The following is a 57,671-nucleotide window of genomic DNA, read 5'->3' as shown; positions in this document are numbered from 1 at the left end:
TGATGAAGCCTTGTTGTTGAAAAAGAATGCTGAAATGGGGAATGCCAACCTGGATTTGAGACGCATTTACGTACTGACGGGAAGTGTGACCGCATCTGCTTCGGAAGCCGTGATCAACTGTCTGATCCCTTATCTTACCCGTAGCAATATCATGGTTATAGGTGAAAAAACGATTGGCAAACGGGTTGGTAGCAACACTTTCGGAACCAGGGAAGAATATGATTGGCTGTTACATCCGATTACATTACGCATTTATAATGCCAATCACGAGGCTGACTATGCAAACGGTTTTGAACCGGATGTAAAGATTGAGGAACTGGTTATAGGAAATGATTTGCTGCCCTTTGGAGATACGAACGAGATGTTGCTAAGTGAGGCGCTTTCGCAGATAAGCGGATTGAAAAGCCTATCGGCGCGTGCGGAAAGTAAAGGCCGTATTTTGCTCACTCCGTCGTCTCTCGAAAGAAAACAAACGAAAGGTCTTATCTTCGAATCCGGCAAATAAGACCTCTTGTGTTGTTTATAATTGAAGATCATCTGCCAGCTTGTCTAACCAGGCTGGCATTTTGTTTAAATAGTTACTTCGCTCGGTAAGGAAGTTCGGGGCGAAGAGATGTATCTGCAAATCTTTGCATTTGTCTTGCAAACTTTTTTCCACTGGATAGTAACTGGCGAGTACGGCTTGCGATATGTCGCCGCCGTATGTTTCCCGCACCGCGTCTATTTTATAAATATCGTTTTGTGTGACATTGCCGGACTTGCATTCGATAAAGACCAGTTTCTGTTGGTTGTTCAATAATACGTCGACCTCGTTTTTCGGATGTGTGTCTTTTTCGTTTGTCTGGAAAATGACGCTACGCCATACTTCAGGCGAGTTCTCCTGCTGCATGCTCCAGTTACGGACCTGGTTGGCAACCAGCGTTTCCCACCAACGTCCTTCAAAATAGAGCTGGATCGCATTGCTTTGATGAAGGCGGAGTAAGACATATTCTCTTAAAGTGATCAGGATGGAACCGTTCCTTTGCTTGAACCGCAGATTGTTGGCAAAGATTTTGGAGGCTGGCAAACGGTTGAGTTGGCGCTTGCAGAATATACTAAAGAACTTTTGGATGCGGGCGTGTTCCTGCGGATACTGTTCGATGAATTGTTTGATACGCATGGAGGCTTTGACATCTCCGTCGCTTAGTCCCTTTGCATCGTGATAAGTAGTGAGGGTATTTCCGCTCAGGCTGAGAATTTCATCATTATTGAGTGTCGTTTGTAGCGGATGGTTCTCAAAGTGGCTGAGATGGACGACTTCGCCGTGTTGTGTCAGATAGAAAGCATCGGCTCCTGATTCTTTGGCAACGGTGAAAGCGGCGAATGCCATGACCTTCGTTCCTTCGGAAAGGTTATAGGTAAACTCCCCCTGATACTTTTGGTGAATCTGGCGGCAAACTTTGATCACGTTGTTCCCATTGTAAGGTTCAGTTTTGTAGCGGTTGCATCGGATGCTCGTAGGCAACAGCGGGTACATGGGGGTTTCGATATGATCGGTGGCATCCGTGTAGAGCAGGTGAATATGATCTGCCCCGAACTCTTTGATGCCGTGATAGACCGAAGTTATGTCTTTTCCAAGTAGTATTATCTGGTGTTTCATTTGTTTTATTTTTGATATACTTACAAAGATACTTTTCTCTTCCGGCAAAAGCTCATATTTTATCCTTATTTTTGTTCCGGTATCAACTAATTACATTATGAAAATGATAAATTGTTTTATTCCGTTCCTCTCTTTACCTCAAGCTGGGCAAACCGTAAGAGCGTTGAGATTGTGTGACCGGATAAAAAATATCTACTTGTTGGCAACGGAAAAGATTCCCGGTGAGGTCGAGGGGTGTAGTATTTTGATGATCGATTCGTTTGCCAGTACCGCCACTTATCGGACGATCGCTTTACATGCAGATACGGCCTATACATTATTATATACTAAATATACGGTTTTCGAACCGGGGCAGTTCGCCTTCGAACGTTTGTTGGCTATTGCCGGCGATACGAATGCCGGAATGCTCTATGCGGATCGTTACCAAGTAGAAGGTGGAAACAGAAAACTGGCTCCTGTCATAGACTATCAGAAAGGAAGTCTACGGGATGATTTTGATTTCGGTTCCCTTTTGTTTTTCCGTTCATCAGTATTGAAACAGGCGGTTCGGGCAATGGATGCCGATTACCGTTTTGCCGGATTGTATGACCTTCGCCTTCGTGTATCGGAACTATCCGAACTGGTTCATGTCAATGAATATTTGTATTCGGAAGTGGAGACGGATACTCGCAAGAGCGGAGAGAAGTTGTTCGACTATGTCGATCCGAAGAACCGGGCGGTACAGATCGAGATGGAATCTGTTTGTACGGCCTATCTGAAACGGATTGGCGGTTACCTTGCTCCGGGCTTTGAACCGATATCCTTCGATATTGATGGTTTTGAGCAGGAGGCTTCCGTTATTATTCCGGTCCGTAATCGTGTCCGTACGATAGAAGATGCCATCCGCTCTGTCTTAATGCAAGAAACGACATTCCGTTTTAACCTCATTATCGTGGATAACCATTCGACGGACGGAACTTCTGAAGCGATAGAGAAATATACTACCGACAAAAGGGTGATACACCTGATCCCGGAGCGTTTCGATCTGGGGATTGGCGGCTGCTGGAATGTGGGGGTGCATCATCCTGCCTGTGGTAAATTTGCTGTCCAGCTCGATAGTGACGATGTATATAGCGGTCCTGATACGTTGCAGAAGATCGTGAATGCTTTTTACGAACAGAACTGTGCGATGGTTGTCGGAACTTATCGGATGACCGATTTCAAGATGAACGAAATTCCGCCCGGCATCATCGACCATCGGGAGTGGACGCCTGATAACGGTCGGAACAATGCCTTGCGCATTAACGGCTTGGGTGCCCCCCGTGCTTTCTATACGCCTGTGCTCCGGCAAATAAATCTTCCGAATACCAGCTATGGGGAAGACTATGCGTTGGGGCTGCGTATCTCCCGCACCTGGCAGATCGGGCGCATCTATGATGTCCTGTACCTCTGCCGCCGTTGGGAAGACAATTCGGATGCAGCGCTTGACGTTGTGAAAATGAACGGACATAATACTTACAAAGACCGTATCCGTACTTGGGAATTGCAGGCGCGGATCGCTTTAAACAGAAAAGATCATGAATGATTTGGAACGAGAAATAGAATCCTTGTTGATAGACCAAAAGCAGGATTGGAAACTGGCAAGGGAAAATTATGCTTCTTTGGCAAATGTACAGACGCGCTATTTCCAGGATGATTATAGGACAACTGTTCTTCAGTTTAATCCGGAACGGATTCGCTCTTCGGCAGCTAAGATCGACAAGGAATCTTTGCTGGCCCGTCCTTGTTTTTTCTGTCATCGACCGGATGAACAAAAGGGAGTGACATATAACGATGCATTTGAAATATTAGTTAATCCATATCCTATTTTCGAAGACCATTTGACGGTTCCTTTACGTTGGCATGAGAGACAACAGATAAAACCTTATTATGAGGATATGTTGGACATCGTTTCGGATTTATCCGATTATGCTTTGTTTTATAATGGTCCTAAATGTGGTGCTTCCGCTCCGGATCATATGCATTTCCAGGCTGGGAAGAAAGAGGAATTTCCGGTTGTGAGAAATTGGCTGAACTTCTCGAAAGGAATCGTTTGGGAAAGTGAACGGACTGGTTTCTATGCTTCTGTCGATCACCTTCCGGTCTGTTTTATTCTGGTGTCGAGAGATAAGGGGGAGGCTGCGGCCGTTTTCGAGTTGTTATACGATAGGATGCCGGTTAAACCGGATGATTACGAGCCGATGATGAATTTGTTGGTTTGGAGGGAGGATGATATTTGGATTACTTGTATCTTCCCCCGGCGGGAATTGCGTCCTTCTTGCTATTATGCTGAAGGAGACGCTAATATCCTGATCAGTCCGGCAACAGTCGAGATGGCTGGTTTGTTTGTTGTCCCTTTGGAAAAGGACTTTAAGAAAGTGACATTTGCAGACTTGGAAAAGGTCTGGAAGGAGGTAAGTATCACTGAGGAAGAGAAGAATGAAATCATCCGGAAAATAAGAGAAGAAGTATGATCTCACGTAAGCCTTTATCTGATCAACCATCTGTACGGTCTCCCTGGTTTTGGGTCCCTTCTCTGTATTTTGCGCAGGGGATACCTTATGTTGCGGTGATGATCGTGTCTGTCCTGATGTATAAGCGTCTGGGAGTTTCGAATACCGATATCGCCCTTTATACGAGTTGGCTGAATCTGCCTTGGGTGATCAAACCTTTTTGGAGTCCTTTTGTGGATTTGCTGAAAACCAAACGCTGGTGGGTGGTCACTATGCAGTTGTTGATCGGGGCTGGACTTGCCGGAGTTGCGTTTACGATCCCGACTACATTCTTTTTTCAAGCTTCATTGGCGGTTTTCTGGTTATTGGCTTTTAGTTCCGCCACGCATGATATTGCGGCGGACGGCTTTTATATGCTGGCCCTCGATTCGCATGAACAGGCCTTCTTTGTCGGTATCCGGAGTACCTTTTACCGGATTGCGATTATTGCCGGGCAGGGTGTCTTGGTGATGTTTGCCGGGTTTTTGGAAAATAATACGGGGAATATTCCGCTTGCCTGGTCTATCACATTCTTTATTTTAGGGGGACTGTTTTTAGGCTTGTTCTTGTATCACCGGTATATACTTTCTCTCCCGGAAGGGGATAAACCTTCAGTGACGGTGACTCCCTCCACAATCGTAAAAGAGTTTTTTGCAACTTTCGTTTCCTTTTTCAAAAAGAAACAAGCTTTTGTCGCGATCCTGTTCATGTTGTTGTACCGTTTTCCGGAAGCCCAGTTGGCAAAATTGGTAACCCCTTTCCTGGTTGATCCCCGCGAAGTGGGAGGTTTGGGGCTTTCTACGGCTGAAATCGGCCTTGTGTATGGGACAATCGGTACTATTGGGTTGACATTGGGCGGAATATTGGGAGGTATCGCCGCTTCGGCGGGAGGATTGAAGAAATGGATTTGGCCTATGGCATTGGCGATTTCCTTGCCTGACGCTGTCTTTATCTATCTGAGTAGTGCGTTGCCTGATAATTTATGGATCGTCAACATTTGTGTATTTGTCGAACAGTTCGGGTATGGCTTCGGTTTTACAGCCTATATGTTGTATTTGATTTATTATTCCGATGGAGAACACAAAACGGCACATTATGCGATCTGTACGGCTTTTATGGCTTTAGGCCTGATGTTACCCGGAATGGCTGCCGGTTGGTTGCAGGAACAGATGGGCTACGAGAATTTTTTCTGGTGGGTGATGGGATGTTGCCTGATAACACTGCTTGTCACAGCCTGCCTGAAGATCGACCCTGAATTTGGAAAGAAGAAGTAAATCATAAATTATAAATCATGATGTTTTTAATAGCGGATGGCGGCTCTACGAAAACGGATTGGAGTATTGTGTCCGGCAATCAGGAAATAGACCGGATCAAGACACGGGGGATTAATCCTTTTTTTCAGACGGAAGAAGATATTTCGGCTGAAATAAGGGATAACCTGGTTCCCAAGATAAAGAAGTATGACTCTATCGAGGCCGTTTACTTTTATGGTGCCGGATGTGCGTTTCCGGAAAAGAATGAGATTTTACGCCGGTCCATTACGCATTATCTGCCGGTCCCGGTGGAGGTAGGTAGCGACTTGCTGGCGGCAGCCCGTGCCCTTTGTGGCAACAGTCCAGGCATAGCCTGTATTTTAGGGACTGGTTCCAATTCCTGCCTGTATGACGGAAAGGATATTATCAAGAACATCTCTCCGTTAGGCTTTATCTTGGGAGATGAGGGGAGTGGTGCCGTACTTGGAAAATTGCTGGTCGGGGATGTGTTGAAAAACCAGTTGCCAGTAGCCTTGCAAAAGGCTTTCTTTGCGGAGTTCGGGTTGACACCGGCTGTCATTATGGAAAAGGTCTATAAGCAGCCTTTCCCGAATCGTTTTCTGGCAAGTTTATCTCCTTTTTTGCTTCGGCATATAGAAGAACCGTCCATACATGATCTGGTGAGTAATAGTTTTCGAGCATTCTTTGCCCGCAATGTCATGCAGTATGGTTGCCTGGACCATCCTGTCCATCTGATAGGTTCCATTGCTTGGTATTATCAGGATCTATTGAAAGAGATAGCTTGTGAGTTCGGGTTTCGGTTAGGTACGATTGCTCAAAGTCCGGTTCAAGGTCTGATCAGATATCACAGTGTTTTATAAATAATAAATTATCTAATTCAGTTTTTATCATGAAAAAATCTTTATTCTTATTGTGTTTGCTTCTGGGAATGTTGGGAAATTGTGCATTGGTGTTAGCACAACCGGCTCAGAAGTTGATCAATGTGGTGGTTTCGCCTGACCGTATTGATTGGAAGTGCAAGGCGAAGGAGGAAGTGAAGTTTACGGTACAGGTTTTCAAGAATGAGAATTTATTGAAAGATGTAGTTGTCGACTATGAACTGGGGCCGGAATATTTTCCGACGGTTGTAAAGAAAGACATTCGTTTGGCAGATGGAAAAACGACACTGAAAGCGAAGATGAATGAACCCGGGTTCCTGCGTTGTAAAGTGACGGCCAAAGTGGACGGCCGGAAGTATGAAGGGATGGCCACGGTGGGCGTGGATGAAACGAAGATTCAGCCGACAACAGCTGATCCGAAAGATTTTGATGCTTTCTGGACCGGTGCGATCGCCGAAGCCCGTAAGCAACCGCTTGATCCCAAGATGACGTTGCTACCGGAAAGATGTACTTCTACACAGAATGTTTACCATGTCAGTTTTCAGAATGAACGTCCCGGTTCCCGTATGTATGGTATTCTGATTGTTCCGAAGAAACCCGGTAAATATCCGGCAATCCTTCAAGTTCCTGGAGCCGGCATACGTCCTTACAACGGATTCAATTTAGGAGAAAATATCATTACATTGGAGATTGGAATACATGGTATTCCTGTAACGATGCCACAAGAAGTATATAACAATCTGGCTGCCGGGGCATTGAACGGATATAATGCAATAAACAAAAATAATCGTGATACACATTACTATAAGCGAGTCTATCTCGGTTGTGTGCGGGCTGTGGACTTCCTCTATTCTTTGCCAGAGTTTGATGGGAATACGGTTGGTGTGACCGGTGGAAGCCAGGGAGGGGCCTTGTCTATTGTCACGGCCGGCCTGGACCCGCGTATTAAGTTCCTTGCCGCTTTCTATCCGGCTTTGTGTGATTATGCCGGTTATCTGCACAAACGTGCAGGAGGCTGGCCGCATTATTACCGGAATGCACAGCCGGTGGCAAACGAAGTGGAAACGCTTGCTTACTTCGATGTCGTGAATTTTGCCCGCCGTGTGAACGCTCCGGGCTGGTATAGCTGGGGATATAATGATGTGACCTGTCCGCCGACTTCCATGTATTCGGCCTACAATGTTATTCCGGGAGCGAAGGATTTGCATCTTTACCTCGAAACCGGTCATTGGACATATCCGGAACAGCAGTCGGAGCGTATTGAATGGCTGAAAGGTAAATGCGGGAAGTAAATGCGTTTTCCGGTTAATTATAAATAGGTATGTCGAAATTAAAGTATTTTTTAGCAGGGTTGTTAATTATGGCAGTGACATCGTGTATGCAAAAGGAGAGTGAATTGTTTTTGTTTGTCGGGTCGTATGCGGATGCTACGGACCCAGGCATACACCTGTATCGGTTCGATGTGGAGAAAGGGATGGCTGGGCCGGTGAAGAGCCTGTCGGGTATCCAGGACCCTTCTTATCTGGCAGTGAGCCAGGATGGCAAGTTTGTTTATTCGGTAAGTGAAACCGCTGTTCCGGATGCAAAAGTATGCGCCTATTCGTTTGACAAACATACCGGGACACTTTCTTTGCTGAACGAGCAGAAGACGGACGGGAGTGCTCCTTGCTATATCTGGGTGGACAGTAAGCGCCGGATGGCTGTCACAGCCAATTACAACGGCGGAAGTATCAGTGTCTTCCCGATCTCGGCCGATGGCACTCTGCAACCGGCTAAAGTATATGCGTATGAAGGAGGAACACCGGGTTCTGAACGCCAGGCGGTTCCACATTTGCATTGCGTGTATGCTTCGCCGGATGAAGCCTACCTTTATGCCAATGACTTGGGGACAGACCGGATTTATAAATATGATATCATCGCTTCCGATAAGGGCTTGGGCTTGCGGGAAGGAACGCCTGCATCTTTCAGTTTGCCGGCAGGAGAAGGTCCGCGTCATGCAGTTTTCCATCCGAACGGCAAATGGGCTTACCTGATCGGCGAGCTTTCCGGCCGCGTCGTTTTCATGCAGTACGACAAAGGCAATCTGACTCCGGTCCAGTCTGTAGAAGCCGACACGTTGCATGCCTCCGGCAGTGCCGATATACACATCACACCGGATGGCCGTTTCCTGTATGCTTCCAACCGTCTGAAAGGTGATGGTATCGCGATTTTCTCTATCGATCCGGCAAACGGGCAACTGACAAAGGTTGGCTATCAGCTGACCGGTGTTCATCCGCGTAATTTTGTCATCACTCCCAACGGCAAGTTTCTGCTTTGCGCCTGTCGGGACAGTAATGTTGTGCAGGTTTACGAAATAGACAAACAAAGCGGCTTGTTGAGAGATACGGAAAAAGATATCCGGGTAAGCAAGCCCGTTTGCCTGAAATTCACTAACAGGTGAATGTGATATTTTTAGTAGCTTTGCACTTGCAAATTGTAATAAGCTATGTCATTCATCAAGATAACAGAACAGGATTCTCTCTATAACGACCTGGAACGGAAGTCCGTCCGGGAGCTGCTCGAAGATATCAATACGGAAGATCAGAAAGTGGCGTTGGCTGTCCGAAGGACCATACCCAAAATAGAAGAATTGGTTTTGCAGATCGTTCCCCGTATGCAGCAAGGCGGACGAATCTTTTATCTGGGAGCCGGAACCAGCGGACGGTTAGGGGTTTTGGATGCTTCCGAAATCCCCCCGACGTTCGGGATGCCTCCCACACTGATTATCGGCTTGATAGCCGGTGGCGATACCGCCCTCCGGAATCCGGTGGAGAATGCCGAAGACGATGAGGAACGAGGCTGGCAGGAATTGTTGGAGTATCAGGTCAATACGAAGGATACCGTGATCGGCATTGCTGCTTCCGGGACGACTCCCTATGTGATCGGTGCCCTTCGCAAAGCGCGTGAACAGGGCATTCTGACCGCCTCCATTTCCAGTAATCCTGATTCACCGATGGCGATGGAGGCTGATGTCTCAATCGAAATGATTGTCGGACCGGAGTTCGTCACCGGCAGTTCCCGTATGAAATCCGGAACGGGACAGAAAATGATCCTGAATATGATTTCCACTTCCGTTATGATCCGATTGGGGAGGGTTAAAGGAAACCGGATGGTCAATATGCAGCTCACCAATCAGAAACTTATCGACCGTGGAACTCGCATGGTCGCTGAAGAATTGAGCCTTCCCTATAACCAATCCCGCCATCTGCTGTTGATGTACGGCTCCGTTCAAGCAGCTGTCGAAGCCTACCGTAAGGAGTAAGAAGAATTCTACCGGTGGAACATTCGTTCCCTCGGCATGGCACACTCGTTTCCTCGGCATGGCACAGCCGTTTCCCTTGCATGGCACAACCGTTTCCTCAGCATGGCACAGTTGTGCCACAGGAGTGTAATATTTGTGGCACTGGCAGCAGGAACCGAAAGGATGCTTGTCGCGTCTGTATTTTTCTGTAAGAAGATGGACAATATATGAGAAATATATGGAAAATATCGCTATATTTGTCCCATGCATTGTTCCTGCTTCGCCATCTGCGGAAAAGGATTAAAAGGGAATCGGGTGTAAATCCCGGACAGTCCCGCTGCTGTAAGCTTCAAAACGGATTGGGCAATTCTTTTATGCCACTGACGCGAGTCGGGAAGGCGCTCATACCGGAAGTAAGTCAGAAGACCTGCAACGCATATTTTTCGACGGCTTCGAGGAAAGGCCGGAAGAGAACAGTGAAGCCGTAGGCTTTTGTCTTTCTTAATTCCCGTTTCCCGTAGTCTGTTTACTTGTTTTTAATTATTTTGCCATAATAATTAGGAAAAGAGGCATGAATCTGTGTGCGGGATGAGCTCCGCCTCCGATTCATGCTTTCCTTTTACGGGGGGAAGCAACACTTAGGCGGTGATATTTGTTTATTATTGGAAAAGTGCGTTTATTTGTAATTCGTATTAACTAATTAAAGAAAAAGTATGAAGAAGATTGTTGGGCTTATATTGTTGGCTGTGATGGCGTTGATTGCCGTACCTGCGAAATCCCAGATTAAGTTCGGTATAAAAGGCGGTTTGAATATATCCTCTGTCCATTTCAACAAAGAGATTGTCGGAAAGGATAATGTGACCGGATTTAATATCGGTCCGATGGTGGAGGTGATGGCCCCGGTAATGGGAGTCGGTTTTGATGCGGCTATCCTGTATTCGCAAAAAGGGATAGGCGTGAAGAGCGAGAAAGATATTAAGAATGACTATATAGACGTTCCGGTTAACCTGAAATGGAAATTCGGTTTGCCTATTGTCAAAGGGTATCTGTCAGCCGGTCCGTATGTCGGTTTCCGGGTGGGCGGCGATAAGTTCTGGGATATTCCGGGATCGGTCGGAGACCAGTTGAAGGCAAAGAGTTTCAATGCCGGTTTGAACTTGGGTGCCGGTGTGGAACTGATCAAACATTTACAGGTCGGTTTCAATTATGCCCTCGGCTTGACGGATGATTATAGCGCATCAAAGTTTGAATTAAACGGTAAGAACCGAGGCTGGTCGATTACGGCTGCTATCCTGTTTTAAAAAGGGAATAAAGAAGATTTGCGATCAGATAAACAGAGGCCGGGCTTTAGCAGTCCGGCCTTTTTTGTTACTTTTGGCATCGCTATGAACATGGGTTCGTATAAAGAAGGATAAGAATGAAGTACGCAGACGTTATACTCCCGCTTCCGTTGGAGAACAGCTATACTTATAGCATACCGCCCGATCTGGAACAGACGGTAATACCCGGTTGCCGGGTGATCGTCCATTTTGGAAAGAAGCGCTATTATACGGCTATCGTCATGGATGTGCACGAGCGTGTGCCCGATAGCCAGTACGAGACGAAGGAGATTTACGCCTTGCTGGACGCTACGCCTGTGCTCCGTCGTCCGCAACTTCGTTTCTGGAAATGGATCGCCTCCTATTATTTGTGTAAATTAGGAGATGTCTATAAGGCGGCTTTGCCTTCCGGCCTGAAATTGGAGAGTGAAACGGCTGTAACCTATAATGAAGAGTTCGAAGCCGACGGCCCTCTGCGGCCGAATGAACAAGCTGTGCTGGATGCTTTTTCCGGCGTCTTGAAACTGACGGTTTCCGAACTGGAAAAGAAAACCGGACTACGGAATGTCGTGCCTGTGGTCGCCTCCCTGATGGCTAAGGGGGCAGTTGAGGTGAGTGAGGAGCTGAAACGGGGCTTTGTGCCGAAGATGCAGACCTTTATCCGTCTTGCCGAGGCGTATAAGGAGGAAGAAAAATTACAGGCTGTGTTTGCGGACTTCAAACGGGCGAAGAAGCAGGAACACTTGCTGATCTGTTTCTTGGAACTCAGCCATGCGCTTAATCCGGCACTGGTACGCGAATTGTCGAAGAAGGAATTGTTGGAGAGCAGCGGTTGTTCTCCGGCCATATTGGATGGTGTGCTGAAGCGAGGTGTGCTGGAAAGTTATGAGAAGGAGGTAGGAAGGTTGCAGGTTCCGGTTTGCCGTTTGCAACCCCTTACCCCTTTAAGTGCGGCGCAGGAGAAGGCTTACGGGGAGATACATGATGTCTTCCGGGAGAAAGAAGTCTGCCTGTTGCATGGCGTTACTTCCAGTGGAAAGACGGAAGTCTATATGCGGCTGATCGACGAGGTGTTGAAGATGGGACGCCAGGTTTTGTATATGCTGCCTGAAATCGCCATCACGACCCAGATCACAGAACGGCTTGCCAAGTTGTTTGGTGATAAGTTGTTGGTCTATCATTCCAAGTTCTCTGATAACGAACGGGTGGAAGTCTGGAACCGGCTGTTGCATACGGGCGAGCCGATGCTGGTATTAGGCGTCCGCTCTTCCTTGTTTTTGCCGTTCAAGGATTTAGGTTTGATTATTATAGACGAGGAACATGAGAACACTTACAAGCAGCAGGACCCGGCACCGCGTTATCATGCCCGTAATGCAGCGTTGGTACTGGCCGCTATGCATGGGGCGAAAACATTGTTGGGCTCTGCCACCCCTTCCATCGATTCCTATTTTAATGCCACTACCGGCAAATATGGTTTGGTGGAGCTGACTACCCGTTATGGCGACCGGCTGATGCCGGAAATACTGACGGTCGATATCAAGGAGTTGAGGCGTAAGAAGATCATGAAAGACACGCTCTTTTCGCCGGTCTTGGTAGAAAAGTTGAGCGAGGCGTTAGGGAAGGGAGAACAAGCGATCCTGTTCCAGAACCGCCGGGGATTCGCTCCGGTGATTGAGTGCAAGGATTGCGGTTGGGTTCCCCATTGTGTCAATTGCGATGTCAGCCTGACCTACCATAAGTTTCGTAACGAGTTGGTTTGCCACTATTGCGGATATAAAATCCAGTTGCCTCACCAGTGTCCGGAATGCCAGAGCCCGGAACTTCGTACGATGGGGTTCGGGACCGAGATGGTGGAGGAGGAGATAGCTACTCTTTTCCCTTCTGCCAAAGTCGAGCGTCTGGATTTCGATACTGCCCGTACCCGTACGGCTTATGAGCGGATCATCGCAGACTTTGAGAAAGGTAAGACACAGATATTGATCGGAACCCAGATGTTGTCGAAAGGGCTGGATTTCGGGAATGTTAGTGTGGTCGGTATCCTGAATGCCGACAGTCTGATGAACTTCCCGGATTTTCGAGCTCACGAACGTGCCTTCCAGTTGATGGTACAGGTGAGCGGCCGTGCCGGAAGGCGGGATAAGCGGGGGACAGTTGTCTTGCAGACCTCCGCTCCCGATCATCCTCTGATCCGGATGGTGGAACGTTTCGCTTATAAGGAGATGGTGCGTCTTCAATTGGGCGAGCGGAGTATGTTTCGTTATCCGCCTTACTACCGTTTGATCGTGATTGTCTTGCGCAGTCGGAATGATTCTGTTTTGCAGGAACTATCGGTTTTATATGCCGAAAACTTGCGTCGTCGTTTGGGTGAACGTGTGCTTGGCCCGGTTACTCCGCCGATAACGCGTGTACAAACCCTTCATATCCGGAAAATTGTTTTAAAGATAGAGATTGCCGCCGCGATCGCTCCGGTACGCGAGATACTGGAATCGGTACATACCGAAATGCAACGCTACTTGCCGTTCAAGCAATTGATCGTGCATTATGATGTGGAGAATTAGAGAATGAAAGAATTAAAGAATGAAAGAAAGTATGGATAAGAAGGAAAAATATAAAATATTGTTTGTGTGCCTCGGAAATATTTGCCGGTCACCATCGGCTGAGGCAGTGATGAAGAAGTTGGTTCATGATGCAGGACTGGATGACCGGATCAAAGTCGATTCTGCCGGTATCATTGGGTATCACGCAGGAGAAAAGGCTGACCCGCGTATGCGTTCGCATGCAGCCCGCAGGGGATATAAGTTGGATTCGATCTCCCGTCCGGTATGTACGGAAGATTTTTTCGACTTCGACCTGATCATCGGCATGGACCATCGTAACATAGACGATCTTAAACGAAAAGCCCCGGATTTGGAATCCGTGGAAAAGATACATCAGATGACGGAGTATTCCCGGAACAAGCTGTATGACCATGTCCCCGATCCCTACTATAGCGGAGCGGAAGGCTTCGAACTGGTCCTCGATCTGCTGGAGGATGCTTGTGCAGGATTGCTGGAATTTATGAATCTTTCCCTTTCTTCAAATCCGGATAACTGATCCGCGTGTGATACATGATCTTCAGTTTTTCCACAAAGACATTCTTGATCGTTTCCACATCCTTGAATGTCAGCGGGGCGTTTCGCATCAGTCCGTCGGCGATCTGTCCGTCTATGATCTTGTCGACTAAGGCGCGTATATTTTCTTCCGTGTGTTCTTTCAGGCTACGGGAGGCCGCTTCGACAGAGTCGGCCATCATCAGGACGGCTGTCTCTTTCGAGAACGGGTTCGGACCCGGATAGGTGAAAATCTCTTCGTCTATCTCGCGGTCGGGGTATTGGTTCTTGAAAGAGTTGTAGAAGTATTTGGCTTTTCCGCGTCCGTGATGGGTACGGATAAAGTCGATGATGGCGTTGGGTAACATCGCTTTTTCCGCGATCTTGACACCGTCGTTCACGTGGTTGATGATGATTTTCGCACTTTGATCGAACGATAGCTGGCCGTGCGGGTTGATACTGCTTTGGTTTTCGGTGAAGAATGCCGGATTCGCCATCTTGCCGATATCATGATACATGGCTCCTGTACGTACAAGCTGTGCGTTCGCTCCGATGGCTGCAGCCGCTTCCGACGCTAAGATCGACATCTGCAAGGAATGCTGGAAGGTGCCCGGAGATGTTTCAGATAGTTTTTTCAAGATCGGAGTGTTGATGTTGGAAAGCTCGACCAGCGTGATGCTGGACACATAGCCGAATGTCTTTTCTAACATATATACTAATATGTATGTAAACATCAGCAGGATAAAGTTGATGCCGAAATAGAGCATCATCATCCAGTTGATCTTCTTGAAGTCCGCTTCCTGATAGATGGACAGGCTGATGTAGCAGAGCGCGTAAGACATGAAGATGAAGAAAGCGCAACGGATCAGTTGAGAACGTTCGTACAAATCTCGCAAACTGAATGTCACGACCATGCCGGCAATCACCTGGAGCAACAGGAACTCGTGCGGGAAAGGTACCATCAGCGAGCAGATCAGCACGATGATCAGGTGTGTGAACAGTGCCGTGCGCGAGTCGAAGAACGTACGCACGACGATCGGCACGATAGCAAACGGGAGGATATAGACATTGAACAATCCGTACGTCACGCAAAGCTCTGTCAGGATGCAACTCACGAATACGCATAGTACAAGAAAAAGCGCATTCCTCCTGTTATGCAGGATTTTCAACCGGAAAGACCATAGGTACAGCCAGAAGCAGAAGAGAATCCCGAATACCAACACGAACTGGCCTCCCATGATAATACCTTGCCGCTGGGCACCCCCGGACTTGGTCTCGTGTACGATCTTAAGGGAACGGAGCACGTTGTAAGTATGGTTGTCAATGATCTCGCCCCGGTCGACGATACGTTCTCCCGCCTGTATCATGCCGTTGGCCAGCGGGATACTGTTCAGTATATCTTCCCTGACTTTTTCCGACATCGTCTTGTCGTATGTGACATTTTCCACCAAATAATTGTTGATATCGCAAGATTGCAATATCGACTTGTCCAGGTAAGAAGGGCAATTGTTGATGATAAACTCATACGCTGTCTTGACCGTAAAGAACTCGCTGCTGTAGTGAGGTTGCGCAACGCTGCCTGCGAGCAGGTTGATGCGGGGATATTCCTCTTTTTTGAGTTCGTCCATATCCTGGGTGGAAATGATACCGTCCCGGTATAGCTTTTGCAAACTGTTTTCGATATACTGCATATAAGCTGGAGTCGCCCGGTTCCTCAGCGTGCCCTGATAGTCGGCACGGAGTTTGTCTATCTCTTTGGATTCGACTGTGGCATCCTGCCGGTAATAAGGTTCGAACTTTCTCAGGGCGCTATCACGTTCGGCCTGTACTTCCGCATCGGTCTTGTAGATCGGAAAATCACTTGGAGCGGTGAGCAACCCGTACCGCCAGGGTTTCCCTTCGTAGAACTGGTAACGGAACTTTCCTTCCCTCGGAAAGAAGTAAGCGATCAACAAGGCCGCTACGATAAAATAGACACTCGGATGTATACTATAGTTCTTTACCTTCATAAATAATATGTTTTTTTATCAGCATTAAAAATCTCTCATTCCTTGATTGAAAGGCGAAATGTACATAAAAAAGTTTACTAAGAGAAAAAAAAGGGCTACTTTTGCGCAGTAAAACGCAGACAATTGACAATGGATAATTGACAATTGGCAATTAAAAGCTTCACAGTCTTCCAAATAATTGTCAATTGTTAACCTTGATTGTCAATTGTCAATTGTTAATTGTCAATTGTTAAGATTATGACTCAAAGGAAAGTTAGAGTCCGGTTTGCACCGAGTCCTACAGGGGCTTTGCATATCGGAGGTGTTCGTACAGCTTTATACAATTATCTGTTTGCCAAACAGAATGGTGGAGATCTGATTCTCCGTATCGAAGATACCGACTCGCAGCGCTTCGTTCCCGGGGCGGAGGCCTATATTATAGAAGCGCTTACCTGGTTGGGAATCAAGTTCGACGAAGGTGTCGGTTTTGGAGGCGAGTACGGCCCTTACCGTCAGAGTGAGCGCAGAGATATTTATAAAAAGTATGTCGATCAGTTGTTGGAGGCCGGTCATGCTTATATCGCGTTCGACACACCTGAGGAGTTGGAAGCCAAACGGAAGGAAATTCCCAATTTCCAATATGATGCATCCACCCGTATGCAGATGCGCAACTCGCTGACTCTTTCCGAGGAAGAAGTGAAGTCCTTGATCGAAGCCGGTAACCAGTATGTGGTCCGCGTTAAGATCGAACCGGATGAGGATATTCATGTGAACGACCTGATCCGTGGCGAAGTGATTATCAACTCTTCTATCCTGGACGATAAAGTCTTATATAAATCAGCCGACCAGCTGCCTACTTACCACTTGGCGAATATCGTAGATGACCATTTGATGGAAGTGACACATGTGATCCGTGGTGAAGAATGGTTGCCGAGTGCCCCGCTTCACGTACTGCTGTACCGTTATTTCGGATGGGAAGACACGATGCCCCGGTTCGCACACCTGGCTTTGCTCTTGAAACCGGAAGGAAACGGCAAGCTGAGCAAGCGTGACGGTGACCGTCTGGGCTTCCCAGTGTTCCCGTTGGAATGGCATGACCCGAAGAGTGGCGAGGTTTCTTCAGGCTATCGTGAGAGTGGTTACCTGCCTGAAGCAGTTGTCAATTTCCTGGCCCTGTTAGGATGGAATCCGGGCAATGACCAGGAGGTGATGAGCATGGATGAACTGATCCATAGTTTTGACTTGAGTCGTTGCAGCAAGAGCGGAGCCAAGTTCGATTATGAAAAGGGAAAATGGTTCAACCATCATTATATCCAGGCTATGGACAATAAGGAAGCTGCTGCCCTCTTTATGCCGATTCTCGAAAGCCATGGCGTGAAAGCCGACCCGGCATACGTGGAGAAGGTCGTAGCCATGATGAAAGACCGTGCCACTTTTATCAAGGACTTGTGGAATCTTTGCTCCTTCTTCTTCATCGCTCCGACAGAATATGATGAAAAGACGCGTAAAAAACGTTGGAAAGAAGACAGTGCCACTCAGCTTGCCGAACTGATCGAAGTGCTTCGCACACGTGAGCCGTTCGATATCGAAGGTACGGAAGAAGAGGTAAAAGCCTGGATCGAAAGCAAAGGCTACCATTTGGGAAATATAATGAATGCAACCCGCTTGGCCCTTGTCGGTGAAGGCAAAGGACCGCATATCTTCGACATAACGGAAGCCTTGGGTAAGGAAGAGTCGATCCGCCGTATCCAGAGAGCGATAGAGAAATTATGATTTCAGATTTATGATTTATGATTTATGTATCGATGATAAATCATAAATCATAAATCATAAATTGTTTTACCATGTACAGCTTACTCATACATTTCTATGCCTTTATTATCGCTCTGATTTCTCCTTTCCACCGGAAAGCACGCCTGATGCGTTTCGGCCAGTGGAAGACGAATAGCATTTTGCGTGAGAAGATAGACCGGAACGCGAAGTATATCTGGTTTCATGCTTCTTCGTTGGGAGAGTTTGAGCAGGGACGTCCTATGATCGAAAAAATCAAGGCGCAATATCCGGGATATAAGATCTTGCTTACTTTCTTTTCTCCCTCAGGCTATGAAGTGCGAAAAAACTATAACGGGGCGGATGTTATCTGCTATCTGCCTTTCGATACGCCTTATCGGGTAAAGAAGTTCCTGAATCTGGCGAATCCTGCTGTGGCTGTTTTCATCAAGTATGAGTTTTGGGGAAACTATTTGAAAGAGTTGAAGAAGCGGGGAGTCCCGGTCTATATCATTTCGGCGATCTTCCGTCCCGACCAGTTGTTTTTTCAATGGTTCGGAGCTCCTTACCGGAAGATGCTGTACTGCTTTACGCATTTGTTCGTGCAGGACAACCGTTCGAAAGAACTGCTTGAACAATATGGCATCCGTAACGTGACGGTCTATGGCGATACTCGTTTCGACCGGGTATTGGACGTGCGCAATCAGGCCCGTGAGTTGCCTGAAGTCGAACGGTTTGTCGGGAAAAGATCTCTGACCTTGATCGCCGGGAGTTCCTGGCCGCAAGACGAAGAGATACTGATCCCTTATTTCAATGAACATCCGGAGATGAGGCTGATCATCGCCCCGCACGAGATTCACCGGGAACACCTGATGTATATCGAGTCGTTATTGAAACGTCCGGCTGTCCGTCTGTCCGATGTGATGCAGGACAAGAGCCTGCTCGAAGGGAAAGACTGCCTGATCGTGGATAGTTTCGGGTTGCTGTCTTCTATCTATCGGTATGGGACGATCGCCTATATCGGAGGTGGTTTCGGAGCCGGCATCCATAATACGCTGGAGGCAGCGGTTTACGGTATTCCGGTGTTGTTCGGTCCCCGGTACCAGAAGTTCAAGGAGGCTCGTGACCTGATCAAGGTGGGCGGAGGATTTTCGGTCGCATCGAAAGACGAGTTCATGGCCAAGATGGATGAGTTGTTGACTTATGCAGAGGTCTTGAAGGCTGCCGGCGAGAGTGCCGGTCAGTTTGTGAAAGGCAATGCGGGTGCGACGGACGGTATATTGAAGGAATTGGCTTTGTGAACTTTGTAAGCTTTGTAAAACGAGGCTGCCTCAAAAGTTTCTTGTCATGGCGGATTTGATTTTGGCTTCACCCATTTTTGATATGCTTTGATTGTCAATCTATACAAGGGCGAAGGCACATCTGAGAACTGCCTTCACCCTCAACATTTTGCTTTCATCTTTCTGATTCGTGCCGAAAGTGGTATTATCAGTCTAAACCTTTTCGTATTCGACTTACTTCTGAAGGTGAAGGCACTTTAGTTGTTTGCCTTCATCGTTTAATAGTTTTACAGTTAGAATGTTATGCTTTTGGAAATAGGCAATTCGGGTGTTTTTGGGGGAAACATTTGTTCTGTTTTAGTATGTCTTTGTATTTGGAAAACCTGTGATCCCACAGAACCATATCGACCGTCTGTCTCCGAAGCCGTCTGCTGAAGAGGTACAGAATGAGGGATACTATTAATAGGTGAAAGTTGAGAGTTGAAAGTGAAAAGTTGAAATAGCAACAAAAAACTTTCAACTTTTCACTTTTAACTCGTTTTTACTCTTCTTCCGCAAACATCGGGTCCCAAGCTGGTAACCTTGTCGGTGTTTGTTTCAATACTTCCTTGACTTTGTCGGTAATGAATTTTTTGTTGACAACCAGGCGGAACATGTATTCGTTGAACCATTCGTCCGTCATGATCAGATGGCCGTTGTTGGCACCTGGTCCCCAACTGTTTTCCACCATCCATTTTTTAGGTTGGTCGTTGGCATCCAAGTCTACTGCCATCAATGTCATGGCGTGGGAAGAACCGCTGGCGAATGTCTGGATGCGCTGTTTCTTGTCCATACCGAAAGTCGTGCCCATCAGCGAACCGTAGTCATAATAGTTGACATCGAGCACTCCGCGGTTGCGGTCGAAGAATTTGCCTACATCACAGGAGAAATACATCATGGTGCTGTCCTTGATGGAGGCGATTGCCATCTCTTTGATATCTTCTATCGGAAGGTTGACATATGTCCAGTTCTTGCCGTCATAGGCATGGCGGTCAAAATCGATCTCATATAATTTGTAGTAGTCGCGGCTCGGATCGTTCATCAGCATGACATAGTTGTTCTTCAAATCTTCACCCACGAATTCCTGATAGAACGATTGCGGGGTGTATTCTTTTGTCTCGACCGGTTTGCCGCTTGCGTCTTTGCGTGTCCAGGTGAATTTCGTAGGAGGTTCTCCGAGGTTGAGGACCAGCATACGGTAGATTTCACCCAGCATCTCGGTTTTGCGTTTTGCCAGTGCTTCCGGTTTCGAGCCTTTTGCGTCGCGTAGTTCTAATCCGTATTCTTTCAGTTTCAGGCCGATCAGGTTGGACATACGGCTGGTATTGTCGCTGCTATAGGTCTCGACCATGACACCGGAAGGAACGATGCCGTATTTCATCAGGTTGTCGGATATGCCGGTAAACTGTCCGCCGTCTCCGATCGGATTCTTGAACAGCCATTCCACCATCTTGTCGTTAATCGGCTTTTCCTGCGTGTCGATGATTCCTTGGAGGAAAAGGTTGGCCTTCTCAAGCTGGTCCCAGAAGAAGTTATAGTTCTGCGAGAGTTCGAATTCCGGCAGGTTATACTTGGCGATGACCTGTGCACGTATTACGTTCAGTCCTGTAAACAACCAGCAACGGCCGGATGATTTTTGGTTCGTGATCCCTTTGCTGTTCACTTTGTTGGAAAAGTAGGTGTCGAAATTGTTTTTACTGTCGTTGTTGATTGCCAGTTTGTTGATGTCGTTACCCGCGATCGCGTTGTGAATGGCTTTGTCGGCTGGCGTTCCTTTGTAGGCTTGCTTGATTTCCTGCAACATCCCGGAAGAGATACCGCTTTCCTGTCTACCCTGTCCATAGGCCGATAACGATAGCCCGAATGCAAGGGCTGTTATCCACAGATTGTTTCTTCTCATGATATAATTTGTTTAGTTTTTAAGTGTTCTGTCACAAAAGTAGTTTAATTTCTTTGATATGGAGGTATCAGGTGGTTCATTTAGCTTCCTTACCTGGTTCATGTTGGATCGAGGATAAATGATATAATTGTATATATGTTTGAATAATATTTATATATGAATGAATAATATTTATTATTCCTTGTGTATTTATGAATTATTGAATACATTTGTTGTAAAGTAATCTTTTCATTCGGAATAAACAATAAAGAAGCCTATGAACAACGAGATCAAAAAAAGACTGCCCTTGCAATGTCCGGCTTGTGATGCGCCTCTGAAAGTAGGCCGGATGTTTTGTGGGCAATGCGATACGGAGGTGTGCGGTACGTTTGAACTGCCTGTACTGGCGAAACTGACGGATAAGGAACAGCGGTTTGTAATTGACTTCATCAAATCCAGTGGCAGCCTGAAGGATATGGCGAAGAGTATGGGAGTCAGTTATCCGACTGTCCGGAATATCTTGGACGAGCTGATTGATAAACTGATTAAAATCGAATAAGTTATGAACAAACAACATCTTTATGGATTGATTAATCCTTTTGAACGGATTGCCGGTTGGGAAGCATTACTTTGGGGATTGGCCGGAATGGTGGTATCGACAACCCTTTCTTATTATTCCGGCTGGCATTATCACGGGTTGCTACATTTTGGTCCGGCTCCGAATCCGGCCTGGTGGTGCTATGCAGTGGAACACTTTGCCGTTTGGATGATTCCGGCTGTTATGTTTTATTTGGGAGGATTGCTGCTTTCCCGTTCCCGCATACGGATGGTCGACGTGTTGGGTACGGTCGTTTTCGCACAATTACCGTTGATCGCCATGAACCTCTTCAATTTCTTGCCACCTATGCAGAAGCTTGCACAGATAGATGTGAATATGTCCCCGACAGAGATCATGCAACAGCCCGGATTCCTTGTCGGGATATGGCTGTCGCTTGTCTCTTTTGTCTTTTTGATCTGGGCACTGGTCTGGATGTTCCAGGCATTGAAAGTGTCCTGTAACCTGAAAGGCTACAGGTTGGGAATCCTCTACTGCGTGGGGATCTTCGGCGGAGACGTGTTTTGCCGCTATCTGATAAAATGGCTGTGCTATTGATGGAGCAGCAGATTGCGAAGTCCGGCAATATCCTCTGCGATATAGTCAGCACCGGCTTGCGACAACTCTTCCCGGTCACCGTAGCCGTAAAGCACACCGATCGAATCGAGTCTGTTCTCTTTGGCTCCGATGATATCATGTTTGCGGTCGCCGATCATGACGACTGAGGGATGATCCGTCAAGTTGTTGCTTTCCAATACATGGCGGATCACATCTCCTTTTGTATAAAAGGAACCGTCTAAGCCGCTACCGGCGACGAAGGTGAAGTAACGGGCGATATCGAAATAGTCCAGGATGCGTTTGGCGAAGACTGTCGGTTTGGATGTCGCCAGCATCAGGATGTGACCTTGTTGGATTGCCTCTTCTAAAAAGTCTTTCATGCCGTCATACAGCTTGTTCTCATAAATACCGGTATCGGCAAAACGTTCCCGGTACTTTTCTGTAGCCTCTTTGGCTTGTTCGTCCGTGAAATGATAGAAATCCCGGAACGAGTCCAAAAGGGGAGGACCGATAAAAGGACATAACTCACGGAGGTCGTTTACCTGTATGCCGAAATGGTTCAATGCGTATTCGACGCATCGGGTAATGCCGATCATCGGATCGGTAATCGTACCGTCTAAGTCCAGTAGGATGTATTTGTATTCTTTCATTTGCAATTAATTGTGTTGTTTACTCTGTTCCATGATATCCAGTGCTGCAGCCAACCAGGTATCGATATCGTCCGGATAGTGTTGTGACGTCCTTGTTTTGCTTCGTTTGTGGCCGAGGCGGACGACAACGGCATTTTTGTCAGGGATGATAAAGACGTACTGTCCGAGTATTCCCCGCATGTACGGGATGTCCATACCTTTGTAGTTCAGATGCCAGAACTGGAATCCGTAACAGTGGTTCGTTTCATTATATTCCGTGAAAAGAAGAGTCGTGTCAGGCGTAGTCGCTTCCTTCAGATAACTTTCGGAGATCAGTTGCTTGCCGTTCCAGTACCCGTTATTCAGGATGAGTTGTCCGAAACGGGCAAAATCGCGTGCGTTGCTGTTGAAGCAGCAATATCCTTTTTCCATGCCCTCCTTTTTGTCCAGGCTCCATAAGGCGTTTTCTTCGGCCTGCAAGGGTGTCCAGAGCTTACGGGAGACATAGGAACTGATGTTTTCTCCCGTCGCTTTTTCAACCAGGAATGCGAGAAGTTGTGTCACTCCGCTTTGATAGATGAAGTTTATACCCGGCTCGGCAATCTCTTTCATGCCAAATGCGATCTTGCGAAGGTCGTCTCCGTAGTAAAGTTGTGTTGTGGGAGAGAAGGGAGAGGAATAAGCCTCCTGGAAATCGACTCCCGCACTCATCGTCAGCAGGTGGCGGATGGTGAGCGGCTTTCCGTTATATCCACCGAATTCGGGGAAAAAGTCGCTGACCGGCTGGTCGACGTCCTGGATCATCCCGTCGTCTATGGCGCATCCGACGGCCAGCGAAACAATACTTTTTGCCATCGAAAACGAGTTGCTGTGCGATTCTGGCGAATAATCTTCCCAGTACTGTTCGAAAAGCAGCGTGCTGTCTTGTATGACAACATAGGCGACTGTCCCCAGGTTGTTGAATACCGGAAGATATTTATCCGGTATCGAGCAAGTGTTATAGGCTTTCGCCTGTTGCCACGGGGAAGGATCGCCCGCTTTGACGATCCGGTTCTCGAAGATCGGGTACTGGTCGATCTTGGGTAGGAAATGGGTGAGTGCCCTACGCAGGTAATAGTTGGAGGGCAATGCCAGAAAAACTCCTATGCAGCAGGCAACCAATAGCATTGCCCATCCAATCCTTTTCATCTATTCTTCTTCTTTATACCAGGATGAATACATGTGATAGTTCTTGGCTATCTTCTGGTTGATCTCCTTCGCCTGTTCCGGGTCCACTTTCTTTACGAATTTGGCCGGTACGCCGGCGTAGATGCTTCCCGGCTCGACGATGGTCTTGCTCAATACGACCGATCCGGCAGCGACGATTGCACCTTCACCTATCACAGCATGGTCCAGTACGACTGAACCCATCCCGATCAGGGCGCCGTTGCATATCTTTGCCCCGTGGATCGTGACATTGTGGCCGACCGACACATCGTCGCCGATCTCAATTGTCGATTTCTCGTATAAGGTGTGCAGGACGGAGCCGTCCTGTATATTCACCCCGTTACCGATACGGATGGAGTTTACATCGCCTCGCAGCACGGTTCCGAACCAGATGCTGCAACCTTCGCCTATCTCTACATCACCGATAATGGTGGCGTTGTCTGCCAAAAATGTCTCTTTCCCTATCTTAGGCGTAAAGCCTCTTACTGATTTTATTAAAGCCATAATTATTTAGTTGAAAGTTGAAAGTTGAGAGTTGAAAGTTAAAAGCGACATTTTTCTTCACTTTCAACTTTTAACTCTCAACTTTCAACTCGTTAGATTTCTGCCGTTTTCTCTTTTAGCCAAGCCTTCTCTTCTTCGTTCAAATGCGGGCTTACCAAGTCGTATACCATCTGGTGGTATTTGTTCAGCCAGGCATGCTCACGTACGGAGAGCATAGACGGGATAACCAGTTTCGTATCGATGTAACATAAAGTCAATGTCTCGAAACCGAGGAACTTCCCGAATTCCGTTTCACTGTCTTCACGGATCAGGATCATATTTTCGGTACGGATGCCATATTCGCCGGGGCGGTACATGGCCGGTTCGTCGCTCATCACCATGCCCGGTTCCAGGATGACCGGATTTTCTTCCATGCGGATGCTTTGCGGCCCTTCGTGCACGTTCAAGCAATGGCCGATGCCGTGGCAGGTTCCGTGCAGATAGTTGATACCGGCATCCCACAAGGCTTTGCGGGCGAAAGCGTCGATCAGGCAGCCTCGTATGCCTGCGGGGAATTTGCATTTGGCAATTCCGATCGTACCTTTCAGGGCACGGGTAAAGTCTTTCTTCATCTGCTCGCTCGGCTCGTCGCAAAGGGCGATCGTACGGGTGATATCAGTCGTTCCGTCTAAATATTGGGCTCCGGAGTCGAGCAGGTATAAACTATCCATTTTCAGTTCCGTATCCGTTTCGGGTGTAGGAGAATAATGTACGACTGCTCCGTGCGGACCATAGCTGGATATGCTGGCAAAGCTGTCCATGACATATTGAGGCTGTTCGGCGCGTAAGGCCGTCAATTTGGCGGCGGCACTCAGCTCCGTCACCTTTTCTCCGGCTTTAAGCCTCTTTTCCAGCCAGAAATAGAACTTGGTCATGGCGATACCGTCTTTCAGGACAGCGTTGCGGAATCCTTTTATCTCTGTCTCGTTTTTGATGCTTTTCAGGTGGTTGGCGGGCGAGATCCCTTCTATCAGGATGCTGCTTTCAGGCAGTGCATTGTAGATAGCCACGTTGGTCCGTTTGCTGTCGATAAACACCCGTGTCCGTTCCGGCAGCCGTGACAGGAAGGTCGCCAACATGCCGTAATCGGCCAGGGTCACTCCTTCTTTCTTTAGATGTTCTGCTATTTCGGCAGGGATCTTTTTGGGGTTCACGAACAGTACACTCTCCTTCTCGGAAACGAATGCGTAGCTGATGACAACCGGATTATAGGCAACGTCCGTTCCCCTGATATTGAAGGTCCAGGCCACTTCGTCCAATGCGGAGAGGATGGTGCAGTCGGCTCCTGCCTTATGCAACATCTTGTTGATATCAAGTAGTTTGTCCTCGACTGATTTTCCGCTTAGTTCGACCGGCATTTCAAACATCGGAGCTTCCGGGATGGCAGGGCGTTCTTTCCAGATCGGATCGATCAGCGAAGCGTTTGTATTCAGTTTGATCTCTTTTTCCGCCAGCGCTTTTTCCAGTGTGCGGGCCTCCGCCAGGCTGTATGTCTCGCCGTTCAGTCCGACTGTCTGTCCCTTTTCTAATTCGTGTGCTAAGAACTCCGGGATGGTCGGGGTTTCGGGCAACATCATTTTGAAAAGCTCGATACCTGTCCCTTCCAATTGGGTAGAGGCTTGCAGGAAATAGCGGGAGTCGGTCCAAAGCCCGGCTTTGTCGGCTGTGATTATAACTGTTCCGGCTGAACCTGTGAATCCGGAAATCCATTCGCGGTATTTCCAGCAGTCAGCAGGATATTCACTCATGTGAGGATCGGAAGTCGGAATGATATAAGCATCGATTTTATGCTGCTTCATTGCTTCCCTCAGGGCGGCAATGCGTTCAGGAATGTTTGTTTTCATCGCATTTTATTTTATGTCAACATTACTTATTGGCAAAGTTATTAAATTTCTTTTCTTTCCGTGTCCTTGGAATAAAAAAATCAAATTTGCCCATGTTTCTGTCTTATATGTCATATGTTTTCGGAAAGATAGTTGTATATTCTGTAATCAGTGGCAGTGATTATATAATTGCTGTCACTGATTATATAATCGCTGCTACTGATTTTATAATCACTGTCGGCGATTACAGAATATATTAAAGGGCAGACAATTTTATATGACCGGAGGCGTATGCTTGTATCCTTGCACAATTCAGATTGCAATAAAAGGGTTTGATTAGTATAATTCCTGAAATATCTGTACCTTTGCGAGAGAACCTTTTAAATAATAATATAGGAAAAGCTAAAAGTTAGTATATGAGAAATATAATGTTATCGCTTATGACTGCAATGGCTATGACTGCCTGTACGGGGCAGAAGGCTGAGAAAGCGGAAGCTACTCAGGATAATTTCAATTATGTCGTGGATCAGTTTGCTGATCTTCAGATACTGCGTTATCAGGTTCCGGGATTCGAATCCCTTTCTTTGAAGCAGAAACAACTATTATATCATTTGTCGGAAGCCGCCCAGATGGGCCGGGATATTTTGTTCGACCAGAACTGCCGTTATAACCTGCCGGTCCGTCGTGCGCTGGAAGCTGTTTATACTGGCTATAAGGGAGATCGTACAGATCCGCAGTTTGTTGCTTTGGAGACGTATCTGAAACGGGTTTGGTTTGCCAACGGCATCCATCACCATTATGCAGAAGATAAGTTCGTTCCCGGCTTTACTCCCGAATTTTTCCGGACTTGTGTCTCGCAAGTCGAGTCTTCTGCACTTCCGCTACGTGAAGGGCAGACGGTGGAACAGTTTGTCGCCGAGATCAATCCCGTGATCTTTGATCCGGCCGTGATGGCGAAGCGTACGGTGCAGAGTGGCGATGTCGACCTGATCCGGGCTTCAGCCAACAATTATTATGGCGAAGGGGTTACCCAGAAAGAGGTAGAGGATTTCTATGCCCGGATGAAAGCCGGGAAAGATACGATTTCTCCGATCTCGTACGGCTTGAACAGTCGTCTGGTGAAAGAAAACGGCAAGCTGGTCGAAAAAGTGTGGAAAGTCGGTGGCCTCTATTCGCCGGCAATCGAAAAGATCGTGTCGGAATTGCAGAAAGCTGTGGCTTTTGCCGAGAACGATGCGCAAAAAGCAATTATCGGGAAACTGATCGAATATTATCAGACCGGCGACCTGAAAACTTTTGATGTCTATTCGATTTTGTGGGTGGAAGATACTGCATCGGATGTCGACTTTGTGAATGGCTTTATCGAGACATATGGAGATCCGTTGGGAATGAAAGCCAGCTGGGAATCAACCGTGAACTTTATAAACAAGGAGGCGACGAAGCGGACAAAAGTGATCAGTGACAATGCGCAGTGGTTCGAAGACCATTCTCCGGTAGATAAACGGTTTAAGAAAGAAAAGGTAAAAGGAGTCAGTGCCAAAGTGATTACAGTTTCCATGTTGGGAGGCGATTGCTATCCGGCAACTCCGATCGGTATCAACCTGCCAAATGCTGACTGGATTCGCCGCGATCATGGTTCGAAGTCCGTTACGATCGAGAATATCACCGAGGCATACGACAAAGCCTCTCAGGGAAATGGTTTTAATGAAGAATTTGTCTGGAGCGACAAGGAGCGCGAAGGATTGAAGAAATACGGATTTATCACCGACAACTTGCATACCGATTTGCATGAATGTCTGGGGCATGGCTCCGGCAAATTGCTTCCCGATACCGATCCGGATGCTTTGAAGGCATACAGTTCGACTTTGGAAGAGGCGCGTGCCGATCTTTTCGGTTTGTATTATCTTGGAGATACTAAGCTGGTGGAGCTCGGCTTGGTGCCGGATGCGGAGGCTTATAAGGCCGAATACTATAAATATATAATGAATGGCCTGATGACACAGCTGGTCCGGATCGAGCAGGGCAAGAATGTCGAAGAAGCCCATATGCGTAATCGCCAGCTGATCGCCAAATGGGTCTATGAAAAAGGAAAGGCCGATAATGTGATCGAACTGAAACGGCGGGATGGCAAGACCTACGTGGTTGTGGGCGACTATGCCAAGCTGCGTGAACTGTTCGGAACTTTGCTGGCGGAGGTACAACGCATCAAGAGCGAAGGCGATTTTGCCGCCGGAAAGAAACTGGTGGAAGAATATGCCGTAAAGGTCGATCCGGCTCTTCATGCCGAAGTGCTCGAACGTTATGCTAAGCTGAATCTGGCTCCATATAAGGGATTTGTGAACCCGGTGATGAAGGAAGTCAAGAATGATAAAGGAGCAGTAACGGATATTGTACTGGATTATACCGAAGGGTATGCCGATCAGATGCTTCGTTATAGTAAGGAATATTCGTTTTTACCCTCTTATAATGAATAAGTGTATGTTACAGGATGAATTAAAAGAAATACGGACCCAGCTTCGCCTGGCGATGAATGGGGTGATCTCTACCAGTATGCGCGAGAAGGGCATTGTTTATAAACTGAATTTCGGTGTCCCTCTGCCTGAGATCAAGCAGATTGCCGCTACGCATAAACCGGATTCCGAGCTGGCTGCCGCCTTGTGGAAAGAAGATATTCGTGAGTTCAAGATATTGGCTTCTCTCTTGCAACCGGTGGGCGGGTTCTCGTCGCGAAAAGCGGAGCAATGGGTGAAAGAAATCCCTTATTTGGAAATTGCGGAGCAGTGCAGCCATAATTTGTTTTATCGGTTGCCGGATGTGGAAGATTTGCTGTTTGGGCTGCTTGCTAATGTGGAAGACGAATACGCCCGGACGGTGGGTTTTCTGGTCAGTGTCGAACTACTAAAAAGAAAAAAGAAACTGAGTGAACAGGTAAAAGCTCTTATTTTCGTGGAAAGTTTACGGTCACTTGCTCGTCCTAACTTCGGTGCTTCATTTAAAGAAAAACAGGCAGCGTTGAACGCGTTGAAGTTTTATGGAAGGTTGTCGGCTGAAAAAGCTCAGTTAATACTTGAATCGTTCGACGCATTCCCCGAATTTATGAAGACGCCCGAAGGACGGGAAATATATAATGATTTAAAATTTGAATTTGAATATTGCCGTTAAGGCTTTGCGTTTAAAATAAATGCGCTAACTTTGTCGGTCGCGTGGAGTCGCAACTTGAAGATGGATGCAAAAAAGTACACAGAGATGCAAGACTTGTTTACCAGGTATCTTGCTGAGAAAAAACTACGAAAGACGGAGGAACGATATGCCATATTGGAGTGTATATGCAGTTTCCCCGGTCATTTCGATATGTGTTTGCTTCATCAGAAACTGGAGGAAATGAATTTTCATGTCAGTCGGGCTACTGTTTATAACACAGTCGACGTTTTGGTAGACAGTGGCTTGATTGTGCGTCATCAGCTGACAGCCCAGGCTGTGCAATATGAGTTGAGGATGCTGGCGGAGACACATTCGCATCTGATCTGTACGAAATGCGGAGCGATCAGGGAGCTGAAGGATGCGACACTGAAGAAAGATGTCGGAGCGTTGAAGATATCGCGTTTCACTCCGGAATATCATGCGCTTTACATTTACGGCTTGTGCAGTAAATGTAAGTACCGGCTTCAACGGAAGAAGTAAGAATATTAACATCTATATAAATATAAACGATGAAAGTTGACGTTCTATTAGGATTGCAGTGGGGTGACGAAGGCAAAGGAAAAGTTGTCGACGTTTTGACTCCGAATTACGATGTGATAACTCGTTTTCAGGGAGGTCCCAATGCAGGACATACTTTGGAATTTAACGGTGAAAAGTATGTGTTACGTTCCATCCCTTCCGGTATTTTCCAGGGAGGCAAGGTAAACGTTATCGGTAACGGTGTCGTACTGGATCCGTTGTTGTTCCAGCAGGAAGCGGAGGCACTCGCTGCCAGCGGACACGACCTGACCAAACAACTGTGTATCTCTAAGAAAGCTCATTTGATCCTGCCTACTCACCGTATACTGGATGCTGCTTACGAGGCTGCGAAAGGTTCGGGCAAAATCGGTACGACCGGTAAGGGTATCGGCCCGACTTATACGGACAAGATCAGCCGTAACGGTCTGCGCGTAGGCGACCTGTTGCACAATTTCGATGAAAAATATGCTGCGGCAAAAGCAAGACATGAAGCTATTCTGCGTTCTCTGAATTATGAATACGATATTACCGAATTGGAAGCGCAATGGTTCAAGGGATTGGAATATCTGAAACAGTTCCACCTGATCGACAGCGAGCATGTGATCAATAACTATTTGAAAGAAGGTAAGTCTGTTTTGGCTGAAGGGGCACAGGGCACTATGCTGGATATCGATTTCGGTTCGTATCCGTTCGTGACTTCTTCCAATACGATTTGTGCAGGTTGCTGTACCGGTTTGGGGGTTTCTCCGCGTAACATTGGCGAAGTGTATGGTATCTTCAAAGCTTATTGCACACGTGTCGGTAGCGGTCCGTTCCCAACAGAGCTGTTTGATGAAACAGGCAGTAAGATCCGCCAGATCGGTCATGAATATGGTGCCGTAACCGGGCGCGAACGCCGTTGTGGTTGGATTGACCTGGTTGCGTTGAAATATGCAATCATGATCAACGGTGTGACGAAACTGATTATGATGAAGAGCGATGTGTTGGATGGTTTCGATACGGTTAAGGCTTGCGTCGCTTATAAAGTCGATGGCAAGGAAACGACAGAGTTCCCGTTTGAAATCAACGAAGGCATCGAACCTGTATATGTGGAAATGCCGGGTTGGAATGTCGATATGACGAAGATGCAAAGTGAAGACGAATTCCCGGAAGAGTTCAACGCTTATATCTCTTTCCTTGAAGAAGAACTGGAAGTTCCGATCAAGATTGTTTCTGTCGGTCCTGACCGTGAGCAAACAATTGTCAGATATACCGAAGAATAAAACCTGAAAATAATACAAAATGGCAGAAGACCACCTCCCGGAAGGGGGATCTTCTGCCATTTTTTGTTTTTGGCAGGCTTTTTGTCGTTTATCATTTAGTATAACTATATAAATTAGAAGAATATGAGCATGTATTGGATTATATTTATCGGTTTTGCCCTTCTTAGCTGGCTGGTTTCTTCCAGACTCCAGAACAAGTTTGAAAAATATTCCAAGATTCCTATGCCGAATGGCATGACAGGGAAAGACGTGGCAGAAAAGATGTTGCATGATAACGGTATTTATGATGTAAAGGTTATTTCTACTCCCGGACATTTGACGGATCATTATAATCCGGCCAACCAAACCGTCAATCTGAGCGAATCGGTTTATTATAGTAATAGTATTGCTGCCGCTGCTGTTGCGGCTCATGAATGCGGGCATGCTGTCCAGCATGCTACAGCTTATGCGCCTCTCCGGATGCGTTCGGCTTTGGTTCCGGTCGTCAGCTTTGCTTCCAACATTATGACATGGGTGTTGTTGGGGGGGATGCTGTTGATAAATAGTTTTCCTCAGTTGTTGCTTTTCGGTATTATTTTGTTTGCTTCGACTACCTTGTTCAGTTTTATTACACTGCCGGTCGAGATCAATGCAAGTCAGCGGGCTTTGGCTTGGTTAAGCAATGCCGGTATCACGAATGTTTATACGCATGATAAGGCTGAAGACGCTTTGCGTTCCGCTGCTTACACGTATGTAGTGGCCGCTTTGGGTTCGCTTGCTACGTTATTATATTATATCATGATTTTCTTGGGTGGAAGAAGCCGGGATTAAATAGGAAGCATTACCTTTGCAACCTGAATAAATAAATTAGTGAATCATGCAAAAGCCGTCTATCCCTAAAGGAACAAGAGATTTTTCGCCTGAAGAAATGGCGAAGCGTAATTATATATTCAATACTATCCGCGAAGTATACCATCTGTACGGATTTCAGCAGATCGAAACTCCGGCTATGGAAAACCTGTCTACGCTGATGGGTAAATATGGAGAAGAGGGCGATAAGTTGCTTTTCAAAATATTGAATTCCGGAAATTGTCTTTCCGGAATAACGGATGAAGAATTGCTGGAACGCAACGCCGTGAGGTTTGGGGTGAAAGCTTGCGAAAAAGGGTTACGTTATGATCTGACAGTTCCTTTTGCCCGTTATGTGGTGCAGCACCGTAATGATATCACTTTCCCGTTCAAGCGTTACCAGATACAGCCTGTATGGCGTGCTGACCGTCCGCAGAAAGGACGTTACCGCGAATTTTATCAGTGTGACGGAGATGTGGTAGGTTCCGATTCGCTGGTGAACGAAGTCGAACTGATCCAGATTATGGATGAGGTCTTTCATCGTTTCGGCATTCGTGTCTGCATAAAGATGAACAACCGTAAGATTCTTTCCGGTATTGCCGAGATAATCGGTGAAGCTGACAAGATTGTCGATATCACGGTTGCTATCGACAAATTGGATAAGATTGGACTGGATAATGTGAATGAAGAGTTGCGTTCCAAGGATTTGTCCGAAGATGCAATCGCTCGTTTGCAACCCATCATTATGCTGAAAGGAACGAACCGCGAAAAGCTGGTTGTCCTGAAAAAGGAACTGGCTGCATCGGAAATTGCGATGAAAGGTATTGCCGAGATGGAATTTATCCTGGATCGTATCGAAAAGTTGGAACTGAATGCAGAGCTGGAGCTGGACTTGACGTTGGCGCGTGGGCTGAATTACTATACAGGTGCCATCTTCGAGGTGAAAGCACTGGATGTACAGATCGGAAGTATCACGGGGGGAGGGCGCTATGACAATTTGACCGGTGTGTTTGGCATGGACGGTGTTTCTGGTGTCGGAATCTCTTTCGGGGCTGATCGCATCTTCGATGTCTTGAACCAGCTGGAACTTTATCCCGTCGATTCTTTGAAGACCACGCAACTGCTGTTCGTGAACTTCGGCGAGAAAGAAGAAAACTATTTGTTGCCTCTGATCTCGAAAGTGCGTGCTGCCGGTATCCGTACGGAGTTGTATCCCGAAGCTGCCAAAATGAAAAAACAGATGGGATATGCCGATACGAAGAAGATTCCGTTTGTGGCGATTGTCGGTGAAAATGAAATAAACGAGGGCAAGATCAATCTGAAGAACATGTTGACAGGCGAACAGTCTCTCGTCACGATAGAAGAATTGATCGAAAGATTCTAACTGTGTTCAACCGTTACTTCTGATACTGTCCGTTTCTACTATTTTAATAGACTGATAGTTGAACTTCCCCATTCACTCTCTTGTTGTAATGGGGAAGTTCTTTTGTGCAGGATGGTCATCCTGTCAGACATATTTGCATTGTCTGCCTTTCCGAAGTGCAAAATTGTCAGTCTTTTCCCTGACAACAGTTTTGGCACAGTATTCGCATAAGCATTTACGTGCGATAAGAAAGCACAAGATTAACGTAATATTATTAACAACTAAAAAAATATACAACGATGAACATTAGACCATTAGCAGACAGAGTGCTGATTAAGCCAGCTGCAGCAGAAGAAAAGACACTTGGCGGAATCATTATTCCCGATTCAGCAAAAGAAAAACCTTTAAAAGGTGAAGTTGTTGCCGTAGGTAACGGAACAAAGGATGAGGAAATGGTTGTAAAGAATGGCGATACTGTATTGTATGGTAAGTATGCCGGTACGGAAATCGAACTGGACGGTGAAAAATATCTAATCATGCGTCAGTCTGATATTTTGGCTATTATCTGAACAATTGACAATTGATAGTGGACAATTGACAATTAAAAATATTTATACATTTATATAAAACGATAGAAATCATGGCAAAAGAAATTAAATACGATATGGATGCCCGCGACCTTCTGAAGAAAGGCGTGGATGAATTGGCTAACGCAGTAAAAGTAACACTGGGCCCGAAGGGACGTAACGTGATCATCGAAAAGAAGTTCGGTGCTCCCCATATCACAAAAGATGGTGTAACAGTTGCTAAAGAAGTGGAAGTTGCTTGCCCGTTTGAAAACATGGGCGCTCAACTGGTTAAGGAAGTTGCTTCAAAGACAAACGATAATGCCGGTGACGGTACGACGACTGCAACAGTTCTGGCACAGTCTATTATCGGTGTCGGTCTGAAGAACGTAACGGCAGGTGCCAACCCTATGGACCTGAAACGTGGTATTGATAAAGCGGTAGCTAAAGTCGTAGAGAGCATCGCTGCTCAGTCTGAAGCTGTAGGTGACCAGTTCGAAAAGATCGAACACGTAGCCAAGATTTCCGCTAACGGTGACGAAGCCATCGGTAAACTGATCGCAGAAGCTATGCAGAGAGTAAAAACCGAAGGTGTTATCACTGTAGAAGAAGCTAAAGGTACGGAAACTACAGTAGACGTAGTAGAAGGTATGCAGTTCGACCGTGGTTATATCTCCCCGTATTTTGTAACTAATACGGAAAAGATGGAATGCGAGATGGAAAATCCGTATATCCTGATCTACGACAAGAAGATCTCTGTATTGAAAGATTTGCTGCCTATCCTTGAACCGGCAGTTCAGAGCGGTCGTCCTCTGTTGATCATCGCTGAAGATATCGATAGTGAAGCTTTGGCAACTTTGGTTGTAAACCGTCTGCGTGGTTCTTTGAAGATCTGTGCTGTTAAGGCTCCGGGCTTCGGTGACCGTCGTAAAGCTATGTTGGAAGATATTGCTGTCCTGACAGGTGGTGTTGTGATCTCCGAAGAAAAAGGCTTGAAGCTGGAAGGTGCTACAATGGATATGCTGGGTACGGCTGAAAAGGTTACGGTAGACAAAGATACGACTACTATCGTAAACGGTGCAGGTGATAAGGAAGCTATTCAGGCTCGTATCGGACAGATCAAGACTCAGATTGAAAATACGACTTCCGACTATGACAAGGAAAAATTGCAGGAACGTCTGGCTAAGATGGCCGGTGGCGTTGCCGTACTGTATGTAGGTGCTCCTTCTGAAGTTGAAATGAAAGAAAAGAAAGACCGTGTCGACGATGCCCTGCATGCAACTCGTGCTGCTATCGAAGAAGGTACGGTTCCTGGTGGTGGTGTCGCTTACATCCGTGCTATCGAAACGTTGGAAGGCATGAAGGGTGAAAACGAAGACGAAACAACCGGTATCGAAATCGTTAAACGCGCTATCGAAGAACCGTTGCGCCAGATCGTAGCCAACGCTGGTAAAGAAGGTGCGGTAGTTGTTCAGAAAGTAAAAGAAGGCAAAGGTGACTTCGGTTACAATGCCCGTGCAGACAAGTATGAAAACTTGTGTGCAGCTGGTGTAATCGACCCTGCTAAGGTAACACGTGTAGCTTTGGAAAATGCCGCTTCTATCGCAGGAATGTTCCTGACTACCGAATGTGTGATCGCTGAAAAGAAAGAAGAAGCTCCGGCAGCTCCTGCTATGAACCCGGGTATGGGTGGCATGGGCGGTATGATGTAATTCTTCCCATAAAGCATAAAATCAGAAACGGCCGCTTCTTGAAAGGAGGTGGCCGTTTTTGTGTAAAAAAGTAGAGTTACAGTTTGGCGGTTTCAAAAAAGTTGTTACCTTTGCAACCGCAATCGAGAGAGATTGCTTCACTGAAAAGTGTTGAATTGCCCAGGTGGCGGAATTGGTAGACGCGCACGTTTCAGGTGCGTGTGTCGAGAGGCATGCAGGTTCGAGTCCTGTTCTGGGCACTTCAAAGCGGATAACTCATATGGTTGTCCGCTTTTTTTATATCCCTTTATGAGGTTTGATTAAACTTTGAGCCACTATTTCCGTCCTTTATAGGAAAAGAACGGAAGGAGATAATGATTATTTTCTTATATTTACCCCAAATTAATGAGTAGGAATGCAACAATATATAGAGGAAGAGATAATAAAACAATTACGTGATCCGGCGCATCAACGTGATGCTTTCGCACAGGTTGTCAATTTCTACGGGGAGAAGTTGTATTGGCAGATACGAAAGATGGTATTGGACCATGATGATGCAAACGACTTATTGCAGAATACATTCCTGAAAGCCTGGACGAATGTCGACTATTTCCGGGGAGAAGCGAAGTTATCGACTTGGTTGTATAAGATTGCGATAAACGAATGTATAACCTTTCTGAACCGCCAGCGTACACAGAACAATGTCTCGATCGATGATACGGACGTGTTTTTGTTGGATCGTCTGAAAGGAGACGAGTACTTCGACGGGGATGCTGCACAGATGAAGTTGCAGGAAGCCATCCTGACATTGCCGGAGAAACAGCGTGCCGTTTTTAATATGAAATATTTTGACGATATGAAATATGAAGATATGTCTGAGATTTTCGGAACTTCCGTAGGCGCTTTAAAAGCCTCCTATCACCATGCGGTGAAGAAAGTAGAGGAGTTTTTAACAAAAGACATTTAAACCTTTCGTGTTACCATTTGTCAAAAGAACATAAAAGAGAGATGATATGAAAACAGAACAAAACAATCTGGACCGTCTTAAAGGGAAAAATCCTTTTACTGTGCCTAAGGGGTATATGGAGGGATTGACGGCAAACATTATGAGTCAGCTTCCCGAAAGAGAGCCTGAGAAGGAGGCTAAAAAAGTTTCCTTGATGGATCGTGTTCGTCCCTGGTTATATATGGCAGCCGTTTTTGCCGGATTGGGGTTGTTTTTTAAAGTTTTGGTCGGACCCGAAGATAAAGCGGCGAAAACCGACTCGCTACTCGTGAAAACAGAAGTGTCTCCTGCCTCAGTTTCCGCTCTACAAGCGGCCGAGGACGAAGAATACCTGGAGTACCTGGAAGAGCAGTATGCCGGTTATATATTGGCAGAAGAAATAGGGGAAACCGAATAAATTGAAAAAAAATGAAGTTTGACGAAATATTTTTGAAAGAATACTTGTATGAATAAAATATTTTTTATTACATTTGTGGCGTGTTCAGTTGTGTTCTCATTCAGTGCTCACGCTCAAAGTGGGAAACAGCATCGCAATTTTGATAGAGAAGCGTTCCTTGCTAAGAAGAATGCTTTTATTACGGCAGAAATGGGGTTGACCCCGGAAGAGGCTGCATCATTCATACCTCTTTGTAACGAACTGCAGGAAAAGATGTTTGAGGCCGGTCGTGAATGTCGTAAACTATCCAAAGATTTAAAGCACAATGAAAGTGCGACTGATGCTGATTATTTAAAGGTGATTGATGAGTGTGTGAGCGTAAACATGAAGCAGGCACAATTGGAAAAGGAGTATTATGAAAAGTTTAAAAAGATATTGTCTCCAAAGAAACTTTATAAATACAAACGTGCAGAAGGAAAGTTTGTGCGGGAATTTATGAGAGGAGGAGATAATAGAAAAGAAGAGAATAAAAAGAAATAAAATATTATCATTATTTGTGTTTTTTGTTTAGATTTAGTTTTGGCGTTTAAGTTAAGGGAGGGGTGGCGACGTGATGTCGGTTCCCCTTTTGTTTTATAACCCTTTCGCTTTTGCTTCGTTCCAGATCCGGTCCATTTCTTCCAAAGACATATCTTTTAATGACTTGCCTTCTTTGATAGTATGTTCTTCTAAATAGTTGAAGCGGCGGGTGAACTTCTGATTTGTGCGTTCTAAAGCATTGTCCGGATTGATCTTATAGAGGCGGGCAGCATTGATCAGGCTGAAGAACAGGTCTCCGAACTCAGCTTCCATCTTGTCTGCATCCATCTTGTCGATTTCGGTCTTCAGTTCGGTAAACTCTTCGTGCACCTTATCCCAGACTTGGTCGCGCTGTTCCCAGTCGAAACCTACGTTGCGGGCTTTATCCTGGATGCGGTGAGCTTTGACCACGGAAGGGAGCGAAGCGGGGACCCCTTCGAGAACTGTCTTGTTACCGCCTTTTTCCTTTAGCTTGAGTTGTTCCCAGCTCTGTTCTACTTTGCCGGCTGTATCGGCCTGTGCGCTTCCAAAAACGTGCGGATGGCGATAGATCAGTTTCTGGCAAAGACTGTCGCATACATCTTTGATGTCGAACGCCATCTTTTCTTCACCGATCTTGGCATAGAAGACAATGTGCAAGAGCAAGTCGCCCAATTCTTTTTTAATGTTATTGTTGTCATCTTTCATGATGGCATCGCATAGTTCGTAAGTCTCTTCGATTGTATTCGTGCGAAGACTTTCGTTTGTTTGTTTACGGTCCCACGGACATTTTACACGAAGCTCGTCTAATATGTCGAGCAATTGTCCGAAGGCTTCCATCTTTTCTTGTTTAGTTGCCATTTGTCTGTTTGTTATAATAGGGAAGAATGTGGAGGGGAAGATATCGGTATTCATGGGACGCAGATGACGCAGACTGGCACAGATTAACGCGGATACTATTAATTGTCAACAAAATAAATCTGCGTCAGTCTGCGTGTTCTGGATTATCTGCGTCCGGTAATATCAATTTGACACACCCTCACATTACTTATGAGATATTATTTATCATTTTCTTGTTCTTTAAATACTTTCAATCCGTTTTCCAGGAATTTGATATAGTCGGGAACACTTTCGTTGAATGCATATGACGGGCCGATCGGTTCGCCTTCGGCATTCAGCAAAATGTAGAACGGTTGGGCGTTTGCACCGAATTTGCTGCGCTGCAAATAACTCCATTTGTCGCCGATTGTTTTCAACTTGCGAGTCTTGCCATGCTCCTCGATCGTGATCGGATGCGGCAGCTTCGTCTTGTCGTCGACCATCAGGGTGATCAGGACATAATCATTTTCCAATATCTGTTTTACTTTCGGGTCGGTCCAAACGGATGCTTCCATCTTGCGGCAGTTCACACAACCGAAGCCGGAGAAATCGATCATGACCGGCTTGTTCACCTTCTTGGCGTATGCCATGCCGACTTCGTAATCGTCAAAAGCAGCGTGTACTTCACTGTTGTACAGGTTGAAATCCTGAGTATACAGAGGAGGAGCAAAGGCGCTGATTGCTTTCAATGGCGCTCCCCAAAGCCCCGGAACCATATAAACGGCAAAAGAGAAAGAAATGATCGCCATGAACAGACGCGGTACGGATACATACGGCAAGTCACTGTCATGGCTGAACTTGATTTTGCCTAACAGGTAAGCTCCCAACAGGGCAAAGATAACGATCCAAAGCACGATAAACACTTCGCGGTCCAGCAAGCGCCATCCATAGGCCAGGTCGGCGACAGAGAGGAACTTGAGCGCCAGTGCCAGTTCAAGGAAGCCTAACACCACCTTGACGGAATTGAGCCAACCACCGGATTTCGGCATGCTTTGCAGCATATTCGGGAAGATGGCGAAAAGGCTGAACGGAATAGACAGTGCCAATGCAAAACCGAACATACCGATAGCCGGTCCTACTGCCGTTCCCATTGAAGCAGCCTGTACCAGCAAAGTCCCGATAATCGGGCCTGTGCAAGAGAAGGAAACCAACACCAGAGTGAACGACATGAAGAAAATACTGATAATGCCCGTTGTTGAATCCGCCTTCGTATCCAGCTTATTTGTCCAGGAAGAGGGCAATACCATTTCGAACGCTCCGAAGAAAGAGATGGCAAAGATAACTAACAGCAGGAAGAAAATGATATTGAAGATTGCATTTGTCGACAAGTCGTTCAGCGCACTTGCCCCGAATATCCCCGTAATCAGCAATCCCATCACCAGATAAATCACAATGATCGAAAGTCCGTATGTCACCGCATCGCGGATCGCCTTTTTGCGGTCCTTTGTCCGTTTAAGGAAGAAACTGACCGTCATCGGGATCATCGGCCATACACAGGGTGTTAGCAGGGCGATTAATCCACCTAAGAAACCGGCGAAGAAGATGAACAACCACGATGTATCGGTCGCGGAAACCGTCGTGTCGCCGAAAGCCTTCAACCGGTCAATGACGGGAGTCCAGAGAGCAGCGTTGTCGGTCAGCTCATTGGATACGAGGACCGGCTTATTCTCCGCTTTGTCCTTATTGACATCAGGAGTGGGAGTTTTCAGTTCTGCCACTTCTTCTACCACCTTTTCGGTATCCGGTTGCACGGCTGTTACATCGTCTTGCTCGACTTCCGGTTTTTCCACCACTGTTTCGGCGACGGCTGTCATTTTTATATTCTTTTTGTCGAATGAGAAGCTGACGCGGTCGGGAGGCAGACAAGTTTCGTCGTTGCAAGCCATGAATTCTACTTCCCCTTCGGCTTTAAACTTGGCTGGATCGGTCACTTTGAACTTTTGGGTGAACGAAACGGTACCCGGATACCAACGTAGGTTCATGGCGAACAGTTCGTCGTACACGGTGGTCGGTTTGACAGATGAAGTCGGCTTGCCGATCAGCTCGGCTCCCTTTAATGTCTCGAATGTGAACGAAGTGGAGACGGGGCCGCCTTCCGGCAGGTCCTGGTCATACAAATGCCAGCCTTTATCGGCAGTAGCGGTAAATACGATCTCTTTCTCTGCTGAGCCGGAGTCATTCAGTTGTATTTTCCATTTCACAGGCTGGAGAATCTGTGCCTGTACAGTCAGTGCGACGAGCACCAACATCAAGGTACTAAAGAGCTTCTTCATATTATTTTTATTTTTGTTTATGAGCTAAAGAAGTGAATTTATCAGGAATGCGTGTCTCGAAATGCATTTCTTCGCCCGTTACCGGATGAATGAAATCGAGTCGTCGGGCGTGAAGCATCAGGCGTCCGGTTGGATCTGTCTCCGCACCGTACTTGTAATCGCCTGCGATGGAGTGCCCGATCGATTGCATCTGTGCGCGTATCTGGTTCTTGCGGCCTGTCTCCAGGTCGAGTTCCAACAGCGAATAGGCCCCGTTACTGTGTAGCAGGCGATAGCGTGTGATCGCCTCTTTTCCGTCTCCTTCAGTTGTCACATACACTTGCATCTTGGTGTTTTCGGTCAGGTTGGAAATGATCAGATCGGAATCCTTTTCCGGACGTCCTTCCACTACGGCGACGTATGTGCGTGCCGTGATGGCAGAGTTCCAGTTCGATTGCAATGCTTTTTGCACTTGCAGGTTCTTGGCGAACATCATCAACCCCGAAGTGTCGCGGTCCAGGCGATGGAGCACGAATATCTTGTTGCGTGGGTCCGTCTTCTTGACGTACCCGCTAAGTAGATGAAAAGCGGTCCGTTCCTTTACACGCGTGCTGGAAACCGAAAGCAAGCCTTCTTTCTTGTTTACGACTATCAAGTCGTCATCTTCCCAAACAATCGTGAGCAGCGGGTTGTTGAACTCGACTTTTCCTCGTTCGTAACTGATTAACACTTCGTCGCCCGGTATGAGCGGCGTGTTGAACTGGGAGGTTACCGTACCATTGACTGAAATCTGTCCGTGGGCGAGTAGTGCCTTGACTGAACTTTTACTTTGTTCGTTTAAAAGACCGAACAGGAAAGGAAGTAACGTATTCTCCTCTTTCACTGTAACTTTACGTCCTCGAGGGGCCTTGGATCTATCTGTGCCTCTGTATTCTGAGCGTCTTGCCATATTCCTAATTATATATAGTTGACAAAGATACTGGCTTTTGCGCAATGCTGCAAGGAGATACGGACAAATAAAATAAATCAAGCATTACTGTATTTCTCTGTATTTATTAGTTCTTCTTCCTTTATTTATTATATCTTTGAGTGTAATTCCCAAATCGTCCGCCGTAGGACGAACGGTTGTTCGCCGATTGGTGAACGATCGTCCTCCAGCCAGCGAACGACCGTTCGCCAGAAAAAAAACTGTCGGTTTCACCCAGGAAGTGTGCGAGCAGCGGACGATGGAATACCTAAAGACGCATCCTTACATAACCGGCAAGGTCTATCGCGGCCTTTGCCGTTGCGGGAAGACGAAGGCGGCTGCGGATCTGAAGAAGATGATGCAGGAAGGAAAGTTGGTGCGGACATTCGTCGGGAATGCGTATTTGTTCCGTGTCCCTATGGACGGGCGGAAGGAGAAAAGGAAAATCAAAAAGAAATAACCTGCAATCTGAAAAAGAACAAAGTCTCTTTGGAGATCATCGCTTTGTCCACCGGATTATCTATCGAAGAAATTTCAACTCTTTAGTGTCTGAAGAAAATTATATTCCCTCTTGCCTGCACTGAAATTAGCCTGTGTTTGTGGATGCTAAGAGAATCATTGTTGGATTGGCAGAATGTGTTTCGGAGGCTGCCGGTATGGATGAGATAATTTTAGAAGCAGATGTTTGAACTCTGAAATAATATACTACTTTTGCTAAAAAGAGTAAATATACCAGATATGTTATACCTTAAAGGGGATTTTGAGAAACTATATAAGCTGTATTATCCGAAGATGTTCGCTTTTGCCAAAAACTACGTTCCGGCAAACGAAGATGCAGAGAATATTGTGCAAGATGTGTTTCTCATACTTTGGGAAAGAAAGGAAGAAATTGAGATCTCTTTTACACTTACAACTTATTTGTTTACGTTGGTAAAAAACCGTTGCCTGAACTTCCTGCGTCACAAGCTGATCGAAGAAGAGTATAACAGCCAGATGAAAGAGGAGCTGGGATTTAAACTGTATGCTTTGGAAACGTTCAACTATTCCTATCAGTCGGAAGAGGAGTTGCAAGAGGTTATCCGGCGTGCTCTTGACACGTTGCCGGAACGTTGCCGCGAAGTCTTTATCAAAAGCCGTATTGAAGGACTCAAATACAAGGAAATATCGGACGAATTAGGAATCTCCGTGAATACGGTAGAGAACCAAATGGTGACAGCTCTCAAAAAATTGCGTGTGGCATTGAAAGACTATTTGCCGCTGTTGTTGTTCCTGGTTAATTAATGTTTATTTTGAACTGGAGTATAGTGGTTCGTTCCGCGACGAGGGTTTAACTTATATAATGACAAAAGGAAGTATGTACGATCTGTTATCAAAATATTTGGCAGGAGAGATTTCTGTGGAAGAAAAACGAATACTATTCCAGCAGTTGAAAGAAAATGAAGAGCTCAGGAAAGAGGCGGCCGGGATACAAAATCTATCCGCGCTTGTTTCTTTGGCGAATGAAGAGGGAACAGTTTTGGATAGGCAATATCGCTCGTTTATCGGCATGCGCAAGAAACGTGCGTTGCTATTCAGTTTGCGTAAAGTAGCGGGTTATGCCGCGATCGTGCTCTTTTCCGTCTTGTCGACTTATCTGCTGATGAATTATGCAGGAGACAAAGAGGAAGAGTTTGTCCGTTATCAGGAGTTTTCGACTCCGGCCGGGCAGCGTGCCAAAGTCTTGCTTGCTGACGGCACTGAAGTCTGGTTGAACGCCAACACCACCTTGCGCTATCCCGAACGTTTCGACCCGAAGAGGCGGGAAGTCGAACTGCATGGCGAAGCCTTTTTCGAAGTGGAAAAAGCAGCGGGGAATCCTTTCGTGGTCAAAACAAACAAAATGGATATTCAGGTTACCGGAACGAAGTTCAATGTGAATGCTTACGATACGGAAGAATATTTCGTCGCTTCACTGGTTGAAGGGGCTGTCTCTGTTTCCTGTGTGCATAACAGGAATAGCAGCTATGCTTTGCAACCTCGGCAGCAGATCGTAGTCTCGGACCATTCTTCCAAAGTCTCTTCATTCGAGAATACGGATTTTATGGCATGGAAGGAGGGTGTCTTTATCTTTGACGATATGTTGCTGACAGATATCATTAAGAAGTTGGAACTCTATTATGATGTGTCTATCATTGTGAAAAACACGAAGCTCGGAAACTTCCGCTATACCGGTAAATTCAGACAACGGGATGGAGTGGAAAGCGTCTTGCGGAAACTCCAGATTGTATATCCGTTCAAGTATACGAAAGATGACGATAGGAATTTTATTGTATTGCAATAAAATTGCATTACCATTTTGATAGGGAAAAAAGGATAAAACTGTACTGTATGTAAGGTTAAAAAATATTACCCGCAATAGTAATTCCAAATATCTGCTATAGAAATCCGATTTTGATGGGATAGTAGTGACATTTTGATAGTGGAGATAGAAATGTTGTTATCGGGTTTATTTGTTTTGGAGGATGTTAAGTAGGGTTAAAAAATAAATAATCTATAGTGGTCTTTTATGGATGAAGGGTTAAACTTATAAATATCTGGAAAAACATGTGTAACCTTAAAAAAGATAATGCCTATGATTTGAATGGAAGAAGCTTTTTATATAAAAAAATCGTCCGGTGTTCCCGCACCGGACGACTTAAATCTAACACTCTTAGTCGTAAAAAAAGTATTAAATATATAATTCGCAAAAGTATGAAAAAATATACTTTATCTCTACATTTATTATGTAAAAGGCACTGCCTTGGTAAATTTTTTAATATCATGAGATTATCAACATTGGGATTGTTCGCCTGTGCCTTTGCTACCTATGCGGCAGACATGGATGCACAGACGGCAAAAGTAAATATCACGAATTCCCGTATGACAATCGGAGCCTTTATCGAACAGGTCGAAAAAGAAACGGGATATATGTTCGTGTACAATAAGCGAGAAGTGGATGCGAACAGAACGGTTTCGCTTGAAGCCGGGAGCAGTTCCGTTGCTGATTGCTTGAACCGTGTTTTTGAGGGTTCTGGCATCACGTATGTTTTTGATGATGATTATATTGTCTTGACAAAGCGAGGAGGAAAGCAGATATTATCTATTGCTCAGCAGACAGGGAAAAACATCACTGGAGTAATCGTAGATGAGACGGGTTTGCCGATTATTGGTGCGAATGTCGTAGAAAAAGGAACGACCAATGGAACAGTGACGGATATGGATGGAAAGTTCTCGATCAATGCCTCCTCGGATAATGCCATTTTGGTCGTGTCATACATCGGTTATGTAGATCAGCAATTTGCAGTGAAAAGCCAGAAAAAATGGAATATTGTTTTAAAAGAAGATTTGCAGAGTTTAGATGAAGTCGTAGTGGTCGGTTATGGAACACAGCGCAAGGGTAACATTGCAACGGCTGTTACGACAGTTAAGGCAGAAACGTTACAAAACCGTCCGGTTCAGACTGTTGGAGAAGCTTTGCAAGGGCAGGTTCCAGGCTTGATGGTGACAGGTAAAGGAGCGCCAGGAGAAGCTCCTTCTCTTCAATTACGTGGTTCTTCGGTTTTGAATACTGATAATTCTACAGCCCCGTTAGTATTGGTAGACGGCGTTCCGGCCGATTTCAACTTCCTGAATCCTGAAGATATTGAAAGTATTAATGTGTTGAAAGATGCAGCTTCGGCTGCTATCTATGGGTCACGTGCTGCCAATGGTGTTTTGTTGATTACAACAAAACGAGGTAAGGAAGGAAAACCAACATTCCGTTATAACGGTTCTGTGGGGGTGAACACGCCGATGCATATGCCTAAAACAGTCAGCTCTGCACAATATGCCCGTATTATGAATGAGGCTGTGGGTAATATGAATCAAGATCCGATTTATACGGCTGAACAGATTGCCGGTTATGAAAAAGGAGGGGATCCGAACCGTTATCCTAATACAGATTGGTTGGACTTGGCCATCCAGAACAGTGTGACGACCCGTCATGGTATTGAGGCTTCTGGTGGAACGGAAAAGGTGAAGTATTTGGTGAGTGCAGGGGTGGATCATCAAACCGGTATTTTCCCGATGACGCAACAGAATGTATTCAATGTCCGTTCAAGTACGGATATCCAGATTAGCAAGAAATTTGATGTCTCTTTTGATATTCGTTATCAGTTACGGGATATGGAAGGATTGAATAATCAGCAAGATATTTATAAGCAGGTTATCGGAGCCGATCCGACGATGGTAGCTTATTATACAGATGGAACTTACGGTTACAATGCCGGCTTTTTTACCAACCCGTTGGTTGCTCTTTATGAAGGTGGACAGAAGTTTACAAATCGGCACGAAGCATCCGGACTTTTCAAGTTGAACTATGAAATTATCGAAGGACTGACGTTTACGGGTATTGCCAATGTGAAGTATGTTTTTAAAGGAGAAGAATCTCAGTCCCGTAAATTGGTGTATAAAAACTATTTTACACAAGAAATCATTGAAAAAGGCCAAAACAGCTTCTCTGACCGTAGAGATCAGAATAACTACTACAACTTGCAGGCTTTGTTGAGCTATAAAAAGAGTTTCGGTGTCCACAATTTGGATATCTTAGCCGGCTATCAGCAGGAGAGCGAAAGCAGCGACTGGCTGAAAGGATCTCGTTCCGGTTATCCTACAGATTTGATCTGGGAGCTGAACCCGGGTCCGAAAGACAATTGGAGTAATGATGGTAACGGTGAGCATTGGGCATTGGCCTCTTTCATCGGTCGTATCAACTATGACTATGACAATAAATATATTTTGTCGTTGAGTATGCGTTCGGATGCCTCTTCTCGTTTTGCAAAAGGCAGCCGTTGGTCTTCATTTCCTTCTATTGCTGTAGCGTGGAGAATTTCTCAGGAGTCTTTTATGGAAGAGACAAAGGATTATTTGGATGATTTGAAGATCCGTGCTTCTTGGGGACAAACGGGAAATGCAAATGGTTTGGGCTTATATCCGAGCTATACGTTGGTTTCTACGGGTGGTTTGATTTTAAATAATAGTTACCAACAAATGGCTCAATTGAAAACAATCGGAAATCAGGCTTTGAGTTGGGAACGTTCGGAAATGTTCAATGTCGGTGTGGATGCTAAATTGTTGAATAGTCGTTTGAATTTTACAGGTGAATATTACGTCAAAAATACGAAAGACATCTTGTTGGCTGTTCCCGTTCCGTTGGAATATGGCTTCGGTAAGCCGAATATGAATATCGGACAGGTTCGCAATAAAGGTTGGGAATTGTCTTTGGGATGGAATGACCGGATTAATGACTTCGGGTATAGTATCTCTGCCAACTTGTCGGATAACCGGAATGAAGTGGTTGACTTGGGTGATACCGGACCTTGGAAAAGTTCTACGACATATACGGAAGTAGGTTTGCCGTTCAATTCGATCTATGGATATGAATCAATGGGATTATTTCAATCTGATGAAGAAGTGGCAGAAGCCCCATTCCAAAATTCAAAAACGGGAGCTGGTGATATCCGCTACAAAAACCAGAATGGTGATGACAAAATTGACGCGAACGACCGTGTCGTTTTAGGTGATCCGAATCCGCATTTTCTGTATGGTTTGAACCTTTCGTTTGATTATAAGAACTTTGATTTGGGAATATTTTTCCAGGGAATAGGGCAGCAAGACCGGATTGTGAAAGATAATTTTATAAGACCGTTATATGACGCGACTTTTTTTGAACATCAGTTGGATTATTGGAGTCCGCAGAATACGAATGCCAAGTATCCACGTATCTTGAATAAAGATGATGCCAATCATAATTATGAGAACTCTGATTTTTGGATGATCAACGCAGGCTATTTGCGTATGAAAAATTTGACATTGGGATATACTATCCCTCGTAATGTGTTGTCTTCGACAGGCTTTAGTCGCGTGCGTGTTTATTTTACGGCAAACAACCTGTTTACGATCTCTGATTTTGTGCCAGGTATGGATCCGGAAGCTTCGAGCGCGTGGGCTTATCCGTTTGCCCGTACTTATTCATTTGGTTTGAATGTTCAATTTTAAAAGTAAGGAAAGATGAAAACAATAAATAAATATTTGTGCGCGATAGCCTTTTTATTGGGATTAGTTTCATGTGACAGTTTTTTGACGACACCTCCGTTGGATCAAATTTCGGAAGATCAGTGGTGGAATGATAAAAGCCAGACGGAGATGATGGTTAAAGGTGCTTATGATTATATTTATGATACGGAAGAAGTTGCCTATCGAGATTGTTTCAGCGATAATGGAATGCGTAGAAGTTCCGCCCAGACAGAAATAGGCAATGGTACTTATACAACTCAAAATAGCGCAGTGAAAGACGAGTGGAAATATGCTTCCATTGCCAAGTTGAATTATATATTGGAGGGCTTGGAAAAGGCTAGAGATAAAATTACGGAAGCAGAATATTTAAGGTTTAGTGCAGAGGTTCGTTTTATTCGGGCTTTTGTCTATTATGATATGATATTCTATTTTGGAGATGTTCCATTGATCACTAAAACATTGACTGTTGCGGAATCACGTGAAACTTCTCGCCAACCTCGCCAAGAGGTGTTGGATTTTGTCTTGAGCGAATTGGAAGATTTTGTTTTGCCTAATATCAATGCGCTCGAAATTAAAGAAAGTGGTCGGGTGAACGAGCAGACTGTCAATGCCTACCTTTCTCGTATTTATTTGTATGAAAAGGACTACGGGAAGGTTTTGGAATATACAGATAAGGTTATCAAGTCTGGTGATTACGAATTATATGCCGATTATGATGAATTGTTCCGCCCACAGTCGGATGGAAACAACAAGGAGGTTATCTTTGAACGTCAATATAGTTCGCCGTTAGTCGTTCATGATTTAAACAGGAATTTGTCGTATGTTTCCGGTGTTTATTCCGGTTGGTCTAATGTTCTTGCTTTAAATGAATTGGTTGAAGAGTATGAATGTTTGAATGGACATTCGGTCTCTGAATGTGAATCTTTAGATTGTGAATATGTTCAAAAAAGAAAAGATGCTGAAACAGACACTCATCGAGGTGAATTCGATTTTCGAGATCCTCGTTTGAATACTACTATCACTTGGCCGTATAAAGAGTGGATTGTAGATGGAAATGTTCGTTGTCGGTATGGAGTAGATGATCCTAACAGTGGTGATTATGTACAGAAAGAGACGCATATGACAGGCTATATGTGTGAAAAGTGGATTGATTTACGAGGAGAGTATGCTGATCGTACATTGGCAGATAAAAATATGACAATTTTGCGTTATGGAGATATCCTTTTGATGCGTGCGGAAGCTCTAATTGAATTGAATCAAAATTTGGCCGAAGCAGTTTCTTTGATCAATCAGATTCGTCGGAGAGTAGGAATGCCGGAGATAGAAATGGCATCCCAGTCAGTGTTGAGAGAAAAATTGCGTCATGAAAGACGAGTTGAAACTGCTTTTGAGGGATTGCGCTACTTCGATATCATTCGTTGGCGTATTGCTGATAAGGTGAAAAAAGGAAAAGTTTATGGTGCCCGTATGAAAGCGGTTAATGAAAATATGGATCATAAATATGTGGAAGAACGTTTTTGGGAAGATAAAATGTATCTGTTCCCGGTTCCGCAAGAGGCTATGGATAATAATGGTAATTTAGTTCAGAACCCAGATTGGTAAAATAGATTGTAATTCGCGTTGTGATCCCCGGATCTGATTCTTTTGAATGAAGATTCGGGGATCTTTTGTGAATAATCAGGATTTTTTGATATTGTTAATAAGATGAATAAGATAAAGATATTTTTTTTGACATTGATCGCTATTCCACTGATTGCCCAAGAAGAACCAAAAACTCTTTGGTTTGAACAGCCTGCCAATCAGTGGGTAGAAGCATTACCAATAGGAAATGGGCAAATAGGGGCGATGATATTTGGTGGTGTTGAAGAGGAGCTGATACAGTTGAATGAGGGAACGCTTTGGTCAGGAAGTCCCCTCAAAAAAAATGTGAATCCGGAAGCCTATAAGTTCCTTGCTCCTGTTAGAGAGGCGTTGGCTAAAGAAGATTATCAACAGGCAACGAAACTTTGTAAAAAGATGCAAGGATTTTTTACGGAAAACTTCCTGCCTCTTGGAGACCTTAAAATTAAGCAAGATTTTGGTCATAAGGCAAGAGTGGTTGACTATAAAAGAATTTTGCAATTGGATAAAGCCATTGCTTCAATAGAGTTTGTGGTAGATGAGGTACATTATACTCGGAAAATGTTTACTTCTGCACCTGATAGTGTTATGGTAATTCAATTTACAGCGGATAAGCTTAGGAAACTTACGTTGGATATTCATTTGACTTCTCTTTTAAAACATCATGTGACAGCAAATGGAAAAGATTTGTTTGTTTTATCAGGACAAGCTCCTGCTTGTGTAGATCCGATTTATTATGAAAGGCCGGGAAGAGAGCCTATAGTGCAAGTTGATAAAGATGGATTACAAGGTATGCGTTTTCAGACAGTGTTGAAAGCAATTCCTGATGGAGGAACTATTGTTTCTGATGAAAAAGGTATTCATGTTAAGGATGCAAATTCATTAACATTATTACTTTCTGCTGCTACCAGTTTTAATGGGTTCAATAAACATCCAGACTCAGAAGGAAAAGATGAGAAGGTTATTTCCTGTCATAGAATAGACCGTATAGACAAAGTAGATTTTGCTGTATTAAAAAAACGACATATCACAGATTTTAAGTCATATTTTGATCGTGTTTCGTTGCATTTGACAGATACTTTAAATAGTACTATCAATAAAAAACTTCCAACAGATTTTCGGTTGAAATTATATTCATACGGAAATTATGATCCTCAATTAGAAGAGCTCTATTTTCAATATGGGCGTTATTTGTTGATTTCTGCTTCACGTCCGGGTGGTTCTGCTATCAATTTGCAAGGATTATGGAGTAATGAAGTACGTCCGCCTTGGGCTTCCAATTATACGATCAATATCAATACAGAAATGAATTATTGGCTGGCAGAAAGTACTAATTTATCGGAAATGCATCAATCTTTGTTGAATTTTATTAAAAATCTTTCCATCACAGGTGAGGATACAGCGAAAGAGTATTATCATGCAAGAGGTTGGATGGCTCATCACAATTCAGATATTTGGGCATTGAGTAATTCGGTGGGGAATTGCGGTGATGGAAATCCATCGTGGGCAAGTTGGTATATGGGGGGAAATTGGCTTTCTCTCCATTTGTGGGAACATTATTGTTATACAGGGGATAAAGAGTTTTTGAAAAACGAAGCATATCCTATTATGAAAGGAGCTGCTTTGTTTTGTTTTGATTGGTTGTTAGAGAAAAATGGCTATTTAATTACTTCTCCTTCAACTTCTCCTGAAAACAATTTTTTCGTAGATAATAATGTTTATGCTGTATCGGAAGCTGCTACAATGGATATGGCTATTATTCATGATCTATTTACAAATGTAATTGAGGCATCAGAAATACTGGGTATAGATAAAAAATTTCGATCGGAAGTCATCAAAAAGAAAGAACGATTATTCCCTTATCAGATAGGTTCATTTGGTCAATTGCAAGAATGGAGTAAAGATTACAAAGAAACGGACATGAACCACAGGCATCTATCGCATCTGTTTGGTGTATATCCTGGACGACAAATATCTCCTTTGATAACGCCGGAATTGGCAAAAGCCGTGAGTCGTACATTGGAATTGCGGGGTGATAAAGGGACGGGTTGGAGTAAAGCATGGAAGATTTGTTTAATCGCGCGTCTGTTAGATGGGAATCATGCGTATAAAATGATTCGTGAAATGTTGCAGTATAGTACTTATGCAAATCTGTTTAATTCGTGCCCCCCTTTTCAGATAGATGGAAATTTTGGAGCGACAGCTGGTTTTGTAGAAATGTTACTTCAAAGTCAATTAAAAGAAATTCATCTATTACCAGCTTTACCAGATAATTGGCCTTCAGGTTGTATTTCAGGATTGAAGTCTCGTGGAAATTTTGAAGTGGCGATAGCTTGGAAAAATCATCAATTGAAACAGGCTGAGATAAAATCAAATCTTGGAAATAAATGTGTCTTGCGGACTTCTGTGCCTGTGCGAGTAAAAGGTACTGTATCTACTCAAGTGCAAGATGGCAATTATTATATAAATATGTTTGATACGCAAAAAGGAAGTACTTATTTAGTAGAAGTTGATTTGTGAATTTGAATCTGTTTTTTATTTGTGTGTTGTAGTATTGTGAAGTGATAATTATTAACAATGTATTACATGAAACGAAATTTATTGATAGCTCTGTTTCTCATTTGGGCATCCAGTCTGTTCGCATTGGAGCAGCCTAAGTTTTCCACTGCCGGTTTTTATGAGTTGCCCAACACCGGTCGTGAGGTTTATTCGATGAACCTTGCTTGGCGTTTTTATAAGGGGGATGTGGTAGGGACACCTTTTGCTACGGGGTTTGACGATTCTGGTTGGGAAGTGATTTCTATCCCGCATGGTCTGGAGTATCTGCCGATTGAGGCAAGTGGCTGTGCGAACTATCAGGGTGTTGCCTGGTATAGAAAGCGCTTTACACTGGATTCTCGGCTGAAAGGGAAGCAGTTGTTTATCCATTTTGAAGCCATCATGGGTAAAAGCGAGGTGTATGTAAACGGCAAGCTATTGAAAAAGCAGTATGGAGGATATTTACCCGTCATCTTGGATGTGACGAATGAACTGGACTGGGATGGGGAGAATGTGATTGCGGTAAAGGCTGATAATAGCGACGATCCCTCTTATCCTGTCGGAAAACCGCAAAACCTGTTGGACTTTACCTATTTTGGAGGTATCTATCGGGATTGTTGGTTGGTGGCGCATAACAAGGTGTTTATCACAAACGCAAATTATGAAAATGAGGTTGCCGGAGGAGGACTGTTTGTCTCGTTTGCCGATGTTTCGGAAAAGAGCGCGATCGTGAATTTAAAAGCACATGTTCGCAATCTTTCGGAGAAGAACGAACGAGTGACAGTTACTTTCAATTTGAAAAATAAGTCGGGTGAAGTCGTTAAGCAGGTCTTCAAGAAAGTATCGGTCAGAAAGGGAAAGGCCGGATATGCCGTTGCTTCCATCGGGATCGATTCGCCTTCTTTATGGAGTCCGGAAACTCCTTATTTATACAACTTGGATGTGACGGTGACGACTGATGCCGGAACGGTGGTTGACGGCTATCGCCAGCGGGTCGGTATCCGCAGCATTGAGTTTAAGCAGACGAAAGGACTGTGGATAAACGGCAAACCCTATGACGAGAAATTGATGGGAACGAACCGGCATCAGGATTTCGCCGTGTTGGGAAATGCTTTGCCGAACTCCATGCAGTGGAGAGATGCCAAAAAGCTGCGCGATGCAGGCATGAAGGTGATCCGCACGCATTATGTGATCGATCCGGCCTTTATGGATGCTTGTGACGAATTAGGGGTGTTTGCATTGGTAGAGGTGCCCGGTTGGCAGTTCTGGAGTAAAGAGCCGATCTTTGGCGAACGTGTTTATTCAGATATACGCAATATGATCCGTATTCATCGTAATCATGCTTCGTTGTTTTTCTGGGAGCCGATCTTGAACGAAACGCATTATCCAGATGATTTTGCCAAGAATGCGTTGGAAATATGTGAAGAGGAATATCCTTATCCTTATAGCATTGCGGCCTGCGATCATGGGGCTTCCGGTGATCAGTATTATTCTTTGCTGTTGCGCCCGATCGAATCAAAATTGCAACCGGATAAAACCTATTTCATTCGCGAATGGGGAGATAATGTCGATGATTGGAATGCGCAGAATTCCGATAGCCGTGTGGCACGTGGTTGGGGAGAAGTGCCGATGTTGATCCAGGCGGAACATTATGCGAATCCGTCCTATATAAAGGAATACCCGATTCTATGTTATGAGACGATATGCAACAAGCCGAAGCAAATAGTCGGCGCTTGCTTCTGGCACTCTTTTGACCATCAGCGTGGCTATCATGCCGATCCTTTCTATGGAGGAATTATGGATGCTTTCCGCCAGCCGAAAACTTCTTATTATATGTTTATGGCACAACGTTCTCCCGAAAAGAGTGATTTGATTGCTGACAATGGACCTATGATTCATATCGCTCATGAGATCACACCTTTTTCGCCGACGGACGTGACGATTTATTCGAATTGCGAAGAAATTCGTCTGACCGTGTTTAAAGGCGGAAAAGAATATGTTTATAAGAAAGATCCGAATCATAAAGGTATGCCTTCTCCGATTATCACTTTTAAAGATATTTATCATTTCATGGAATGGAAAGCAATGGCGCGTGCCGGAAAGCAGGATGATGCCTATCTATTGGCGGAAGGTTTGATAGGTGGGAAAGTCGTTGTCAGCCATAAACGCTACCCTTCCGGACAAGCCGATCGTCTGGTCGTTCGCCTGGATAACGAGAATGTCTTTCTGAAAGCCGATGGTTCCGATGTAGTGACCGTCATTGCTGAAGTGGTAGACAAGCGTGGAACGGTGAAACGGCTGAATAATTCACACGTCCATTTTAACATCCAAGGAGAAGGTAGGCTGTTGGGGGATGCTTCCGTTGGTATGAATCCAGTTCCGATAATTTGGGGATCGGCGCCTGTTTTGGTACAATCAACGACAAAGCCAGGTAAGGTGAGGATTATTGCGTCTATGCAAAATCCGGGACAATCTCGTCCGTTGGATGGAATATTGGAGTTTGAAACGGTAGCAAACGATCAAAAAGAAATCTTTTTACAAGAAGAATTGTTAGGTGGTGGTAAGTTACGATCCAATATGAAAAGTGTTGTAAATAAGAGCGATTTAGAGAGGGAAAACGAACGTTTGCGTAAAGAATTGAATCAATTAAAAGTAAGAGAAGTCGAAAAGCAACAAACACAGTTCGGAGTTGGCATTAATGATTGATTTTAAATGTAAAGCAATATAAAATTTAGCTCTTATGTGCTTATCTATATTATTTTTGTACTTTTGCGCCTGAAAATGGCGGACTTCTTTTGTCTGTACCGAACATAGATATAATAATAACGAAACAATATGGAAATTGCAAGTAAGTACAACCCCGCAGAAGTAGAGGGTAAGTGGTATCAGTATTGGTTGGATAACGGCTTTTTCAAGTCGAAACCAGACGGCCGTGAGCCGTATACGATCGTCATTCCGCCCCCAAACGTCACTGGCGTGCTTCATATGGGACACATGCTTAACAATACCATCCAGGATATTCTGATCCGCCGTGCCCGTATGCAGGGGAAGAACGCTTGCTGGGTACCGGGAACGGATCACGCTTCTATTGCAACCGAAGCAAAAGTCGTGAATCGCCTTGCACAGCAGGGGATTAAGAAGACAGACTTGACACGTGAAGACTTTCTTAAACATGCTTGGGAATGGAAGGAAGAGCACGGAGGTATCATCCTTAAACAGTTGCGTAAGTTGGGAGCGTCTTGTGACTGGGACCGTACGGCTTTCACGATGGACGAATTGCGTTCCGAAAGCGTGATCAAGGTTTTTGTCGATCTCTATGAGAAAGGACTGATCTATCGCGGTGTCCGTATGGTGAACTGGGATCCGAAAGCATTGACCGCCCTGTCCGATGAAGAAGTTATATATAAGGAAGAACATAGCAAACTGTATTACCTTCGTTATAAGGTGGAAGGTGATCCGGAAGGGCGTTATGCGGTTGTTGCGACAACCCGTCCCGAAACGATCATGGGGGATACGGCCATGTGCATCAATCCGAACGATCCGAAGAACACTTGGTTGAAAGGGAAGAAAGTGATTGTTCCGCTGGTAAACCGCGTGATCCCTGTGATTGAGGATGATTATGTGGATATCGAGTTCGGTACCGGTTGCCTGAAAGTGACTCCGGCACACGATGTGAACGACTATATGTTGGGCGAAAAATATAATTTGCCCTCTATCGATATATTCAATGATAACGGTACGATCAGCGAAGCCGGTGGTTTGTATGTCGGCATGGACCGTTTCGACGTTCGTAAGCAGATCGAAAAAGACTTGGAAGCAGCCGGCCTGATGGAAAAGGTGGAAGCTTATGAAAATAAAGTCGGTTTCTCCGAACGTACCAATGTGCCTATCGAACCGAAGCTGTCTATGCAGTGGTTCTTGAAGATGGAGCACCTCGCACAGATCGCCTTGGAACCGGTGATGAAGGATGACATTAAATTCTATCCTCCTAAGTTTAAGAATACCTATCGCCATTGGATGGAAAACATCAAGGACTGGTGTATCAGCCGTCAGTTATGGTGGGGACACCGTATTCCGGCTTATTTCCTGCCCGAAGGCGGTTATGTCGTAGCCGAAACGGCAGAGAAAGCTTTGGAAATGGCCAAGGAAAAGACCGGCAACGCTTCTCTGACGATGACCGATCTGCGTCAGGATGAGGATGTGTTGGATACCTGGTTCTCTTCCTGGTTATGGCCGATCTCTTTGTTTAATGGTATCAACGATCCGGATAATGAGGAAATCAACTATTACTATCCGACGAGCGATCTGGTGACCGGTCCGGATATCATCTTCTTCTGGGTAGCCCGGATGATTATGGCCGGTTATGAATATCGAGGCAAGATGCCGTTCAAGAATGTATATTTCACTGGTATCGTGCGTGACAAACTGGGCCGTAAGATGTCAAAGTCATTAGGAAACTCTCCTGATCCACTGCAACTTATCGAACAATACGGCGCAGACGGTGTACGTATGGGATTGATGATGGCAGCACCTGCCGGAAACGATATTCCTTTCGATGATGCGTTGTGCGAACAGGGACGTAACTTTAACAATAAGATATGGAATGCCTTTCGTCTGATCAAAGGATGGACGGTCGATTCAACTATCGAACAGCCCGAGGCGGCAGCCACTGCTGTCAAATGGTTTAAGATGCAGTTGGACAAGACGATCGCCGAAATGGACGATCTGTTCGGTAAATACCGCTTGAGCGAAGCGATGATGGCTGTTTACAAACTCTTCTGGGATGAGTTCTCTTCCTGGTATCTGGAGATGGTTAAACCGGCTTACGGGCAACCTGTTGATAAGTCAACTTATTTATCAACACTTGGCTTCTTCGATGCTCTGCTTCGCCTGCTTCATCCGTTTATGCCTTTTATTACAGAGGAGTTGTGGCAAGCGTTGGAACCGCGTAAGGAAGGCGAGAGTCTGATGGTCGCATTGATACCGGAGGTTGCTCCTGTTGATAACTTATATCTGGAAGACTTCGAAATAGCAAAAGAAATTGTGGGTGGAGTGCGTACGATACGTCTCCAGAAAAATATACCGAATAAGGAAGCATTGGAATTGCAGGTACTGGGTGAACACAACGATCACTTCAACGCCGTAATCGCTAAGATGTGTAACCTGTCGTCCATCATCCGTACAGAAGAAAAAGCAGCCGGTTCTGTTTCCTTCTTGGTGCGTACGACGGAATATGCTGTCCCATTGGGTAATATGATCAACGTGGAAGAGGAGTTGGCTAAGCTTCAGGACGAGTTGAAATACCAGCAAGGCTTCCTGACTTCTGTCATGAAAAAGTTAAGTAACGAAAGTTTTGTAAGCAAAGCTCCGGCCAAAGTCATTGAAATGGAACGTAAGAAACAGGCCGATGCAGAAAGTAAAATCAAGTCTATCGAGGAAAGCATTGCAGCTTTGAAGAAATAAAGAACTCGATTGGAATATCATAAAAGCCGTTGTCCCGTAAATATACGGATGCAACGGCTTTTTTTTCTTTTAAATGTTATCGTACACACTAAAAAAAGATTATATTTGCCGACAATAGTGTAATCATATTTAAATTAATATCATGGAGAAATCAAGAAGATCTTTTTTTAAGAAAGGGCTGGCAGGAGCTATTCTGCTGGGGACGGCAAGC

45 protein-coding genes, 1 tRNA gene and 1 riboswitch (2 of these 47 only partly in view) are annotated in these 57,671 nt (G+C 45.3%); of the genes, 36 read left to right on the top strand and 10 right to left on the bottom strand.

The features are described from left to right. Window positions 1-505 carry the final stretch of a S41 family peptidase gene (locus NQ564_RS11895; protein WP_008157086.1) on the top strand. Its footprint begins 908 nt before the window's first position, so only the last 505 of its 1,413 coding nucleotides appear in the window; its start codon lies beyond the left edge, outside the window; it ends in the stop codon at window positions 503-505. 15 nt (window positions 506-520) lie between these two features. On the opposite strand, the gene NQ564_RS11890 is transcribed toward NQ564_RS11895, so the two are convergent. Then, window positions 521-1,639 carry a Card1-like endonuclease domain-containing protein gene (locus NQ564_RS11890; RefSeq protein WP_008151470.1) on the bottom strand — a complete coding sequence of 373 codons (1,119 nt, stop codon included), beginning with the start codon at window positions 1,637-1,639 and terminating at the stop codon, window positions 521-523. Window positions 1,640-1,736: 97 nt separating this feature from the next. On the opposite strand from NQ564_RS11890, the gene NQ564_RS11885 reads away from it, so the two are divergent. From NQ564_RS11885 to NQ564_RS11840, 10 genes are all read left to right on the top strand, one after another. Then, a complete protein-coding gene (locus tag NQ564_RS11885) occupies window positions 1,737-3,203 on the top strand; it encodes a glycosyltransferase family 2 protein (protein ID WP_008151468.1) in 1,467 nt (488 codons plus the stop codon). Continuing rightward, the gene (locus tag NQ564_RS11880; protein ID WP_008151466.1) at window positions 3,196-4,131 is read left to right on the top strand and encodes a DUF4922 domain-containing protein; all 936 of its coding nucleotides are present in this window, start codon (window positions 3,196-3,198) and stop codon (window positions 4,129-4,131) included. The genes NQ564_RS11885 and NQ564_RS11880 overlap by 8 nt, the downstream gene beginning before the upstream one ends. Further along, entirely contained in the window at window positions 4,128-5,423 is a 1,296-nt protein-coding gene (locus NQ564_RS11875) for an MFS transporter (RefSeq protein ID WP_008151465.1), read from the top strand. The genes NQ564_RS11880 and NQ564_RS11875 overlap by 4 nt, the downstream gene beginning before the upstream one ends. Window positions 5,424-5,443: 20 nt before the next feature. Further along, entirely contained in the window at window positions 5,444-6,283 is an 840-nt protein-coding gene (locus NQ564_RS11870) for a hypothetical protein (protein ID WP_021862207.1), read from the top strand. 29 nt (window positions 6,284-6,312) lie between these two features. Next, a complete protein-coding gene (locus NQ564_RS11865; RefSeq protein WP_008151460.1) occupies window positions 6,313-7,593 on the top strand; it encodes an acetylxylan esterase in 1,281 nt (426 codons plus the stop codon). 29 nt (window positions 7,594-7,622) lie between these two features. Beyond that, window positions 7,623-8,741 (top strand): lactonase family protein, encoded by a 1,119-nt coding sequence (locus NQ564_RS11860; protein ID WP_008151458.1) that lies wholly within the window; start codon window positions 7,623-7,625, stop codon window positions 8,739-8,741. 45 nt (window positions 8,742-8,786) lie between these two features. After that, window positions 8,787-9,602, top strand: coding sequence for an N-acetylmuramic acid 6-phosphate etherase (gene murQ, locus NQ564_RS11855; RefSeq protein WP_008151457.1), 816 nt, complete (start codon window positions 8,787-8,789; stop codon window positions 9,600-9,602). A gap of 231 nt (window positions 9,603-9,833) precedes the next feature. Continuing rightward, a riboswitch (cobalamin riboswitch) is annotated at window positions 9,834-10,030 on the top strand. A gap of 264 nt (window positions 10,031-10,294) precedes the next feature. Further along, window positions 10,295-10,882: a porin family protein gene (locus tag NQ564_RS11850; protein WP_008151455.1), complete on the top strand. Its 588-nt coding sequence runs from the start codon at window positions 10,295-10,297 to the stop codon at window positions 10,880-10,882. 116 nt (window positions 10,883-10,998) lie between these two features. Beyond that, a complete protein-coding gene (priA, locus tag NQ564_RS11845; RefSeq protein ID WP_008151454.1) occupies window positions 10,999-13,458 on the top strand; it encodes a replication restart helicase PriA in 2,460 nt (819 codons plus the stop codon). 19 nt (window positions 13,459-13,477) lie between these two features. Continuing rightward, window positions 13,478-13,993: a low molecular weight protein-tyrosine-phosphatase gene (locus NQ564_RS11840; RefSeq protein ID WP_008151452.1), complete on the top strand. Its 516-nt coding sequence runs from the start codon at window positions 13,478-13,480 to the stop codon at window positions 13,991-13,993. Here the strand turns inward: NQ564_RS11840 and NQ564_RS11835 are convergent. Beyond that, window positions 13,956-15,998, bottom strand: coding sequence for an HD family phosphohydrolase (locus tag NQ564_RS11835; RefSeq protein WP_008151450.1), 2,043 nt, complete (start codon window positions 15,996-15,998; stop codon window positions 13,956-13,958). The two genes, NQ564_RS11840 and NQ564_RS11835, sit on opposite strands and share 38 nt — an antisense overlap. 237 nt (window positions 15,999-16,235) lie before the next feature. Between NQ564_RS11835 and gltX the strand changes: the two genes are divergently transcribed. Together gltX and NQ564_RS11825 are read left to right on the top strand one after the other, a co-directional pair. Next, window positions 16,236-17,750: a glutamate--tRNA ligase gene (gltX, locus tag NQ564_RS11830; protein WP_008151449.1), complete on the top strand. Its 1,515-nt coding sequence runs from the start codon at window positions 16,236-16,238 to the stop codon at window positions 17,748-17,750. A 71-nt stretch (window positions 17,751-17,821) separates the two neighbouring features. After that, window positions 17,822-19,048: a 3-deoxy-D-manno-octulosonic acid transferase gene (locus NQ564_RS11825; RefSeq protein ID WP_008151448.1), complete on the top strand. Its 1,227-nt coding sequence runs from the start codon at window positions 17,822-17,824 to the stop codon at window positions 19,046-19,048. Between the two features lie 520 nt (window positions 19,049-19,568). Here NQ564_RS11825 and NQ564_RS11820 read toward each other — a convergent pair. Next, the gene (locus NQ564_RS11820; protein ID WP_008151445.1) at window positions 19,569-20,966 is read right to left on the bottom strand and encodes a C1 family peptidase; all 1,398 of its coding nucleotides are present in this window, start codon (window positions 20,964-20,966) and stop codon (window positions 19,569-19,571) included. 256 nt (window positions 20,967-21,222) lie between these two features. Here NQ564_RS11820 and NQ564_RS11815 point away from each other — a divergent pair, with 256 nt between their 5' ends. Both NQ564_RS11815 and NQ564_RS11810 read left to right on the top strand, forming a co-directional pair. Continuing rightward, the gene (locus NQ564_RS11815; protein ID WP_008151443.1) at window positions 21,223-21,504 is read left to right on the top strand and encodes a DUF2089 family protein; all 282 of its coding nucleotides are present in this window, start codon (window positions 21,223-21,225) and stop codon (window positions 21,502-21,504) included. Window positions 21,505-21,507: 3 nt separating this feature from the next. Then, window positions 21,508-22,098: a YIP1 family protein gene (locus tag NQ564_RS11810; protein ID WP_008151442.1), complete on the top strand. Its 591-nt coding sequence runs from the start codon at window positions 21,508-21,510 to the stop codon at window positions 22,096-22,098. On the opposite strand, the gene NQ564_RS11805 is transcribed toward NQ564_RS11810, so the two are convergent. The 4 genes from NQ564_RS11805 to NQ564_RS11790 all read right to left on the bottom strand — a co-directional run bounded on the left by NQ564_RS11805 (window position 22,092) and on the right by NQ564_RS11790 (window position 26,320). Then, window positions 22,092-22,748 (bottom strand): HAD hydrolase-like protein, encoded by a 657-nt coding sequence (locus NQ564_RS11805; RefSeq protein ID WP_008151441.1) that lies wholly within the window; start codon window positions 22,746-22,748, stop codon window positions 22,092-22,094. The genes NQ564_RS11810 and NQ564_RS11805 overlap by 7 nt on opposite strands. A gap of 6 nt (window positions 22,749-22,754) precedes the next feature. Beyond that, the gene (locus NQ564_RS11800) at window positions 22,755-23,915 is read right to left on the bottom strand and encodes a serine hydrolase domain-containing protein (protein ID WP_008151440.1); all 1,161 of its coding nucleotides are present in this window, start codon (window positions 23,913-23,915) and stop codon (window positions 22,755-22,757) included. Then, entirely contained in the window at window positions 23,916-24,437 is a 522-nt protein-coding gene (locus NQ564_RS11795) for a gamma carbonic anhydrase family protein (protein WP_008151439.1), read from the bottom strand. 92 nt (window positions 24,438-24,529) lie between these two features. Further along, a complete protein-coding gene (locus tag NQ564_RS11790; RefSeq protein ID WP_008151438.1) occupies window positions 24,530-26,320 on the bottom strand; it encodes an aminopeptidase P family protein in 1,791 nt (596 codons plus the stop codon). A gap of 395 nt (window positions 26,321-26,715) precedes the next feature. Here NQ564_RS11790 and NQ564_RS11785 point away from each other — a divergent pair, with 395 nt between their 5' ends. From NQ564_RS11785 to NQ564_RS11730, 12 genes are all read left to right on the top strand, one after another. Further along, complete coding sequence (locus NQ564_RS11785) at window positions 26,716-28,773, top strand: dipeptidyl-peptidase 3 family protein (protein ID WP_008151435.1); 2,058 nt, start codon at window positions 26,716-26,718, stop codon at window positions 28,771-28,773. Window positions 28,774-28,777: 4 nt separating this feature from the next. Further along, entirely contained in the window at window positions 28,778-29,461 is a 684-nt protein-coding gene (locus NQ564_RS11780) for a DNA alkylation repair protein (RefSeq protein ID WP_008157129.1), read from the top strand. Window positions 29,462-29,521: 60 nt separating this feature from the next. Next, window positions 29,522-29,980 (top strand): Fur family transcriptional regulator, encoded by a 459-nt coding sequence (locus NQ564_RS11775; RefSeq protein WP_008151431.1) that lies wholly within the window; start codon window positions 29,522-29,524, stop codon window positions 29,978-29,980. 29 nt (window positions 29,981-30,009) lie between these two features. Continuing rightward, a complete protein-coding gene (locus NQ564_RS11770) occupies window positions 30,010-31,281 on the top strand; it encodes an adenylosuccinate synthase (protein WP_008151429.1) in 1,272 nt (423 codons plus the stop codon). 123 nt (window positions 31,282-31,404) lie between these two features. After that, window positions 31,405-32,091, top strand: coding sequence for a zinc metallopeptidase (locus NQ564_RS11765; RefSeq protein ID WP_008151428.1), 687 nt, complete (start codon window positions 31,405-31,407; stop codon window positions 32,089-32,091). Window positions 32,092-32,137: 46 nt separating this feature from the next. After that, window positions 32,138-33,493 carry a histidine--tRNA ligase gene (hisS, locus tag NQ564_RS11760; RefSeq protein WP_008151426.1) on the top strand — a complete coding sequence of 452 codons (1,356 nt, stop codon included), beginning with the start codon at window positions 32,138-32,140 and terminating at the stop codon, window positions 33,491-33,493. A gap of 278 nt (window positions 33,494-33,771) precedes the next feature. After that, on the top strand, window positions 33,772-34,041 hold the full coding sequence (locus NQ564_RS11755; RefSeq protein WP_005636683.1) for a co-chaperone GroES: 270 nt from the start codon (window positions 33,772-33,774) through the stop codon (window positions 34,039-34,041). A gap of 71 nt (window positions 34,042-34,112) precedes the next feature. After that, the gene (gene groL, locus NQ564_RS11750) at window positions 34,113-35,750 is read left to right on the top strand and encodes a chaperonin GroEL (RefSeq protein ID WP_008157134.1); all 1,638 of its coding nucleotides are present in this window, start codon (window positions 34,113-34,115) and stop codon (window positions 35,748-35,750) included. Between the two features lie 157 nt (window positions 35,751-35,907). Beyond that, window positions 35,908-35,989 (top strand) — tRNA-Leu (locus NQ564_RS11745). A 155-nt stretch (window positions 35,990-36,144) separates the two neighbouring features. After that, the gene (locus NQ564_RS11740; protein WP_008151413.1) at window positions 36,145-36,696 is read left to right on the top strand and encodes an RNA polymerase sigma factor; all 552 of its coding nucleotides are present in this window, start codon (window positions 36,145-36,147) and stop codon (window positions 36,694-36,696) included. Window positions 36,697-36,742: 46 nt separating this feature from the next. After that, window positions 36,743-37,132, top strand: coding sequence for a hypothetical protein (locus NQ564_RS11735; RefSeq protein WP_008151411.1), 390 nt, complete (start codon window positions 36,743-36,745; stop codon window positions 37,130-37,132). A 48-nt stretch (window positions 37,133-37,180) separates the two neighbouring features. Then, a complete protein-coding gene (locus NQ564_RS11730) occupies window positions 37,181-37,651 on the top strand; it encodes a hypothetical protein (RefSeq protein ID WP_008151410.1) in 471 nt (156 codons plus the stop codon). A gap of 93 nt (window positions 37,652-37,744) precedes the next feature. Here the strand turns inward: NQ564_RS11730 and mazG are convergent, their stop codons facing one another. The 3 genes from mazG to NQ564_RS11715 form a co-directional block, all read right to left on the bottom strand. Next, on the bottom strand, window positions 37,745-38,530 hold the full coding sequence (gene mazG, locus NQ564_RS11725) for a nucleoside triphosphate pyrophosphohydrolase (protein ID WP_008157145.1): 786 nt from the start codon (window positions 38,528-38,530) through the stop codon (window positions 37,745-37,747). Between the two features lie 197 nt (window positions 38,531-38,727). Further along, window positions 38,728-40,821, bottom strand: a complete 2,094-nt coding sequence (locus tag NQ564_RS11720) for a protein-disulfide reductase DsbD family protein (protein WP_008151406.1) — start codon at window positions 40,819-40,821, stop codon at window positions 38,728-38,730. Between the two features lie 7 nt (window positions 40,822-40,828). Beyond that, a complete protein-coding gene (locus NQ564_RS11715) occupies window positions 40,829-41,749 on the bottom strand; it encodes an RluA family pseudouridine synthase (protein ID WP_008151404.1) in 921 nt (306 codons plus the stop codon). Window positions 41,750-41,885: 136 nt separating this feature from the next. Between NQ564_RS11715 and NQ564_RS11710 the strand changes: the two genes are divergently transcribed. The 9 genes from NQ564_RS11710 to NQ564_RS11670 form a co-directional block, all read left to right on the top strand. Then, the gene (locus NQ564_RS11710; RefSeq protein WP_129650108.1) at window positions 41,886-42,227 is read left to right on the top strand and encodes a hypothetical protein; all 342 of its coding nucleotides are present in this window, start codon (window positions 41,886-41,888) and stop codon (window positions 42,225-42,227) included. A 278-nt stretch (window positions 42,228-42,505) separates the two neighbouring features. Beyond that, complete coding sequence (locus NQ564_RS11705; protein ID WP_021862225.1) at window positions 42,506-43,048, top strand: RNA polymerase sigma-70 factor; 543 nt, start codon at window positions 42,506-42,508, stop codon at window positions 43,046-43,048. Window positions 43,049-43,106: 58 nt separating this feature from the next. After that, window positions 43,107-44,087, top strand: a complete 981-nt coding sequence (locus NQ564_RS11700) for a FecR domain-containing protein (protein ID WP_008151394.1) — start codon at window positions 43,107-43,109, stop codon at window positions 44,085-44,087. 479 nt (window positions 44,088-44,566) lie between these two features. Beyond that, window positions 44,567-47,821 (top strand): TonB-dependent receptor, encoded by a 3,255-nt coding sequence (locus tag NQ564_RS11695; RefSeq protein ID WP_227963149.1) that lies wholly within the window; start codon window positions 44,567-44,569, stop codon window positions 47,819-47,821. 12 nt (window positions 47,822-47,833) lie between these two features. Continuing rightward, complete coding sequence (locus tag NQ564_RS11690; RefSeq protein ID WP_008151390.1) at window positions 47,834-49,441, top strand: RagB/SusD family nutrient uptake outer membrane protein; 1,608 nt, start codon at window positions 47,834-47,836, stop codon at window positions 49,439-49,441. 102 nt (window positions 49,442-49,543) lie between these two features. Continuing rightward, a complete protein-coding gene (locus NQ564_RS11685; RefSeq protein ID WP_008151388.1) occupies window positions 49,544-51,979 on the top strand; it encodes a glycoside hydrolase family 95 protein in 2,436 nt (811 codons plus the stop codon). A 66-nt stretch (window positions 51,980-52,045) separates the two neighbouring features. Beyond that, complete coding sequence (locus tag NQ564_RS11680; RefSeq protein ID WP_021862229.1) at window positions 52,046-54,703, top strand: glycoside hydrolase family 2 protein; 2,658 nt, start codon at window positions 52,046-52,048, stop codon at window positions 54,701-54,703. A gap of 129 nt (window positions 54,704-54,832) precedes the next feature. Further along, window positions 54,833-57,460 (top strand): valine--tRNA ligase, encoded by a 2,628-nt coding sequence (locus NQ564_RS11675; protein ID WP_008151385.1) that lies wholly within the window; start codon window positions 54,833-54,835, stop codon window positions 57,458-57,460. A 142-nt stretch (window positions 57,461-57,602) separates the two neighbouring features. Next, window positions 57,603-57,671, top strand: the beginning of a protein-coding gene (locus NQ564_RS11670) for a sugar phosphate isomerase/epimerase family protein (protein WP_008151383.1). Its footprint extends 783 nt past the window's final position; the window shows 69 of its 852 coding nt (coding positions 1-69); the start codon lies at window positions 57,603-57,605; the stop codon falls past the right edge of the window.

The organism is Parabacteroides johnsonii DSM 18315 (assembly GCF_025151045.1).
GTDB lineage: Bacteria > Bacteroidota > Bacteroidia > Bacteroidales > Tannerellaceae > Parabacteroides > Parabacteroides johnsonii.
This window is presented reverse-complemented; position numbering and strand designations above follow the sequence as displayed.

Coding starts and splice junctions, on each gene's coding strand:
- NQ564_RS11890 (WP_008151470.1), bottom strand. CDS start 1,639: ATGAAACACCAGATAATACTACTTGGAAAAGACATAACTTCGGTCTAT.
- NQ564_RS11885 (WP_008151468.1), top strand. CDS start 1,737: ATGAAAATGATAAATTGTTTTATTCCGTTCCTCTCTTTACCTCAAGCT.
- NQ564_RS11880 (WP_008151466.1), top strand. CDS start 3,196: ATGAATGATTTGGAACGAGAAATAGAATCCTTGTTGATAGACCAAAAG.
- NQ564_RS11875 (WP_008151465.1), top strand. CDS start 4,128: ATGATCTCACGTAAGCCTTTATCTGATCAACCATCTGTACGGTCTCCC.
- NQ564_RS11870 (WP_021862207.1), top strand. CDS start 5,444: ATGTTTTTAATAGCGGATGGCGGCTCTACGAAAACGGATTGGAGTATT.
- NQ564_RS11865 (WP_008151460.1), top strand. CDS start 6,313: ATGAAAAAATCTTTATTCTTATTGTGTTTGCTTCTGGGAATGTTGGGA.
- NQ564_RS11860 (WP_008151458.1), top strand. CDS start 7,623: ATGTCGAAATTAAAGTATTTTTTAGCAGGGTTGTTAATTATGGCAGTG.
- murQ (WP_008151457.1), top strand. CDS start 8,787: ATGTCATTCATCAAGATAACAGAACAGGATTCTCTCTATAACGACCTG.
- NQ564_RS11850 (WP_008151455.1), top strand. CDS start 10,295: ATGAAGAAGATTGTTGGGCTTATATTGTTGGCTGTGATGGCGTTGATT.
- priA (WP_008151454.1), top strand. CDS start 10,999: ATGAAGTACGCAGACGTTATACTCCCGCTTCCGTTGGAGAACAGCTAT.
- NQ564_RS11840 (WP_008151452.1), top strand. CDS start 13,478: ATGAAAGAAAGTATGGATAAGAAGGAAAAATATAAAATATTGTTTGTG.
- NQ564_RS11835 (WP_008151450.1), bottom strand. CDS start 15,998: ATGAAGGTAAAGAACTATAGTATACATCCGAGTGTCTATTTTATCGTA.
- gltX (WP_008151449.1), top strand. CDS start 16,236: ATGACTCAAAGGAAAGTTAGAGTCCGGTTTGCACCGAGTCCTACAGGG.
- NQ564_RS11825 (WP_008151448.1), top strand. CDS start 17,822: ATGTACAGCTTACTCATACATTTCTATGCCTTTATTATCGCTCTGATT.
- NQ564_RS11820 (WP_008151445.1), bottom strand. CDS start 20,966: ATGAGAAGAAACAATCTGTGGATAACAGCCCTTGCATTCGGGCTATCG.
- NQ564_RS11815 (WP_008151443.1), top strand. CDS start 21,223: ATGAACAACGAGATCAAAAAAAGACTGCCCTTGCAATGTCCGGCTTGT.
- NQ564_RS11810 (WP_008151442.1), top strand. CDS start 21,508: ATGAACAAACAACATCTTTATGGATTGATTAATCCTTTTGAACGGATT.
- NQ564_RS11805 (WP_008151441.1), bottom strand. CDS start 22,748: ATGAAAGAATACAAATACATCCTACTGGACTTAGACGGTACGATTACC.
- NQ564_RS11800 (WP_008151440.1), bottom strand. CDS start 23,915: ATGAAAAGGATTGGATGGGCAATGCTATTGGTTGCCTGCTGCATAGGA.
- NQ564_RS11795 (WP_008151439.1), bottom strand. CDS start 24,437: ATGGCTTTAATAAAATCAGTAAGAGGCTTTACGCCTAAGATAGGGAAA.
- NQ564_RS11790 (WP_008151438.1), bottom strand. CDS start 26,320: ATGAAAACAAACATTCCTGAACGCATTGCCGCCCTGAGGGAAGCAATG.
- NQ564_RS11785 (WP_008151435.1), top strand. CDS start 26,716: ATGAGAAATATAATGTTATCGCTTATGACTGCAATGGCTATGACTGCC.
- NQ564_RS11780 (WP_008157129.1), top strand. CDS start 28,778: ATGTTACAGGATGAATTAAAAGAAATACGGACCCAGCTTCGCCTGGCG.
- NQ564_RS11775 (WP_008151431.1), top strand. CDS start 29,522: ATGGATGCAAAAAAGTACACAGAGATGCAAGACTTGTTTACCAGGTAT.
- NQ564_RS11770 (WP_008151429.1), top strand. CDS start 30,010: ATGAAAGTTGACGTTCTATTAGGATTGCAGTGGGGTGACGAAGGCAAA.
- NQ564_RS11765 (WP_008151428.1), top strand. CDS start 31,405: ATGAGCATGTATTGGATTATATTTATCGGTTTTGCCCTTCTTAGCTGG.
- hisS (WP_008151426.1), top strand. CDS start 32,138: ATGCAAAAGCCGTCTATCCCTAAAGGAACAAGAGATTTTTCGCCTGAA.
- NQ564_RS11755 (WP_005636683.1), top strand. CDS start 33,772: ATGAACATTAGACCATTAGCAGACAGAGTGCTGATTAAGCCAGCTGCA.
- groL (WP_008157134.1), top strand. CDS start 34,113: ATGGCAAAAGAAATTAAATACGATATGGATGCCCGCGACCTTCTGAAG.
- NQ564_RS11740 (WP_008151413.1), top strand. CDS start 36,145: ATGCAACAATATATAGAGGAAGAGATAATAAAACAATTACGTGATCCG.
- NQ564_RS11735 (WP_008151411.1), top strand. CDS start 36,743: ATGAAAACAGAACAAAACAATCTGGACCGTCTTAAAGGGAAAAATCCT.
- NQ564_RS11730 (WP_008151410.1), top strand. CDS start 37,181: ATGAATAAAATATTTTTTATTACATTTGTGGCGTGTTCAGTTGTGTTC.
- mazG (WP_008157145.1), bottom strand. CDS start 38,530: ATGGCAACTAAACAAGAAAAGATGGAAGCCTTCGGACAATTGCTCGAC.
- NQ564_RS11720 (WP_008151406.1), bottom strand. CDS start 40,821: ATGAAGAAGCTCTTTAGTACCTTGATGTTGGTGCTCGTCGCACTGACT.
- NQ564_RS11715 (WP_008151404.1), bottom strand. CDS start 41,749: ATGGCAAGACGCTCAGAATACAGAGGCACAGATAGATCCAAGGCCCCT.
- NQ564_RS11705 (WP_021862225.1), top strand. CDS start 42,506: ATGTTATACCTTAAAGGGGATTTTGAGAAACTATATAAGCTGTATTAT.
- NQ564_RS11700 (WP_008151394.1), top strand. CDS start 43,107: ATGACAAAAGGAAGTATGTACGATCTGTTATCAAAATATTTGGCAGGA.
- NQ564_RS11695 (WP_227963149.1), top strand. CDS start 44,567: ATGAGATTATCAACATTGGGATTGTTCGCCTGTGCCTTTGCTACCTAT.
- NQ564_RS11690 (WP_008151390.1), top strand. CDS start 47,834: ATGAAAACAATAAATAAATATTTGTGCGCGATAGCCTTTTTATTGGGA.
- NQ564_RS11685 (WP_008151388.1), top strand. CDS start 49,544: ATGAATAAGATAAAGATATTTTTTTTGACATTGATCGCTATTCCACTG.
- NQ564_RS11680 (WP_021862229.1), top strand. CDS start 52,046: ATGAAACGAAATTTATTGATAGCTCTGTTTCTCATTTGGGCATCCAGT.
- NQ564_RS11675 (WP_008151385.1), top strand. CDS start 54,833: ATGGAAATTGCAAGTAAGTACAACCCCGCAGAAGTAGAGGGTAAGTGG.